General features: G+C 64.4%; 50 protein-coding genes (1 of these 50 running past the window's edge). 19 read left to right on the top strand and 31 right to left on the bottom strand.

All coding sequences use genetic code 11. The features are described from left to right. The 4 genes from IVB13_RS30855 to IVB13_RS30840 form a co-directional block, all read left to right on the top strand. On the top strand, positions 1-782 hold the 3' portion of the coding sequence (locus IVB13_RS30855; protein WP_247297220.1) for an NrtA/SsuA/CpmA family ABC transporter substrate-binding protein. The gene continues 136 nt to the left of window position 1, outside the view; 782 of the gene's 918 nt are visible here — the last part of the coding sequence; its start codon lies off the left edge, out of view; the stop codon is at positions 780-782. Between the two features lie 14 nt (positions 783-796). Beyond that, positions 797-1,618, top strand: a complete 822-nt coding sequence (locus tag IVB13_RS30850; protein WP_247297342.1) for an ABC transporter permease — start codon at positions 797-799, stop codon at positions 1,616-1,618. 20 nt (positions 1,619-1,638) lie between these two features. Beyond that, positions 1,639-2,478, top strand: coding sequence for an ABC transporter ATP-binding protein (locus IVB13_RS30845; RefSeq protein WP_247368184.1), 840 nt, complete (start codon positions 1,639-1,641; stop codon positions 2,476-2,478). An 86-nt stretch (positions 2,479-2,564) separates the two neighbouring features. Beyond that, positions 2,565-3,290 (top strand): Crp/Fnr family transcriptional regulator, encoded by a 726-nt coding sequence (locus IVB13_RS30840; protein ID WP_247297215.1) that lies wholly within the window; start codon positions 2,565-2,567, stop codon positions 3,288-3,290. 10 nt (positions 3,291-3,300) lie between these two features. On the opposite strand, the gene atzF is transcribed toward IVB13_RS30840, so the two are convergent. The 9 genes from atzF to flgB form a co-directional block, all read right to left on the bottom strand. After that, positions 3,301-4,686, bottom strand: coding sequence for an allophanate hydrolase (atzF, locus tag IVB13_RS30835; protein ID WP_247491143.1), 1,386 nt, complete (start codon positions 4,684-4,686; stop codon positions 3,301-3,303). Positions 4,687-4,853: 167 nt separating this feature from the next. Next, entirely contained in the window at positions 4,854-5,846 is a 993-nt protein-coding gene (locus IVB13_RS30830) for a Tim44-like domain-containing protein (RefSeq protein WP_247491142.1), read from the bottom strand. Positions 5,847-6,137: 291 nt separating this feature from the next. Continuing rightward, positions 6,138-8,720 (bottom strand): PAS domain-containing protein, encoded by a 2,583-nt coding sequence (locus IVB13_RS30825; protein ID WP_247368189.1) that lies wholly within the window; start codon positions 8,718-8,720, stop codon positions 6,138-6,140. Between the two features lie 154 nt (positions 8,721-8,874). Then, complete coding sequence (gene flhB, locus IVB13_RS30820; RefSeq protein ID WP_247377919.1) at positions 8,875-9,954, bottom strand: flagellar biosynthesis protein FlhB; 1,080 nt, start codon at positions 9,952-9,954, stop codon at positions 8,875-8,877. An 11-nt stretch (positions 9,955-9,965) separates the two neighbouring features. After that, positions 9,966-10,736: a flagellar biosynthetic protein FliR gene (gene fliR, locus IVB13_RS30815; RefSeq protein ID WP_007602155.1), complete on the bottom strand. Its 771-nt coding sequence runs from the start codon at positions 10,734-10,736 to the stop codon at positions 9,966-9,968. A 17-nt stretch (positions 10,737-10,753) separates the two neighbouring features. Beyond that, a complete protein-coding gene (gene fliQ / locus IVB13_RS30810; RefSeq protein WP_007612284.1) occupies positions 10,754-11,017 on the bottom strand; it encodes a flagellar biosynthesis protein FliQ in 264 nt (87 codons plus the stop codon). Positions 11,018-11,169: 152 nt separating this feature from the next. After that, on the bottom strand, positions 11,170-11,478 hold the full coding sequence (fliE, locus tag IVB13_RS30805) for a flagellar hook-basal body complex protein FliE (RefSeq protein ID WP_007612285.1): 309 nt from the start codon (positions 11,476-11,478) through the stop codon (positions 11,170-11,172). Positions 11,479-11,494: 16 nt separating this feature from the next. Further along, entirely contained in the window at positions 11,495-11,920 is a 426-nt protein-coding gene (gene flgC / locus IVB13_RS30800; protein ID WP_247361817.1) for a flagellar basal body rod protein FlgC, read from the bottom strand. Positions 11,921-11,938: 18 nt separating this feature from the next. Then, on the bottom strand, positions 11,939-12,343 hold the full coding sequence (gene flgB / locus IVB13_RS30795; RefSeq protein WP_247361815.1) for a flagellar basal body rod protein FlgB: 405 nt from the start codon (positions 12,341-12,343) through the stop codon (positions 11,939-11,941). A 349-nt stretch (positions 12,344-12,692) separates the two neighbouring features. Here flgB and IVB13_RS30790 point away from each other — a divergent pair, with 349 nt between their 5' ends. The 4 genes from IVB13_RS30790 to IVB13_RS40075 all read left to right on the top strand — a co-directional run bounded on the left by IVB13_RS30790 (position 12,693) and on the right by IVB13_RS40075 (position 15,825). Continuing rightward, entirely contained in the window at positions 12,693-13,664 is a 972-nt protein-coding gene (locus IVB13_RS30790) for a flagellar biosynthetic protein FliO (protein WP_247361813.1), read from the top strand. Then, positions 13,661-14,422, top strand: coding sequence for a flagellar type III secretion system pore protein FliP (gene fliP, locus IVB13_RS30785; RefSeq protein WP_035994574.1), 762 nt, complete (start codon positions 13,661-13,663; stop codon positions 14,420-14,422). Before IVB13_RS30790 ends, fliP begins: the two co-directional genes overlap by 4 nt. Before the next feature lie 198 nt (positions 14,423-14,620). Continuing rightward, positions 14,621-15,319 carry an MFS transporter gene (locus IVB13_RS40080; protein ID WP_253075501.1) on the top strand — a complete coding sequence of 233 codons (699 nt, stop codon included), beginning with the start codon at positions 14,621-14,623 and terminating at the stop codon, positions 15,317-15,319. Next, a complete protein-coding gene (locus IVB13_RS40075) occupies positions 15,229-15,825 on the top strand; it encodes an MFS transporter (RefSeq protein WP_346731717.1) in 597 nt (198 codons plus the stop codon). Before IVB13_RS40080 ends, IVB13_RS40075 begins: the two co-directional genes overlap by 91 nt. 276 nt (positions 15,826-16,101) lie before the next feature. Here IVB13_RS40075 and IVB13_RS30775 read toward each other — a convergent pair whose 3' ends face one another. From IVB13_RS30775 to fliL, 5 genes are all read right to left on the bottom strand, one after another. After that, positions 16,102-19,887, bottom strand: a complete 3,786-nt coding sequence (locus IVB13_RS30775; RefSeq protein ID WP_247361808.1) for a tetratricopeptide repeat protein — start codon at positions 19,885-19,887, stop codon at positions 16,102-16,104. Positions 19,888-19,949: 62 nt separating this feature from the next. Continuing rightward, the gene (locus IVB13_RS30770; protein WP_247491140.1) at positions 19,950-20,708 is read right to left on the bottom strand and encodes a flagellar protein FlbB; all 759 of its coding nucleotides are present in this window, start codon (positions 20,706-20,708) and stop codon (positions 19,950-19,952) included. Positions 20,709-20,717: 9 nt separating this feature from the next. Next, positions 20,718-21,164, bottom strand: a complete 447-nt coding sequence (locus IVB13_RS30765) for a DUF6468 domain-containing protein (protein WP_247392639.1) — start codon at positions 21,162-21,164, stop codon at positions 20,718-20,720. Then, the gene (fliM, locus tag IVB13_RS30760; protein WP_018456420.1) at positions 21,161-22,363 is read right to left on the bottom strand and encodes a flagellar motor switch protein FliM; all 1,203 of its coding nucleotides are present in this window, start codon (positions 22,361-22,363) and stop codon (positions 21,161-21,163) included. Before fliM ends, IVB13_RS30765 begins: the two co-directional genes overlap by 4 nt. Before the next feature lie 19 nt (positions 22,364-22,382). Beyond that, positions 22,383-22,883, bottom strand: a complete 501-nt coding sequence (fliL, locus tag IVB13_RS30755) for a flagellar basal body-associated protein FliL (RefSeq protein WP_007602133.1) — start codon at positions 22,881-22,883, stop codon at positions 22,383-22,385. 378 nt (positions 22,884-23,261) lie between these two features. On the opposite strand from fliL, the gene flgF reads away from it, so the two are divergent. From flgF to flgH, 4 genes are read left to right on the top strand one after another with little or no spacing between them, the layout of a single operon-like run. Further along, positions 23,262-24,023 carry a flagellar basal-body rod protein FlgF gene (flgF, locus tag IVB13_RS30750; protein ID WP_085349414.1) on the top strand — a complete coding sequence of 254 codons (762 nt, stop codon included), beginning with the start codon at positions 23,262-23,264 and terminating at the stop codon, positions 24,021-24,023. A 16-nt stretch (positions 24,024-24,039) separates the two neighbouring features. Then, positions 24,040-24,828 carry a flagellar basal-body rod protein FlgG gene (gene flgG / locus IVB13_RS30745; RefSeq protein ID WP_007602131.1) on the top strand — a complete coding sequence of 263 codons (789 nt, stop codon included), beginning with the start codon at positions 24,040-24,042 and terminating at the stop codon, positions 24,826-24,828. Positions 24,829-24,838: 10 nt separating this feature from the next. Beyond that, positions 24,839-25,978, top strand: a complete 1,140-nt coding sequence (flgA, locus tag IVB13_RS30740) for a flagellar basal body P-ring formation chaperone FlgA (RefSeq protein WP_247491138.1) — start codon at positions 24,839-24,841, stop codon at positions 25,976-25,978. A gap of 3 nt (positions 25,979-25,981) precedes the next feature. Next, positions 25,982-26,749: a flagellar basal body L-ring protein FlgH gene (flgH, locus tag IVB13_RS30735; protein WP_247491136.1), complete on the top strand. Its 768-nt coding sequence runs from the start codon at positions 25,982-25,984 to the stop codon at positions 26,747-26,749. Positions 26,750-27,041: 292 nt separating this feature from the next. On the opposite strand, the gene IVB13_RS30730 is transcribed toward flgH, so the two are convergent. The 3 genes from IVB13_RS30730 to IVB13_RS30720 all read right to left on the bottom strand — a co-directional run bounded on the left by IVB13_RS30730 (position 27,042) and on the right by IVB13_RS30720 (position 29,533). Next, positions 27,042-27,821: a fumarylacetoacetate hydrolase family protein gene (locus tag IVB13_RS30730; protein ID WP_018456425.1), complete on the bottom strand. Its 780-nt coding sequence runs from the start codon at positions 27,819-27,821 to the stop codon at positions 27,042-27,044. Positions 27,822-28,340: 519 nt separating this feature from the next. Continuing rightward, positions 28,341-28,706 (bottom strand): RNA polymerase-binding protein DksA, encoded by a 366-nt coding sequence (dksA, locus tag IVB13_RS30725; RefSeq protein ID WP_018456426.1) that lies wholly within the window; start codon positions 28,704-28,706, stop codon positions 28,341-28,343. A 215-nt stretch (positions 28,707-28,921) separates the two neighbouring features. Then, positions 28,922-29,533 carry an NAD(P)-dependent oxidoreductase gene (locus IVB13_RS30720; protein ID WP_247491134.1) on the bottom strand — a complete coding sequence of 204 codons (612 nt, stop codon included), beginning with the start codon at positions 29,531-29,533 and terminating at the stop codon, positions 28,922-28,924. Between the two features lie 147 nt (positions 29,534-29,680). Between IVB13_RS30720 and IVB13_RS30715 the strand changes: the two genes are divergently transcribed. Continuing rightward, positions 29,681-30,052 carry a helix-turn-helix domain-containing protein gene (locus IVB13_RS30715; RefSeq protein WP_026233175.1) on the top strand — a complete coding sequence of 124 codons (372 nt, stop codon included), beginning with the start codon at positions 29,681-29,683 and terminating at the stop codon, positions 30,050-30,052. A 5-nt stretch (positions 30,053-30,057) separates the two neighbouring features. Here the strand turns inward: IVB13_RS30715 and IVB13_RS30710 are convergent, their stop codons facing one another. After that, positions 30,058-30,471, bottom strand: coding sequence for a flagellar assembly protein FliX (locus IVB13_RS30710; protein WP_247491132.1), 414 nt, complete (start codon positions 30,469-30,471; stop codon positions 30,058-30,060). Positions 30,472-30,741: 270 nt separating this feature from the next. Between IVB13_RS30710 and IVB13_RS30705 the strand changes: the two genes are divergently transcribed. From IVB13_RS30705 to IVB13_RS30690, 4 genes are all read left to right on the top strand, one after another. Continuing rightward, positions 30,742-31,866, top strand: a complete 1,125-nt coding sequence (locus IVB13_RS30705; protein WP_026233176.1) for a flagellar basal body P-ring protein FlgI — start codon at positions 30,742-30,744, stop codon at positions 31,864-31,866. Then, positions 31,866-32,231: a flagellar assembly peptidoglycan hydrolase FlgJ gene (flgJ, locus tag IVB13_RS30700; protein ID WP_247361805.1), complete on the top strand. Its 366-nt coding sequence runs from the start codon at positions 31,866-31,868 to the stop codon at positions 32,229-32,231. Before IVB13_RS30705 ends, flgJ begins: the two co-directional genes overlap by 1 nt. Positions 32,232-32,242: 11 nt before the next feature. Further along, positions 32,243-32,740, top strand: coding sequence for a hypothetical protein (locus tag IVB13_RS30695; protein ID WP_247440444.1), 498 nt, complete (start codon positions 32,243-32,245; stop codon positions 32,738-32,740). Between the two features lie 159 nt (positions 32,741-32,899). Next, complete coding sequence (locus tag IVB13_RS30690; RefSeq protein WP_247491130.1) at positions 32,900-33,259, top strand: hypothetical protein; 360 nt, start codon at positions 32,900-32,902, stop codon at positions 33,257-33,259. 138 nt (positions 33,260-33,397) lie between these two features. Here the strand turns inward: IVB13_RS30690 and flaF are convergent, their stop codons facing one another. From flaF to IVB13_RS30670, 4 genes are all read right to left on the bottom strand, one after another. Beyond that, positions 33,398-33,766: a flagellar biosynthesis regulator FlaF gene (gene flaF, locus IVB13_RS30685; RefSeq protein ID WP_247392619.1), complete on the bottom strand. Its 369-nt coding sequence runs from the start codon at positions 33,764-33,766 to the stop codon at positions 33,398-33,400. Positions 33,767-34,051: 285 nt separating this feature from the next. Continuing rightward, positions 34,052-36,334 carry a DUF1522 domain-containing protein gene (locus tag IVB13_RS30680; RefSeq protein WP_247483140.1) on the bottom strand — a complete coding sequence of 761 codons (2,283 nt, stop codon included), beginning with the start codon at positions 36,332-36,334 and terminating at the stop codon, positions 34,052-34,054. A 225-nt stretch (positions 36,335-36,559) separates the two neighbouring features. Further along, positions 36,560-38,803 (bottom strand): DUF1522 domain-containing protein, encoded by a 2,244-nt coding sequence (locus IVB13_RS30675; protein WP_247483141.1) that lies wholly within the window; start codon positions 38,801-38,803, stop codon positions 36,560-36,562. A 320-nt stretch (positions 38,804-39,123) separates the two neighbouring features. Further along, positions 39,124-41,367 carry a DUF1522 domain-containing protein gene (locus tag IVB13_RS30670; protein ID WP_247491127.1) on the bottom strand — a complete coding sequence of 748 codons (2,244 nt, stop codon included), beginning with the start codon at positions 41,365-41,367 and terminating at the stop codon, positions 39,124-39,126. Positions 41,368-41,688: 321 nt separating this feature from the next. Between IVB13_RS30670 and flbT the strand changes: the two genes are divergently transcribed. Beyond that, positions 41,689-42,129 carry a flagellar biosynthesis repressor FlbT gene (flbT, locus tag IVB13_RS30665; protein WP_018459572.1) on the top strand — a complete coding sequence of 147 codons (441 nt, stop codon included), beginning with the start codon at positions 41,689-41,691 and terminating at the stop codon, positions 42,127-42,129. A 103-nt stretch (positions 42,130-42,232) separates the two neighbouring features. Here the strand turns inward: flbT and IVB13_RS30660 are convergent, their stop codons facing one another. From IVB13_RS30660 to IVB13_RS30620, 9 genes are all read right to left on the bottom strand, one after another. After that, positions 42,233-43,732, bottom strand: coding sequence for an aspartate aminotransferase family protein (locus tag IVB13_RS30660; protein WP_247491126.1), 1,500 nt, complete (start codon positions 43,730-43,732; stop codon positions 42,233-42,235). Further along, positions 43,729-44,982, bottom strand: a complete 1,254-nt coding sequence (locus tag IVB13_RS30655; RefSeq protein WP_247491124.1) for a hypothetical protein — start codon at positions 44,980-44,982, stop codon at positions 43,729-43,731. The genes IVB13_RS30660 and IVB13_RS30655 overlap by 4 nt, the downstream gene beginning before the upstream one ends. A 1-nt stretch (position 44,983) precedes the next feature. Then, on the bottom strand, positions 44,984-46,633 hold the full coding sequence (locus tag IVB13_RS30650; RefSeq protein WP_247361793.1) for a hypothetical protein: 1,650 nt from the start codon (positions 46,631-46,633) through the stop codon (positions 44,984-44,986). Continuing rightward, positions 46,623-47,405 (bottom strand): hypothetical protein, encoded by a 783-nt coding sequence (locus IVB13_RS30645; RefSeq protein ID WP_018459568.1) that lies wholly within the window; start codon positions 47,403-47,405, stop codon positions 46,623-46,625. The genes IVB13_RS30650 and IVB13_RS30645 overlap by 11 nt, the downstream gene beginning before the upstream one ends. Positions 47,406-47,476: 71 nt before the next feature. After that, positions 47,477-49,879, bottom strand: a complete 2,403-nt coding sequence (locus IVB13_RS30640) for a flagellar hook associated protein (RefSeq protein WP_085348253.1) — start codon at positions 49,877-49,879, stop codon at positions 47,477-47,479. A 21-nt stretch (positions 49,880-49,900) separates the two neighbouring features. Then, positions 49,901-51,784, bottom strand: a complete 1,884-nt coding sequence (gene flgK / locus IVB13_RS30635; RefSeq protein ID WP_247491122.1) for a flagellar hook-associated protein FlgK — start codon at positions 51,782-51,784, stop codon at positions 49,901-49,903. 35 nt (positions 51,785-51,819) lie between these two features. After that, a complete protein-coding gene (locus tag IVB13_RS30630) occupies positions 51,820-54,075 on the bottom strand; it encodes a flagellar hook-basal body complex protein (protein WP_018459565.1) in 2,256 nt (751 codons plus the stop codon). Positions 54,076-54,253: 178 nt separating this feature from the next. Further along, positions 54,254-54,766, bottom strand: a complete 513-nt coding sequence (gene msrB, locus IVB13_RS30625; RefSeq protein ID WP_026233843.1) for a peptide-methionine (R)-S-oxide reductase MsrB — start codon at positions 54,764-54,766, stop codon at positions 54,254-54,256. 85 nt (positions 54,767-54,851) lie between these two features. After that, the gene (locus IVB13_RS30620; protein ID WP_018459563.1) at positions 54,852-56,309 is read right to left on the bottom strand and encodes an FAD-binding oxidoreductase; all 1,458 of its coding nucleotides are present in this window, start codon (positions 56,307-56,309) and stop codon (positions 54,852-54,854) included. A 193-nt stretch (positions 56,310-56,502) separates the two neighbouring features. On the opposite strand from IVB13_RS30620, the gene IVB13_RS30615 reads away from it, so the two are divergent. Then, a complete protein-coding gene (locus tag IVB13_RS30615) occupies positions 56,503-57,036 on the top strand; it encodes a histidine phosphatase family protein (protein WP_018459562.1) in 534 nt (177 codons plus the stop codon). Positions 57,037-57,120: the final 84 nt, after the last annotated feature.

Below are 57,120 nucleotides of genomic sequence, written 5' to 3'. Positions count from 1 at the left end.
AGCAGTGCCTGGACACCGTGATCGGGGGCGGTGCCGACATCGCGACCACGGCGGAGGCGCCGGTCACCGCATCGACGATGGCAAACCAGCCCATCGCCTTCGTCGCCGGGATGGAATACTCCGATCTCAAGACGCTCGTCGCGGCCAAGGCCGGCGTCAAGACCAAGGCAGATCTTCGCGGCAAGCGAATCGCCTTCACTGCCGGCACCGGTAGCGAGGTTTACACGGCGACCTTGCTGAAGTCGGCGGGATTGACGCCCAAGGATGTCACCCTCGTCAATCTGCGGCCGCAGGAGATGCTGCCGGCACTTGCAGCCGGAAGCATCGACGCGATCGACACCTGGGAGCCCCACGTCGCCAACGCGAAGAAAGCCCTGGGCGAAGCCGTCACTGAGGTAGATACAAAGGGCACCTACTCCGAGACGTTCAATATCGTCGTCATGAAGCCCTACCTGGACGCCAACCCGGTGCTGGTCGAGAAATTCATCGCCGCACTGATCGATGCCGAGATCTGGATGAAGGCACAGCCGGATGAAGCAATCACGACAGTCGCGGACGCAGTTGGAATGAAGCGGGACGAACTCGCCCCCATCTGGGCCGACTATGTTTACCGGGTGCGTCTCGACGACCGGCTGATCGAGATTCTGAAGACCCATTCCGCATGGCGCCTCGAGAGCGGCAACCATCCTCCGGGAGCGGCGATGCCCGACTTCAGCAAGGTCGTCGTCACCGAGCCACTGAAAAAGGTCGATCCCGCACGCGTCACCCTGTCGTGGAAATAGGCACCCGCGCGGCCATGCAGGAAGCCATTTCAGCAGGACGCGATATTGCCATCCGCACTGGCGGTCGCGCTCGGCCGAATTCAGTTCGGCTTCGCCGCCTCAATATTCTGGTCGGGGCGCTTTCGCTTCCCTTGTTCATTGGGCTCTGGGAACTGGTCTCCCGTTCCGGGACCGTCAACATGGTGCTGTTTCCACCGCCGACGGTGGTTGCTGCGGCCGTGCTTGAGTGGATACGAAGCGGACAGTTCTTTAGCGATCTGTTGGCCAGCCTCTTTCGCGTCACCACGGGATTCATCATAGGCGGCACGCTCGGCATCCTGCTCGGTGTTCTCACCGGCCAATTCCCCGTTATCTCGAGCTTGCTGTCCCCGCTATTCCATATCTTGCGGCCAATTCCGCCGATTGCGTTCGTGCCGATCGTCATCCTCTGGTTCGGCCTGTCGGAGGCGGGAAAATTGTTCCTCGTCGTATGGGGCGTATTCTTCACGGTATGGCTTTCGACTCACATCGGCGTGCAGAAGGTCGACCGTGGCCTGATCCGGGCGGCATTGATGCTCGGCACGCCCCGACGGCAGATGCTGCAGGAGATCGTGCTGCTGGGCGCGCTTCCCTACATTGTCGTCGGGTTGCGCACCGCCGTCAGCATCTCCTTCTACACGCTCGTCGCGGCTGAACTGGCCGGCGCTTTCGCCGGCATTGTGTACAGGATCGAGATTGCGCAGCAGAATTTGCAAACGGGCCAGGTCATGGGCGGGCTCGCAGCGCTCGGGTTGATGTCGTTCATCGCCGACCGGCTGTTTGCGGCTCTTGCCGAACGTATCGTCTGGTGGCGCTGATGTCGGGATCTCGATCGGGCATGAAACTGGCACTGGCAAGTTCGCCTGCCTCCGTCGAATCGGCGCGAAAACAACCGGCCATTCAAGTCTCGAACCTGAGCATCGTTTTCGACACCAAGCGCGGGCAAATCATCGCGGTCGATCGCGTTTCGTTTGACGTGGCGCCTGGCGAGTTCGTCTGCATCGCCGGTCCCTCCGGCTGCGGCAAGTCGACGGTGCTCAATACGATCGCCGGGCTGGAAGTGCCGTTCGAAGGCGAGATCCTGGTCGAGGGCGCGCCCGTCTACAGTCCGCGTCCCGATGTCGGCATGGTGTTCCAGCAGCCGCATCTCTTCCCCTGGAAGTCCGTCCGCAGCAACATCGCCCACGGTCCCAGGATGCTCGGCAAGTCCACGACGGAAGCGTATGCCATCGCCGACGATCTGATCGCGATGGTCGGCCTCAAGCGTTTCGCCGACGCTTATCCGAACACGCTGTCCGGCGGCATGCAACAGCGCGTGGCGATCGCGCGAGCGCTGGCCAATCAGCCCCGTGTGCTGCTGATGGACGAGCCCTTCGGGGCGCTCGACGCGCAGACCCGCGCGGTGATGCAGGACAATCTGCTGGCGCTGCGCGACCGGATCAAGGCGACGATCGTGTTCGTGACGCATGACATCGATGAAGCCATCGTGCTGGCCGACCGCGTTCTCATCATGAGCGCGGGACCCGGCCGCATCCTGCGCGAAGTCGCGGTCAAGCTGCCGCGCCCACGGTCGAGTTCTGTCATGGTCGAGCCAGCATATCTTTCGCTCAAGAAGGATTGTCTCGACGTCATCCGCGCAGAAGGGTTGCGGGCGTTCAATCAGTCGGACGCGGACTGACGCGGAGCCCGCGCGTCTGAGGCGAACGCAGCGGGCTGGCATGGTTCTTGAATAGCCGATGCCGGGTCTCACATGCGGAGCCGGCCATGCACAGGGCGAACAGCGCGATAGCGGCAGGTGTGATGCTCGCGGAGTCGGACGATCTCGTCAGACCGCTGCCCGGCCTGCTGGATGGTCTCAACCGGGCTGATTGCAATCGCTTGCGTGCGATCGGACGCGAAAAGATCCTGGAAGCCGGCCAACTGGTTTGGTCTCAGGGCGACGCACAGGCCGGAATCTACCTGATCAGCGAGGGGCGCATACGCAGCTACTATGCGGCACCGTCGGGGCGCGAAGTCACGCTCGCCTATTGGTTTCCCGGCAACTTCGTCGGCGGGCCCGACATATTCGGGACGGGCCCGCACATGTGGACATCGGTTGCGGCCGAGCGCAGCCGGTTGACGTTCATGCCCGGACTGGCATTGCGGCGGCTTGCGCTCGAATCGCCGGCAATCGCCGTCGCCTTGCTGGATGCCCTCGCATTCAAGGCGCGATGCTATTCGGCAATGGCCCAGATGCTTGGGACGCGCTCGGTCACCGAGCGGCTGCACAGCCTGCTGATCTTCCTGTCGCACGTCTACGGCGTGAAACGCGACGGCGAGATCGTCGTCGGCATGCCGTTTACGCACGGCGACCTTGCCAATCTGATCGGATCCACCCGCCAATGGGTGACCGTGCAACTCGCGCGGCTCCAGGACGAAGGCGTGATCAGATACGAAAGATCCGTGATTTCGATCCTGGATGTTTCTACACTCGGGCAGGCGATGGGATAATGTCCGCCCGTTAGCCGGCAGACTTCAATTCGAATGCCGATCCGTCTGCGCCGGCCTCGAACCGCCGTGCGAGTCCGATCAGCGCGCGATCGTGCCAGGCCGGCGCCAGCAGGGTCACGCCCATGGGCATGCCGTTCGGCAATTTCGTATTCGGAACGGCGACGCCGCAGAGATCGAGCAGATTGGCAAAGTACGAGTAGTAGCCCAGACGATTGTTGAGGGTGATCGGATCACGATGCATCTCCTCCAGTGTGAACGGCCGCGGTGCAGTCGGAACCACCAGGGCATCGATGCCGGCAAAGATTGCTTCGGCGTCGCGGCGAAGCCGGTGCAGCCGGTGAATGGCGCCAAACGTGTCGATCGCCGAATACCCGGCGGCTGAGCCCAGCACGGTCCTCGTGACATCAAGCAAGGCGCCGGATTCGACGTCGATGAGCGAAGCGATGGCCGAGTGCCGCTCCGCGACCCAGGGACCGCTGAACATCAACTCCCCGGCCTGGCGGAATGGGGCGAAGTCCACCTCGATCGCCGTTCCTCCGATATGAGCAAGACGTTCGCAGGCACTCTCGTAGAGTTCGCCGCATTCCGACATGCCGAAGCATTCGAGATCTGCTGGCGCAAGGCGGCCGAACCGGAATGATGCCGCCGCCCCGTTGGCGGGGAAAAAGGTTCTGGGCAGGCGGCTGTACGGATCTTCGAAATCAAACCCTTCGATGATGTCGAGGATTGCTTCGCCGTCGCTGACGGTATTGCAGAATACCGACACGCAATCGATCGTCGGACAATTCGGCACCAGGCCACGTGATGACACCAGCCCAACGGTGGGCTTGATTCCGACGATGTTGTTGAACCCGGCAGGTATGCGCCCCGAGCCCCCGGTATCGGTGCCGAGCGCAAAGGCGACGTGCCCCGCCGCCACGGCGACCGCGGAGCCGGAACTGGAACCGCCCGCAACATAGCGCGCATCGGCAACCGACGCGCAGGGGCCATGGGGCGAGCGCACGCCGGACAGGCCTGTGGCGAACTGATCGAGATTGGTCTTTCCGAGGCAAATTGCGCCGGCTGCGGTGAGGCGTTCGACGCTATGCGCGGAATGCCAGGGCGTATAGCTGAACGCCGGACATGCGGCAGTGGTCGGCATTCCCGCGACGTCGATGTTGTCCTTCACACCAAATGGAATGCCGAGCAGCGGAAGATTTTCGCCCGTCCGCGCGCGCGCCACCAGCTTATGGCATTCTTCGAGTGCCTCCTGCCGCGGGCGAAGATAGATCCAGCAATTGCGGTCGCGCTCGGCCTCGATCCGGTCATACGCCGTTCCGATCGCCTCCAGCAGCAGGGACGAACTCCTGGCAATGCCTTCGTAGTTTGTCCTGAGGCGCGCGACACACTGGCTCACGGAATATCTCCTCATCCAACCGGCAGGCGCGAAATTGCGGCAGCTCTGCGCGGCCAACAAGCAATTAAGTGCTTCGCCCAAATGGCCGCCTGACCGGAAACGCACCGCTCAAACAAAAAGGGCGCCGTGCCGAAGCACGACGCCCTCGTTTGTCGCTATACGGGCGATCAGTTGGTCTGCTGGATCGCCGACAGTTCCCAGGTGCCGCCCGGACGTCGGGCAAAGGTCCAGACTTCGGTGGCCTCGCCCGGCTGCTCGCTGCCGGCGACAATCGCGCCGGTATTGCGGTCGAGCGTCTTGTCGGTGAGCGCGAAGCGCAGCGCCACCGTCGCGTAATCGGTCTCGCCTTCGCGCCAGGATTCCGCGAGGTCGCCCTGCAACAGCTTCACACCGCTGACCTTGTTGACGACATTGCGCGCGCGGTTCTGGCCGAGGTCCTGCTCGAAATAGGAGACCATTTCCGGCGTCGCGACCGTGTGCAGCTTGGCCACGTCCTCGTTGGACCAGGCCGACTGGACGTCGCTGAGCAGGCGCTCGAACGCTTCATAGTCGTCCGGCTTGATCTCGAGCGGTGCGTTGTTGGCGCCGAAGCCGAAGCCACCGCCAAGACCACTACGATTGTTCGCCTGCGGTCCCGGACCGGCACCGGCGTCAGCATTGGCATAGGCCGCCTGCGGGGTGTGGCGGCGCTGCCACCAGGACATCGCCAGCCGAACCACGAGCACCACGAGGACGATCTGGATGATCAGGCCGATGATCGACGACAGGCCACCGAGGCCGCCGAACAGGCCACCGCCGAACAGCATGCCGAGCAGGCCCGCGCCGAGGAACCCGGCCGCAAGGCCGCCCATGAAGCCGCCGGCCCGGCCGAACAGACCGCCACGCGCGGGTGCGGCGGCAGCCGAATTCATGCCTGCGCCCGGCTGGGTGTAGGTCCGATTGAACTGCGAGGTCGAGCCCGGCGCGGTCGTGGTCGATGGCGGGGCCGAATAGGTGCGCGAACCGCGCGAACCCGACGACATACCGCCACCGACGCGCGCGTCGGCGGACGAGATCGCCAGCGCAGTCGGCAGCGCAAGCGCCAGCACGACGGCAATCGTCTTGAAGAGACTGCGGGAGCGTTGCGAGAAATTCATGTTGGTTTCCCAGATCCCCGGCATGGGGATGTGCCCCTAAGATGGGCAGCCTTCCGTAAAAAGGAAGCCACTATCGGAACTTATGGCTGCGGCCCTCAGTCGCGGGGATGTGGCAAAAGCCCATATTTGGCGGCGGCTTGGCCGGGTGTGCAAAGGAGCCGCGGTCGCCGGCTACCGGTCGGTTTGGCGACAGCAGTTCAGCTTTTTTCCGTCATTGCGAGCGAAGCGAAGCAATCCAGGCTGTTTGCGCGGAGGCAACTGGATTGCTTCGTCGCTTCGCTCCTCGCAATGACGGAGAATGTGGAGCCCGCGCCCTCACCCCGCCTTCGCCATCGTCTCCTTCACGGCCGCCACGAGCTGGCTAAGTGTGAACGGCTTGGGCAGGAAGTCGAACTGCTGGCCTTCGGGCAGGCTCTTCTCGAACGCGTCCTCGGCGTAGCCGGAAACGAAGATGAACTTGATGTCGGGGTTCTTCTCGCGCATCGCCTTGAGCAATGTCGGGCCGTCCATCTCCGGCATGACGACGTCGGACACGACGAGATCGATTCCGCCGCTCTGCTCTTCCAGCACCTCCAGCGCCTCGACGCCGTTCTCGGCCTCGACCACGGTGTAGCCGCGCGAGCGCAGCCCGCGTGCGTTGAGCGCGCGCAGACCCTCCTCGTCCTCGACCAGGAGGATGGTGCCCTGTCCGGTGAGATCGGTGCGGGGCTTGGCGTCCGCCACGGACCCGGCCTCCTTCGCGGCACCATTGCTGGCGCCAACGACCGGCGCCGGCTGCTCGACCTGCACCTCCGGCTCGGCATGATGGCGCGGCAGGAAGATGTGGAACGAGGTGCCCTGCCCGGGCTCGGAGTCCACGTAAATGAAACCGCCGGTCTGCTTGACGATGCCATAGACGGTGGAGAGCCCGAGGCCGGTGCCCTTGCCGACCTCCTTGGTCGAGAAGAACGGCTCGAAGATCTTGTCGCGGATGTCGGCGGGAATGCCGGTACCGGTGTCGGCGACCTCGATCCGCACATAGTCGGCGGCTGGCATGCCCTTGTAGGCCAGCCTGGCCGCTTCCTCGGTGGTGACGTTTGCGGTGCGGATGATCAGCTTGCCGCCGTCGGGCATGGCGTCGCGCGCGTTGACCGCGAGGTTGACGATGACCTGCTCGAACTGGGAAACGTCGACCTTGACCGGCCAGAGATCTCGGCCGTGGATGGTCTCGTGCTTGACCTTCTCGCCGATCAGCCGGCGCAGCAGCATGGCGAGATCGGAGAGCGCATCGCCGAGGTCGAGCACCTGCGGCCGCAGCGTCTGCCGGCGCGAGAACGCCAGCAACTGCCGCACCAGCGTGGCGGCCCGCGTCGCGTTCTGCTTGATCTGCATGATGTCCTGGAACGACGGGTCGGTCGGCTTGTGCGCGTTCAGCAGGAAGTCGTTCGCCATCATGATGGCGGAGAGCACGTTGTTGAAGTCGTGGGCGATGCCGCCCGCGAGCTGGCCGACGGTCTCCATCTTCTGCGACTGGTTGATCTGGTTCTCCAGCGCGCGCCGCTCGGTGGTCTCGAGCATGTGCACAATGGCGACTTCGGCGTCGTTCTCGGCCGCATCCACCGGCGTGACGAAGAACTGGCCCCAGCGCTCTCTGGTTCCTTCGAGCGCCACTTCGACCGGCGCGACGTCGGCCTGGCCCTCCGCAGCCTGGTTGATGGCCGCGATCAAAAGGTGCCGGTCGCGCGAATTGACCGCGCGGAAGATCGACTTGCTGGCGCTGTCGAGCCCCAGTGCCTGCCCGAGCTTGGCGTAGCGCGCATTGGCGCGCACGACATTGCCGCCACGGTCTACCGTCGCGATCGCCATCGGGGTATGGTCGAAGAAGCGCATGAAGCGCACTTCGGCGGCGCGATCCGGATCGCTGCGCTCGTCGCGGGCACGGCTGATCACCAGCGTGCGCGACGGGCCCGGCGCACCGTCGGCGCCGAAGGCGAGCTTGTGATAGAGCCGAACCGGCATGGTCTTGCCGGTACGCATGCGCAGGTCGATGTCGAAGACTTCCGTCTTGACCTCGCCCGGCACCGCCACGATCGCGGTGAGCAGCGAAGCACCGTCGCCGGAGACGATGTCGGTGAGCTTCAGCCCGCCCGAGCCGATCTCGGCGAGGTCGTAGTCGAGCCAGTTCGCCAGCGTCGCATTGACATAAGCGAGCTCGCCGGCCGGATTGACCGAGAAGAAACCGCAAGGCGCGTGATCGAGATATTCGATCGCGTGCTGGAGTTCCTGGAACACGTCCTCCTGGCGCTCGCGGTCGCGGGTGATGTCTGCGATCGACCACACCGCGTATCTCGTCTCGCGCTTGCCGGTGCCGAGGGGCCGCACCCGCATGCGGAGCCAGCGGCCCTGGCTGCCATCATTGCCGGAGATGCGGACCTCTTCCTGCTGCCGCTTGCCTTCGCGCGCGGCTTTCAACAGGCGGAACACCGCCTCGGAGACGTCGGGGTTGCCGATGAAGACGCGCTCCACGGGGCGCACGTCCTGCGGACCGGCGGCGCCGGTCAGCGTCAGGTAGGCCGCATTGGAATAGACCACATGGCCGCGCGGGTCGGTCACGGCGAGGCCGTCGAAGGCGTGGTCGGCGATGCGCCCCATCACGGGATCGTCGAGATTGCGATCGGCGAAGCGGATGATGCCGGCGGCGAAGGCGAACAGGTTGAACAGGCCGACCATCGCCAGCACGGCGAGGATACCGAGGATATAGGGCTGGGCCTGCGCGCGCCCGAGCGTCATCAACCCGACGGCAACGGCGACGAGGCCGGCGGCCACCAGCAGCACCAGCGCAATGCTGCCCGAGCGCGGCGACGGCTCGTGCGCCGCAACGGGCTCGCGTGTGAGGTCGTGGTCGGTCTCGGCAGTCATCTCAAGCTGGCACAGCCTGTCGGCAGAGAATCAACGCGCTACAGGGCGCGCAGGGTCCTCCCTGCCTGAATCGGACCCGCAGGCGCAAGGGCAGCATGGGCGAAAGGTACGCTGATTCCCAGATTACGGCCATTTCCAGTACTTTTCAGGGGTTTTATTGCCGGCTGGCACCGAATCCGCTCTTCAGACGCATGACGTAGCCGATGACTTCGGCGACCGCATGGTAGTGCTCGGTCGGGATTTCCTCGTCGATCTCGACGGTGGCGTAGAGCGCGCGGGCGAGCGGAACGTTCTCGACGATCGGGATGTCGTGCTCGCGCGCGATCTCCCGGATCTTGAAAGCGAGGTTGTCGACGCCCTTGGCGACGCAGATCGGCGCCGACATGCCACGCTCGTAGGACAGCGCGATCGAATAGTGGGTCGGGTTGGTGATGATCACCGAGGCCTTGGGAACCGCCGCCATCATGCGCTTCTTGGAGCGCTGCTGGCGCAGCTGCCTGAGCTTGCCCTTGATGTGCGGATCGCCTTCGGACTGCTTGTACTCTTCCTTGATCTCCTGGAGCGACATCTTCTGCCGCTGGAACCAGCTGCGATACTGGAAGAAATAGTCGCCGATGGCGATGATCGCGAGCGCCGCGACTACCGCGCCGAGCAGATGAATGGTCAGGCTGGTGGAGGCGCCGAGCAGGGCGGCCGGATCGAGCCTGACCATCGCCTCCATGCGATGCCGCTCCGGCCACAGGATCACGGTCATGACCGCGCCGAGCACGATCAGCTTGCCGAGACCCTTGAGGAAGTTCGCCGCCGCTTGCTTGCCGAAGATGCGCTTGAGGCCTTCGGCAGGCGACAGCTTGCTGAACTTGGGCTTGAGGGATTCGGCCGACCAGACCAGGCGGTGCTGCAGCATGTTGCCGGCAATTGCCGCCAGCACCAGCATCAGCAGCGGAACGCCCACCGCCGCGAGCACCGCGACTTCGATCTGCTGCATCAGGGCGAGCAGCGCCCTGCCGTCGGTCTTGATCATCCAGGAATTGGCGAGCAGGTTGCGCATCGGCGCCAACAGCCCGCTGCCGACTGATCCCGAGAAGCTCGAAACCACGAGCGTGGCGCCCGCGATCATGAACCAGGTGTTGATCTCCTGGCTCTTGGCGACGTCACCGCGTTCCAGCGCCTCTTCGAGACGTTTTTGCGTCGGGTCTTCTGTTTGACTCTCTGGATCGTTGTCTTCCGCCATCGATCACCTGGTCACTTGAGTGGCATCATCTGGTGCATGACACCGATGAAGTAGTCGAGATAGGTGCCCATCATCGCCGTGAGCACCACGGCGAGCACCAGGAAGCCGGCGAAAATCGAGAGCGGCACGCCGACGAAATAGACCTGCATCTGCGGCATCAGCCGCGCCAGCACGCCGAGCCCGATGTTGAAGACGAGGCCGAACACCAGGAACGGGCCGGAAAGTTGCAAACCCAGGCGGAACGCGGCGGCAAAGGCGCGCGTCGCAAGCGCAGCGACATCGCCGCTCGATACGGTCTCGCCGGGCGCGAAGATAGTATAGCTGTCGTTCAGTGCCGCGATGACCAGATGATGGCTATCGGTGGCGAACAGCAGCGTCACCCCCAGTATCGTCAGAAAGTTGCCGACCAGCACGCCCTGCTGTCCCTGCGTCGGATCGACCGAGGTGACGAAGCCGAGCCCCATCTGCTGTGCGATCACGGCACCGGCGACCTGCAGCGCCGACAACGTCACCCGCGCGGTCGCCCCCAGTACGATGCCGATCACGATCTCATGCAGCATCAGGACCAGCAGCGGCGCGATCGAGCCCATATCGACCTGATAGGCGTTGCGATGCAGCGGCAGGATGATCAGCGTGAGCAGCAGCGCGATCGACAGTTTGATCCGTGTCGGGATATTGGTCTCGCCCAGCCCCGGCAACAGCATCACCATCGCGCCGACCCGGGCAAAGGCGAGCATGAAGGAGGCGGCAAGCGCCGGCAGCAGCGAGACGTCGATGCGCATGATGGGCGCATAGTGCCTCAGCCGCCGATGATTCGCGACGATATCCGCAGCATGTGGGAATGCAGTGCGTCGGCCATGAACGGCAATGCCAACAGCATCGTGGCAAAGATGGCCAGGATCTTCGGCACATAGATCAGCGTCTGCTCCTGGATCTGCGTCAGCGCCTGGAACAGCGACACGACGACGCCGACAACGAGGCCAACCACCATCAGGGGCGACGACACGATCACGATGGTCCAGATCGCATCACGCGCGACGTCGAGGGTTTCCGGTCCGGTCATTGCACAGTCCTCTATTCAAGTCTCATCCCCACCGCTTGATGAGGACGACACGAACCTCTCCTCGTCATTGCGAGCGAAGCGAAGCAATCCAGACTGCCACCGCGGAAAGATTCTGGATTGCTTCGCTACGCTCGCAATGACGATGGATAAAATCAGATCGGCATCTTCATGATGTCTTCATAGGCCGCGATCACGCGGTCGCGGACCGAGACCAGCGTCGACACGGCGACGTCGGTGTCTGCGACCGCCGTCACCACGTCCATCACGTTGGCCTTGCCGGCGGCCATCGCCACCGTCTGCGCATCGGATTTGCGGCCGGATTCCAGGACGCTGCCGACAGTGTCTTTCAGAAGAGAGGCGAAGGACTGCCCGCTCGGCTCGCTGCCCTTGCCGGCGCCGCTGTTCTCCAGCACGCGAGCGAGGTTTGCATAGGCGTTGGCGGCAATTGTCGGTGTTGCCATGGCTCAAATGTCCTGTTCAGCTCTTGAGGATGTCGAGGGTGCGCTGGATCATCCGGCGCGTCGCGCTGATGATGTTGAGATTGGCCTCGTACGACCGCTGCGCGTCGCGGATGTCGGTCATCTCGACCACCGAGTTCACGTTGGGATATTTGACGTTGCCGGTCGCATCCGCCGCCGGATTGTTCGGCTCGTATTTGGTGCGGAAATTGGACTGGTCGGGCTTGATCCTGCCAAGGGTGACGACCTGCGCGTCGAGTGTACGGTCGAGCGCGGAGGAGAAGGTCGGCACCTTGCGCCGGTAGGGATCGCCGCCGGCGGTCTGCGAGGTCGAATCCGCGTTCGCGATGTTCTCGGAAATCACCCGCATGCGCCCGGCCTGCGCCCGCAGACCGGAGGTCGCGATAGCCATCGAACGGGCAAAGTCGCTGCTGTCATTCGCCATGATGCGCTTCCTCTAGCTCTAGCCTTTGCCGATCGCGGTCTTGAGCAGGTGCAGGCTCTTCGAGTAGAGCGAGGTCGCCGCCGCATAATCCATCTGGTTGCTGGCGGCCTTCATCATCTCCTCTTCGAGATTGACGGCGTTGCCCGCGGGGCGGGTCTCAAAACCCGCATTCTTGTTTTGGTCGAATCCGGAGGCCGCGCCTGACGGCGCCATGTGGGAACCGCTGGTGCGGGTAAGCGTCAAGGGCCCCATCGAACCCGTGACGGCCCCGGCCTTGTCCAGTTTCGGCTCCACCAGGTCGCGCGGCCGGAATTTGGGCGTGTCGGAATTGGAGACGTTCTCGGACAGGACGCGCTGGCGTTCCTGGTGCCATTGCATCTTGGTGCGAAGCGCCGATAGCACCGGAAGATCGTTGATGGACATCGTTGCGGCTCCTTCCGCCTCGCAGGACCCAGGTCCGAAGCTAGGCAGAATTTGCCGCCTGTATGGTTAACAGCCGGTTAAGGGGCCGCGGGCAGTTGTCCCCCGCCGGGACACGAATACGCGCGCCCCGTGATTCTACGCCTCCAAAAGCGGCATTAACCCAACCGCTTGGCGGCGCGTGCACAGGCCAAGAAGTCGTTTTGGATCGAGCGATTCATGGGTTATTAAGAGTTGGGGACGGCAAAACTTGCCGTGGCACGTTAAGAAATCGCAGTTTGGGGCAACGTAAGCCGGTGGTTGGCGCATCTGACCACGGGCCCGAGAAAAGCGCCATTTGTCGGGGACAAGTATGCAAGGCAGCCCTATCACCTTCATCGTCGCGTTCATCGTCGTTCTGGCGTTGATCGGCGTCGCTGCATGGCTGGTTCGCCGATTCGCCACCAGCCGGCTCGGCGCCAACACCCAGCGCGGCCGGATGCCCCGGCTCGCCGTGATCGATGCCGCCGCGGTCGACGGCCGCCGCCGCCTGGTGCTGGTCCGGCGTGACAATGTCGAGCATCTTCTGATGATCGGCGGCCCCACCGACATCGTCGTCGAACCCAACATCGTGCGCGCAGCCCCCGGCCGCGACCAGCTCCCGCAGCGTCCCAATGCCGCCGAGCCGCCGCGTCTCGCGCCGATGCATGATACCAGCAGCTGGGCCGACGAAGCACCGCGGCCCGAGCTGCTCGATCATCCCGAGCCGCACATGCCCGAGCCGCCACCGCGGCCCGCGCGCCCCTCCTTTGCCGACGAAGTGCGCCGGCCGGCTCCCGCGCTGGCCGAACGCCGCAACGAGCCGCCACTGGCCGGCTTCAACCCCGAGCCGATCGCGCCGCGCCCCGAGCGCGAGCTGCGTCCCGAACCTGTTCCGCCGCGCGTTGCGCGCAACGAACCCCCTCTGATGCCGCGTCCGCCGCGCCAGAGCGAGCCGGTTAAGGCGCCTCCGGTGCGCGCCGAGCGCCCAGCCGCGCCACCTCCGCCTGTGCCGCAGGCTCCGCCCGTTCCGCCGCCGGCGCCCGCTCCGGCGGCCCCATCGAGCGCCGAGCAGAATCTCGCCGAGATGGCGCAGCGGCTCGAAGCTGCGCTGCGCCGCCCCGCCGGCGAGACGCTTGCCCCTCCGGTCGCCCCGGAGCCCCCTGCCGCTCCTCCGCGTGTGGCCCGCAGCGAGCCGCCGGCACCACCGGCCCCTTCCGCAAAGCCGGCTCCGGAAAAGACCAGCTTTGAAAATCTCGAAGACGAGATGGCCTCGTTGCTCGGCCGTCCGAAGCCGTCTTCGTGAGGCTGCCGGCCCTCCCGCGTAGAGTTTTTCTTCTTTCTGTCCTGATCGGCGCGGCTTCGCTCGCGATGCCGGCGCATGCGCAGGACATCAGCATCAATCTCGGCGGCGGAGGCGCTGGCGGTGGCGGCGTCACCGAGCGCGCGATCCAGTTGATCGCGCTGCTGACGGTGCTGTCGATCGCACCGTCGATCCTGATCATGATGACGTCGTTCACGCGCATCGTGGTCGTGCTGTCGCTGCTGCGCACCGCGATGGGCACCGCGACCGCCCCGCCGAACTCGGTGATCATCGCGCTGGCGATGTTCCTCACCTTCTTCGTGATGGGACCCGTCCTGCAAAAATCCTACGACGAAGGCATCCGTCCGCTGGTCGCCAATCAGCTCGGCGTCGAGGACGCGCTTCAACGCGCCTCCGTCCCCCTGCGCGGCTTCATGCAGAAGAACGTACGCGAGAAGGACCTCAAGCTGTTCCTGGATCTCTCCGGCGAGCCGCCGCCCGCCACTCCCGACGAGCTCGGCTTACGCATCCTCGTCCCCGCCTTCATGATCTCGGAGCTGAAGCGTGCCTTCGAAATCGGTTTTCTGCTGTTCCTTCCGTTCCTGATCATCGACCTCGTCGTCGCCTCCGTGCTGATGTCGATGGGCATGATGATGCTGCCGCCCGCAACCATCTCGCTGCCGTTCAAGCTGATCTTCTTCGTGCTGGTTGACGGCTGGTCGCTGGTGGCGGGGAGCCTGGTGCAGAGCTACGGGGGATAGCGGGCGCGGGGGAGCGGTCACCGCCCCCATCCTCTCTGACCCAAGGCTTGTAGGCGTGCTCTTGAGCTTGCCAGCGCAAGGGGGAATCCTGCCACCGTGAGCGCGTTCGGCGGCTCGTGACATATCGGAATATGCTCAGGTTGCGCATTCAATGGGTCATTGATATGATGGTCATCATCCCTAGATCCGAAGCGGCTTATGACCAGCAACGTCGAAAACCATCTGCTCGCTCGGGTCGTGCCGCTCGGTCTTCAGGTCGCCGTTCTTGCTGCGTTGTCTGCGAGTGGCACGTTGGCCACCAACATTCTGTTGCCTTCGCTACCGAGTATCGCCGTCGCGGTAGGCGTCTCCAGCGCTCAGGTAACGTCAGCTATCACCATATTCCTCGCCATGTTCGCGGTGGGACAACTTGTTGTCGGTCCGTTGTCGGATCGTTTCGGCCGGCGCGTGCCCGTGATGATCGGGTTTGCTGTATTTTTCGCAGGTAGCATATGGTGCGCGTTAGCCAATGATTTGGCGGCACTATTGATTGGCCGCGTTGTGCAGGCCGGTGGCGCATGTGCCACGTCTGTCCTTTCGCGAGCTATCGCAAGAGATCTTTTTCAGGGCGAAAAGCTAGCGCGCGTGCTCACCTTTGTTATGGTTGCAATGGCCGCGGCGCCCGGATTCTCGCCCCTGGTCGGTGGCACGCTGGATCATTTTTTTGGCTGGCGTTCAGCATTTGTGTTCGTCGGAATCTTCGCCGTCGTCGCCGCTTCAGCATTGCTTGCGGCTTTCGGAGAAACGCACCACGCGCCACGCGCCGAATTCAATTCCTCGAGATCGCCAAGAATTACTGGTCGCTATCGACTGACCGCCGTTTCCTGGTTCCTGCCGCAACTGTTAGCCTCATCTTAGGTGCGCTGTTTGCAATGTTTTCGGCGTTGCCGCGTGTCTTGATAGAAGGCCTCGACTTCACACCCATGCAACTCGGCCTGTTCTTCGCAGGCACTGTCATGATCGTCTTTAGCGCTGGCATTATCGCTACAAAAATTGTTCCGCACCTTGGTCTCGACCGATCGATTTGCATCGGCCTCGCGCTGGCCTGTGTCGGTGGCGGCATGGTGTTGCTATTCGCGCTTTTCGACGGGCGCTTTTTGCCATTTCTTGTCGGCGCATGCGTATTCCTGCTAGGCATGGGCATGGTCAATCCGCTCTGCAGCGCGCAAGCTCTTTCGCCATTCGGCGATCGCGCCGGTGCTGCCTCGGCCCTGTTGGGTTTCTGGCAGATGTTGGCCGCGGCGCTGGGCGTATCGCTTGCGGCGGTGATCGCAAGGAACCCCATGATCGGGCTTGGTCTTGTGCTAGTGCTTGCCTCGAGCTTGGGCTCGGCAATTTATCAGGTGCGGGTAAAGCTCAATTAAGCCCGTTAACGTCGCTTGCTGGCCTTAGCTGCTTCCCTGTTTCCACGCCCTACGATCGGTTCAGGGGGCATATGTTTCTTACAAGGGACCTGGAGCCCTCAGCCGACTAGCAAAGGCAAACGGGCCATGTCCGGTCTCAAAGACTGAATGGACAAGGCCTAGGTCCTCGCGGACTGATCGGGTTGATGAGTACGCGGGCGATAGTCTTCGGCCCTGCCCGTCACTCGAGAGCTGGCTCACGGGTACCTGTCGCGAGGCCAAGAAGGAGCGGCGATCCTACCGCGTCATCTTGATCTGGCGCACGACGGGGATCGTGGGCAGCGAGCCGGTGTGATCGGACTCGTCCTTGGCCTGTGGAGAGGCCGGCGCGCGGGCGGTGGCGTCGGGAAAGCGCTGCTTCATCTCGCGCAGGAAGCCGTCGAGCGTGTCGACGCTGGCAGCCAGCTTGGCGATATCGGCAAATTCGGCGCTGGAGGCGCCGGTCGGTTTGCTCGCGATATCGAAGGCGAGCCGATCGGCGCTCTCGCTCATCAGCGGCGCATATTTCTCGCGGAAGCGCGACATGCCGATCGAGTCGTCGGCGAGCGCATAACCGACGGCGGCGCGGATGATGTCGCTTCTCTCTACCGCGTTGAGCGGCTTGAAGTCACGGAAGCGCTCGCCGTAATAGAGCTCGATCTGCTCGGCGGATTCACGCCAGCGCCGCGCCGCCCAGAAGATATCCGAGCGCAGGCGCAGCACCTCGCGGCCTGTAACGTTGGAGACGATATCGAGCGCAAGATCGTGGCGGCCGACGTCGCTCTGTGCACGCGCCTCCAGCAGCAGGCGTTGCTGCCTGAGCTCGCCTGAGAGGTCGCTGATCCGGCTCGCGCGCAACGCCGTGATCGCCATGTCGGGTCTGCGATTGGCGAGATAGATCATGGAGAGGCGCGCGGCGACCTGCGCACGCGCCGCGCCTTCGAGGCGATGGTCGACCTGGTATTGCAGGAGCTCGGCGGCCTGGTCGAGCAGATCGATCGAGGCGAGACGGTCGGCGAGGCGTCGGATCAGTTCGTCGCCGCGGCGGCCGATCGGCGTCAGCTCACGGAACTCGTAGAACATCCCGAGCGATTCGATCGGCGGCAGCTCGTCGCCCTTGGGTCCCAGGAAGAGCTGCGTAAACAGGTCGGAGGCGAGGTCTTGCGCCTGGCGCGAGGCTTCCGCGTTCGGCTGCAGCTTTGTCGCGGTGCGCGCCGCGGTGAGCGCGTCCCGGTAGCGTCCGTTCTCTGCAAACATCTGCGACAGCATCTGCAGCGTCTTGACCTCAATCGAGTCGCCGCGCCAGGTCATCGCGAGCGTTTCGAGCTCGCGCAACGCGTCTTCCTTGCCGATCTCGTCGCGCTTCTGCCGCAGCGCGACCTCGAGCTGCTTGGCCTCGGCCGCAGCCGGCCGATCGGACGAGCCGACGGCGAACTTGTAGTCGTCGAGCGCGTCCTTGTCGTGGCCGAGCGCCTCGGCAAGCCGGCCGCGCAGCACGGCAAAGCCGGGCGCGGCCTCGGGCGAGACGCCGACCACCTCGAGCTCGCTGCGGCGCTTGGAGGCGCCGGCATAGTCCTTCACCTCGAGCGAAGCGCGCATCGCCTCCATCGTCACGATGCGCTGGATGTCGAGCGGTAGCGAGGCGATGGCGAATTCGACGTTCTTGAACTTCTCGCGCGCGTCCGCCCATTTGCCTTGGCGCGCATAGGCGAGCGCTTTCCAGAGCTGGGAATCGTGGCTGTTGCCGATCACGGGGTTGGCGAGGTCCTTCAGGCCCTGCGCCGGCCGACCGATCAGGATGCTCGCGATCGCATGCATCATCAGCGCACCGCTCTCCTCCTTGTTGAGAGGATCGGCGAGCATCAATTCGGTGATGGCCTTCGCCTCGTGATACATCGCGCGCGACATGTAGAATTGCGCGAGGTCGAGCCGCGGCAGGGAACGCATCGCCGGTTCGAGGTTGGCGATCGCCGTGATCAGCTCGTTCTGGCGCACTATGAAATTTTCCGACTGGCCCTTGCGCCAGCCTTCGGGGCTGAAAACCGGCCGCACTGCGGTCGGCGCACGCTCGGCCGAGATGTCGACCGGCGACAGCGTCAGCCCGCCCTTCTTGCCGAGGATGACCTTGTCGGCCCCGACCTCGACGCCGACCTCGTCGGAATTCGGCCGGATCGCGATGCCATGTGCGGATTCCAGCAGCGCGAGATCAACGAGGTCCTGCCGCTTGATGAAGCCGCGCACCGGCCGCTGCGCGGTGATGACATAGAGCGTGTCGCCGGCATCGGGATCAGTGAGCTTGTGCAGGAGCCCCGGATTGGCGAAGGGGATCGCGATGTTGGCAAGCGCCGGGTCGGTGATGTTGCGCGAGATCATCAGCGGCAGCGGCGTCGCCTGGATCTTGTCGGCGAGGGTCAAGAGCCAGTTGGTCTGTTTGCCGACCTCCTCGCTCGACAGCGAATAGACCAGCGGCCGGGTGAGACGGATGCGCACCGCCTGTCCCTTCTCGAGCGGGACGCGGCCGACCTCGCCGATCATCGCACCGCCCTTGGTACGGATCGCCTCGACGTCGATGGGCTTTGCGGTATCGAACACCAGCCAGACGGTGTCGCCGCGGCGGAACGCCGCCGCAGGCGTTGCGACCTGAAGCGGGAAGGTCACGCGCAGGCCGTCGCTGTCGCGGCGGACATCGACGCTGGCACCAGTCGGCTGCGGCGCGGCGGGCGCCTCCGCCGGCGCGGCCTTGACGGCCTCCTTGACTGGCTCTTTGGCAGCTTCCTTCACGACCTCTTGAGGCGCTTCGACCATGACCGGCTTGGCAGGCACGACCGCGGCTTCCGCCGCAGGAGGCGCAGGCTTCGACATTTCCTTGGGCGCTTCCTTGGGCGCTTGCGCAGCGGGCGCGGCTTCGGATGCAGGAGCCGGCACCGATTTCGGCGCTTCAGCGGGCGGCATGGCGGCGGGCGCTTCCGGCTTCACCTCGGGCTTGGCATCGATCCTGGCTTCGCGCGCGATCGTCTCGGACGTCGGCGGCGCGATCTCGCGATGCGCGTCCTTCGGCTTCTCGGCCGCCGGCTTTTCAGGCGCAGGCGCCGGTCCATGAGCGGCGGGCTTGGCCTGCGCGATCGCCGCCTCGGTCGACGTGGCCATCTTGCCCTTGTCCGGCTGGAAGGAGATGTCGACGACGTAGTTCTTCTCGTCGCGGAACGAATGCACGTCGGAATCGCCGATCAGCGCGATCTCGACACTGGTCTGGTCGATGTCGGCCTTCTGCTTGATCGAGGCGACGTTCGGCGGCGCTGCGACGACCGCGTCCGCCAGATCGAAATTCAGGTTGGCGTTGAAGGCGAGCGTGAGCTTCTGCTCATTGAGCACGGAGGATACGCCGACGCCATCCGGCATCTCGAACACGAAGCGGACGAAGGTCGGCTGCACCGACGCGCGCACGCGGATCTGCGGCCGCTTCTTGCTCTCCGCCGCGGCGCGCTGGGCGCGCAACGCGCGTTCGGCGACGCGCGCGCGCTCGGCGAGTTCCTTGACCACGTCCATCGGCAGGCTCGGCGGCGGCCCCTTCCAACCCTCCGGCAAGAGGTCGATGAAGGTGCGTTCGCCGGCATTCATGGTGTTGACGGTGACGCGCCGCGCCAGCGACAGGCGGATGGCGCCGCCATCGGGATCGCGGCGGGCGGAGTTGACGTAGTCGGGCGCGCCTTCCGGGACGCGATCGACCGGAACGTCGACCGCCCGGTCGAAACGGATGACGAGAATGGAGCCGGCCGTCGTCACCTCGGAGGGGACGTCCTCCCCGAGCTTGATCACGAGACGGGCAAAGCCGCCGCTGGCCGAGAAAGTCGCCTCACCCCTGACAGCGTCGGCCGCCCGGACAGGCGCCGTGAAGCCGATCAGCAGGCTGGCTGCCAGTAGCGGCGCCGCGCGGACATGACGCGACAGCCTCCGCGCCAGGGCGCGGGCTCGCGACACAAATCCAGCGGCAGCCTCTCGCGCCATTGGCGGCATTACTTCCGGTTCGACGGTCCACGCCGGCATTGCTGCCGACCCCTGCCCAGACTGTAGATTTTGGCAATTAAGGACTTCTTAAGTATGAGCCCTCAATTCGGCTTTTGCGTCGGCTTGCCGTCGATCTTGGGCAGCTCGCCGGCAGAGGCGGACTGATCGCCGCCGCCATTGGCCCTGCGGGCCATCTCGACCGTCAGCCGCTCGGCGGCCTCCGGGGACATCAATCCCATGATGTCCGACATTTTTCGCGGCGCGATCTGCGAGGCGATCTCGATCAGCACGCCCATCTCGAGCCGGTCAAAGACCCGCGCGGCGTCCTTGGGCTTCATGCCCTCATACATGGTCACGAGGCCTTTCATGCGCTGGGCTTCGGCGGCCTTCTGCTCGGCCTGGGTTGCGGAGATACGGGTTTCCACCGCCTTCATCTCCTCGACCTTGTTTTCGATGCGCTTCTCGGCGGATTTCAACAGGCTCTCGCGGATGTCGATCTCGCGCTGGCGGGCCTCGATCTCCTGGCGGCGCGACTGCAGGCGTTCCAGGATCGCGCGCTCCGAGGCGGAGATCTGCGGCTGGGCTTCCTCCTTGACCGCGGCGCCTTCGGACTTGGTGTCGGGTGCGGCCGGCTTCGGCGCCTCCTTCGGCGCGCCATGGGTCGAGCCCGTGATATCGGGATCCTCGCGGCTGGCCGGGAAGTTCAGATTCTCCTGCGCCCAGGATTTTTTGACCTGATTCGGCTTGTAGTCGAAGACATAGCCGCCATTGATCACAAGACCCGTGACCTTCAGCGTGGCGAGGCCAGCGACGGCAACCAGCACGATCGGAATGAGGCGGATGTTGCGAAAGGACTTCATACCCTGACTTTAAGCGGCAAGGCCGTTGGATCGTCGGCGTTCGGAGAAGGCTTCGGCCGCAGCCGCCACCGCCTTCGCCGACGAGGGCTTGGCTGCGGGCGCGGCGACCGTTTCCGGGTTCGTCACGGGGCGCGCGGCGACCGCGATCTTGGACAGGCGCCGCACCACATTGTCGGCTTCGCCGAGCTGCTTGTAGAGCTGCTCGGACATCTGGGTCGCCGACGCGAGTTGGCTGCCGAGGTTCTCGTTGACGTCGCGCACGGCGAGCTTCAGCCCGCCGATCGCGCGCTCGGCGATCTCGGTTGCGGTGATCAGCTCGCCGATGACCGCCTTCAGCGAATGCTCGTCTGCCTTCAGCCGCGTCAGTCGCTTGTTGAGCGTGACGCAGTAGACGATGGTCAGCATCAGCAGGATAGCGACCAGCGTCTCGATCGCCATTCCCAGGGAGTGGTTCATGGGGCCTCCATCATCTTGTTCTGCTCGTCGACCTTTTCGAACATCGCAAGTGTCGTACTTGGCTTGCGCAAGGGTTTCGTCACCCGTATCGCGACGCGATCGCCGACCCGGCCCATGCGTCCTTCGGTGATGGTGACGTCGCCGCAGCGCACGGTGACGCTGGCATCCGCGCGCATGTCCAGCGGCAGCGTGTCGCCGACCTTTAACCGCATCAGCTGCTTGAGCGGAATGTCGGCTTCGTAGAGCACGGCGTCGACGGAGATCTCGGCCTGGACGATCTCGGTGGCGAAATGGCCTTCCCAGATCTGGTCGCGGCCGAACTTTTCGCCCATGAACATCTGGAGCAGGACGCCCCGGATCGGCTCGATGGTCGCGTAAGGCAGCAAGAGCTCGATGTTGCCGCCGCGATCTTCCATGTCGATGCGCAGGCGCACCAGGATCGCGGCGTTGGCAGGACGGCTGATCGCGGCGAAACGTGGGTTGGTCTCGAGCCGGTCGATGGTGAAGGTCACCGGCGACAGCGGCCGGAACGCCTGTTCGGCATCGGCCATGACGACTTCGACCAGCCGCTTGACCAACTCTGTCTCGATCGTGGTGTAGGGCCGGCCCTCGATGCGCAGCTGGCTTGAGCCGCGGCGGCCGCCGAGCAGCACGTCGATCATCGAGTAGATCAGGCTGGAGTCGACCACGGCCATGCCGAAATTGTCCCACTCTTCGGCCTTGAAGACGGTGAGGACGGCGGGCAGCGGGATCGAGTTCATGTAGTCGCCGAAGCGCACCGAGGTGATGCGGTCGAGCGAGACTTCGACGTTGTCGGAGGTGAAATTGCGTAAGGAGGTCGTCAGCAATCGCACCAGGCGGTCGAAGACGATTTCGAGCATCGGCAGACGCTCGTAGGAGACCATTGCCGAATCGATGATGGCGCGAATGCCGGAATGATCGTCGAGCGTGACGTCGCCGACCGCGAAGCCGAGGAGGTTGTCGATCTCCTCCTGCGACAGCACGCGTTCGCCGGAATTCTTGCCGGCGCCGAGATCGCGGCTGCCATCCTCGACCATGGCCGCCCATTGCAGGGCCATGGTCTCGGATAGTTCGTTTTCGGCAGCAGCCTTCGCGGCCTCAGCGGGATCCTCGGAATCGAGCGAGGCCTCCCATTGGGCGGCAATTGCATCCTGGTCTGGTTGGTCGGTGCCTGCCATGATCCCTAGCCCGTCATGCTCACTGGATCACGACTTCCTTGAACAGCACCGCGCTGACCTGGACCGGAGCGACCGCGGCGTTGACGCGCTTGGTCAGCTCTTCCTTGAGGCGGAAGATGCCGGCGGAACCGTTGAGGTCGGAGGAGCGCAGCTCGCGCGCATAGGTCTGGAAGATGTCGGTGATGCGCGGCATCGTCGGCTTGATCGCCTCGACCTGCTTCTCTTCCTTCAGCTCCAGCACGATCTTGAGCTTCAGATATTGCACGCGCTCGCCCGGCGCGCCGGCGAGGTTGACCATGATGTCGGGAACCTCGACGAAAGCCGGCGGCTTCGGCGGAGGCGCCGCCTCGGCGTGATGCTCGTCGTCGCCGTGACGGAAAAAGAAGAACCATGTCGCGGCGCCGCCGCCGAGAACGGCGAGCAGGCCCACCACCATGATCATCAGCTTGAACTTGTTCTTGGGCGGAGCGGCTTCCGCGCCCTCAGCGGCTCCGCCGCCTTCCGCTTCATTCTCTGCCATGATCGCCGCGCTCGCTCATCTCTCAAAGGGGTCGAAAGAGCGAAGCTCCTGGCAGACAGTGACGCGATACAAATGCCCCAGCGCAGTGCTCCTCTTACGCGCAAACGCTACGGTAATAATGGTTAACGGAACCTTTCGATTGGGCCTTCACTAGGAAAAATCTGCCGGGCAAACATGGCTAACAGACCCTTTCTGCCGCCTCCCCGCATCCTGGAAAAACAGACAAGGTATTGAAAGTACATAATTTTCCCGCCTGGCACGAGTTTCGCTGAGAAAGGACCGAGACCCAGGTTTGGGAGAACCCGAGGTCTCGTTCACGGGATCGGCCAATGCGCTTGGGAGAGCGAGCTGGCAGATCTCACTCAGGGGAGATTTCCGATGCAGAACGCGCTTCTGATCGGCTTGTCACGACAGATGACGTTGGAACGGCAGATGGATGTCATCGCCAACAACGTCGCCAACGCCAACACCAACGGCTTCAAGGCCGATCATTCGCTGTTCGAGGAGTACCTCAACTCGAACGCGCGTGAGGACAATTTCGTCGGCTCCGACCGCCGGGTCTCCTATGTGCAGGACCGCGGCACCTTCCGCGACGTTGGCCAGGGGCCGATGGAGCCGACCAAGAATCCGCTCGACATGGCGATCAGCGGCAACGCCTATTTCGCGGTTCAGGCCAATGGCGCCGAGCGCTACACCCGCGACGGAAAATTCTCGCTCAACAGCACCGGCCAGCTCGTCACCTCCGACGGCAACCTCGTGCTGGGCACCAGCGGCCCGATCACCTTCCAGCCGACCGACCACGACATCAACGTCGCGCCGGACGGCACCGTCACGGTGCTCGAGGGCACGGCCAAAAACGATTCGATCCGCGGCAAGATCCGCATGGCCTCGTTCGACGATCCGGCCAAGCTGACCAAGCTGGGCGCCAACCTTTATGACATCGGCTCCGCGGTCCCGCAGGCCGACACCAAGTCGACCGTGCAGCAGGGCTATGTCGAGAAGTCGAATGTGAACTCGGTCGGTGAGATGAGCCGCATGGTCGAAGTCATGCGCAGCTACACCGCCATCGCCAACCTGCTCCAGCAGCAGAGTGACATGCACAAGTCGGCGATCGAGAAGCTCGCCGACGTTCCGGCGTGATTGAGGGAGAACTGACATGCAGGCGCTTCACACCGCAGCAACCGGAATGGCGGCACAGGAACTCAACGTTCAGGTGATCTCCAACAACATCGCCAACCTGCGCACCACCGGCTTCAAGAAGCAGACCGCGGCGTTCCAGGATCTGATTTACGAACACGTCCGCCGGGTCGGCGCCCAGTCGTCCGACCAGGGCACCATCCTGCCGGTCGGCGTCGACATCGGCGGCGGCGTCAAGACCGTCGGCACGCCGCGCAGCATGACCCAGGGCACGCTGTCGCAGACCGGCAACGACCTCGACATGGCCATCACGGGCGAAGGTTTCTTCAAGATCCTGATGCCCGACGGCAGCTACCAGTACACCCGCGACGGCACCTTCCAGATGGACAATCAGGGGCGCATCGTCACGGCGCAGGGCAACCCGGTGCAACCGACGATTACGATCCCGAACAACGCCTCGGGCCTCACCATCAACGTGCAGGGCCAGGTCTCGGTGACGCTGCCGGGTTCGTCGACCTCGGCCGTCCAGGGCCAGATCGGCCTGACCCGTTTCATCAACAAAGCGGGCCTCCAGCCGGTCGGCAACAATCAGTTCACCGAGACGCCCTCCTCCGGCCCGCCGCAGGACGGTACCGCGAGCTCCGAGGGTTTCGGCAACATCACCCAGAGCAGCCTCGAGCAGGCCAATGTCGACGTCGTCTCGGAGATGAGCGACCTGATCGCCGCCCAGCGCGCCTACGAGATGAACGCCAAGGTGATCAGCGCCGCCGACCAGATGATGCAGTCGACCACGGCGTTGTTCCGCTGAGGTGATGACGATGATCCGCTCCACCCTCGCCACGATCTCCGCTCTCCTCGTGCTGGCGCTGCCCGCACGGGCCGCCGACGACTTCATCGCGACGCCGACGCTGCGCGCGAGCATCACCGTGACCTCGGACGTGGTGCGGGTCGGCGATCTCATCGACAATGCCGGCTCGGCCGCGCTGATCCCGGTCTACCGCTCGCCCGATCTCGGCACCACCGGTGCGCTGCCGGTCGCCCACGTGCTGGCGGTGTTGCGCGCAAAGCAGGTGATCGGCGTGATGACCGGCGACATCAAGGAGGTCCAGGTCACCCGTCTCGCCCGCACGCTCGTGAACAAGGACCTCGAGACCGCGGTCGCCTCGGCGCTCGAGCGCCGCTTTGGACTTGGCGATGCCGCCAACATCACCGTCACGTTCGACCGCGGCATTGCCGAGATGCGGTTGGATGCCTCCAACACCGGCGTGCTGCAGCCGGTGGCAACCCGCTACGACGCCCGCAGCGGCCGTTTCGACATCGCCTTCGAGATCAACAACGACAACAATCCGGCACCGACCAAGCTGCGTTTCACTGGCACCGCGATCGAAACGGTGGAAGTGGCCGTGCTGACGCGCGACATCGACCGCGTCGATCTCCTGAAGGCGTCCGATGTCGCCATGGAGCGGCGGCCGAAGGCCGAGGTCACCGGTGAGGCCGCCTCGCGCGATCGCACGCTCGGCATGCAGCTCCGCCGGCCGATGCGGGCGGGGACGCCGATCCGCGTCGCCGACATCGTCAAGCCCGACTTCGTGCAGCGCGACCAGAACGTCACCGTCATCTACCAGGTTCCCGGAATCTATCTCACCACGCGCGGCAAGGCGATCGAGAGCGGCGCCGAGGGCGATACCATCAGCGTGCTCAACCTGCAGACCAAGCGCACGCTGAGCGGCGTCGTCACCGGCCGCGGCCAGGTGACGGTCCAGGGCGCCAGCCAGGCCGCGCCGATGCTGGCCGCGGTCGAACAGACCTCCTCGCTCAAGCGCGACGAGGCGCCCGCCCCCGTCGATACCGCAGCCCTCGTCCGGAACCTGGTCCAAGCCCCGGCATCCCCGGCCCAGATCGCACAAGCCCAGATCCCGCAAGTTCGCGTCTCGCAAGCTCCAGCCAAGTCAGAGTAAGTCATGTCCACGTTCAGTTCGGCTTTTCGTCCCCGTCGCATCGCGATCTCTGCCCTGCTGCTGGCGACGTGCGCGCTGGCAAGCGGCTGCTCCTCGATCGACCGTCTGTCGCAGATCGGCGAGCAGCCGAAATTGTCGGCGATCGACAATCCGACGACGCAGCCCGGTTACAAGCCGGTGCAGATGCCGATGCCGAAGCCCGAGGTCGCCTCCTACAATCCGAACTCGCTGTGGCGCAGCGGCAGCCGGGCCTTCTTCAAGGACCAGCGTGCCCATCAGGTCGGCGACATCCTGACGGTGGCCGTGAACATCACCGACAAGGCCAATATCGAAAACGACACCCAGCGCAGCCGCACCAACAAGGAAGATTCCGGGATCACCGACTTCATCGGCGCCAAGACATTGGGGACCCAAGCGCAGAAGGTGTTGCCCGGCCGCATCCTCACCGCCGACTCGACTGCGTCCAGCGAGGGCAAAGGAAGCGTGGACCGCAAGGAAGCGTTGCAGACCAACGTCGCGGCGGTCGTCACCCAGGTCCTGCCGAACGGCAACCTCGTGGTCGAGGGCAAGCAGGAGATCCGCGTCAACTACGAAATCCGCGAGCTCATCGTCGCCGGCATCGTCCGTCCCGAAGACATCCAGAGCGACAACACCATCGATTCCACCAAGATCGCGCAGGCCCGCATCGCCTACGGCGGCCGCGGCCAGATCATGGACGTGCAGCAACCGCGCTACGGCCAGCAAGTCATGGACGTGCTGCTGCCCTTCTAGCTTCTCCCGAGCTCCCACATCGTGTTCGCGAACCTAGGCGCGGACGACGATGTACGACGCGGCCCTCGCTAGCTCCCCTGGCGAGGGCCGCATGTATTTTGGCGATGGCTGCATACAGCGCTCAGCGACGCGCGATTGTAGCGACGCCGCTATCCCCTCTCCGCCCCCTCGACTGTCATCACCCGCGAAGGCGGGCGATCCAGTATTTCGAGACGTCAGCGATGAACCGAGAAGCCGCGGCGTACTGGATTCCCCGCCTTCGCGGGGAATGACGACGCGGTGCCCGCAGAGCCTACGTAAACTCCGCCTCCACCACGCCCAGCCCGTCCAGCTCCATCCGCACCTTGTCGCCGGCCTTCAGCCACAGCGTCTTGACCAGACTCCCCGTCAGGACGAGCTGTCCCGCGTGAAGACCCTTGCCCTCGGCGGCGAGATGGTTGGCGAGCCAGGCCAGTGCGTTGTGGGGATGGCCGAGCACGTCGGCGCCGGTGCCGTGGCTGACCTCTTCGCCGTTGACGATAGCGCGGCCTTTGACGGCCTTCAGGTCCGGCACCGACGAGCGCGGCACGATCTCGCCCAACACGCAGCCGGCGGCGAAGAAATCGTCGGCGATCAACGTCGGCGCGCCCATCGTTTCCCACTTCACATAGCGGTCGTCGACGATCTCGATCGCGGGATGATAGGCCTCGACGGCTTCGCCGACCCATTCGGCCGTGAACGGCGCCTCGCCGGCGGCGAGATTGCGCTTCAGCCGCACCGCGATCTCGCATTCGACGCCGACGCGGACATAGTCGGCAGCCGCGAGCTGCACGCCGCTGTCGTGCACGCCTTTCTGGAACACGCCGCCGCCGCATGGGTGTGGAATCCCGATGTAATCCTGCATCACCTGGCTGGTGCAGCCGATCTTGTAACCGACCAGCGGGCCGGCATGCGGCAGCAGCAGATCGTGCAGCGCCCGCTGGACCTGATAGCCCTCGGCTTCATCGGCCGGAGGAACTTCGAGCGCCGCTAGCGGCGCATGGTTGCGGCGCGCCAGCGCGATCGCCTTTGCGGCTGCGAGAATTCTGTCCATCGGCGCCGGCTCCTACACACCACAATCGAGGGCGGCACTTCAGCATCCCCGCCGGGGCGTGACAAGCGCAGGGCGCCGCGCGGCAGCACGTCATGCCAGCCCAGGCTGGATGAGATGCGGACGCTGATCGTCCACATCATGGCAAGCCTCACGGGCGGCGCCGGCGTTTAAGGAAATATTGAGCTGGTCCGGGCTTTATGGGGATGCACGCCTTGTAGCGTCGCAACAGGCCTGATTGCAGCAATGTATGAAGCTGCTGGATCAGCGCCTCAGCATTCGAGTCGATGTCCTTGATGCGACTCGCAAAACCTCTCGCACCTGAAGTGAAGGCTGTTTCTCACCGAACTCACGTGAGTTCGGAGGAGTTGAGTCTAGCCCATTGATCGCGATTCACTTTTCGCGATTGCGCCCGCGCGCCGAAACGCGCGGTTGCAAGCGACAGGCAAAATGCTGATCACGGCGCGAAAAGGCGCACCTTGCGTTCAAAAAACAAAGAGCCGCATCGCTGCGGCTCGGACTCTATTCGTCGCGATAGACCTTCTCGCGTTTCTCGTGGCGCTCCTGCGCCTCCACCGAAAGCGTCGCGATGGGACGGGCCTCGAGCCGCTTTAACGAGATCGGCTCGCCGGTGTCCTCGCAATAGCCGTAGGTGTTGTCCTCGATACGCTGGAGCGCGGCGTCGATCTTGGCGATCAACTTGCGCTGGCGGTCGCGGGCACGGAGTTCGATGGCGCGGTCGGTTTCGGACGATGCCCGATCGGCGAGATCGGGGTGGTTCACATTCTCCTCCTGCAGGGCTTGCAGGGTGAGCTTGGACTCTTTGAGGATCTCATCCTTCCAGGCGAGGAGCTTCAGGCGGAAGTACTCCTTCTGCCTCTCGTTCATGAAAGGCTCTTTTTCGGTCGGTCGGTAGTTTTTCAACTTTTCCAAGGGCGGCCTATCTGTCTAAGCAACGACTCGTACACGGAACGGGGTCCGCTGAGCGGGGCGTTATATAGCGGCCTCCTGTGACAGACAATGTTTCCCTGATCGCCCGACCGGCGCCCCCAAGCCCTTGCACAGGAAGGTTTATCCTGGAGGGCCCGGGAGCGGCCGACGGCCTAGTAGCCGACCGTGAAACGCTGCCTCTCATGGGCCGGCCGCTCGATCTCGTCGGCGAGCGCGATGGCGTAATCCGCGAAGCTGATCCAGCTCTTCCCGTTCGCATCTGCGAGAAGCTGATCCGTCCCAAGCCGGAATTTGCCGGTGCGCTCTCCCTCGATGAACAGGGCCGACGGCGAGATGAAGGTCCAGTTCAGCTCCTTTTCCTGCCGCAGCAGGTCGAGAAAGGCTGAACCCGCCTCCGCCTCAGCCTTGTACTGAGCCGGAAAACCGGGAGTTGTCACCAGCTTGACGCCCGGAGCGACCTCCAGACTGCCGGCCCCGCCGACGACGAGGTAACGGCCGACCTTGGAGTCCTTGGCCGCGCCGATCAGCTTGAGCGCGTCGCTGGCCAGGAAGTGCACGGAACTCACGGCGACGTCGTGCCCGGCCCACAGCTTGGCAAGCGCTGGCTGGTCAAGCACATCCCCCTTGGTCGGCTTGACGTTCGGCAGGACCGAGATCTTCTCCGGGTTGCGGGCGATCGCCGTAACCGCGTGGCCGCGGCGGGACAGTTCCTTGGTGATCTCCGACCCGGCCCGGCCCGAGGCGCCGGCAACTGCGATTTTCATGGAAGGCTCCTTTGCTTCTGTAGTAACCAACGGTGACTAGATATCGCAAAGAGCGCTGGTGTTAAGAGAGCACTTTGTGCTTACCTGATTACGCAGGAGTAACCGGCGGCGGCCGGCAATGAGCGAATGGATCGTGAGGACCCGACGATGAAGCCAGACGTCTATGCAGCGAACTGCCCCACGCGACAGATCCTCGACCGCGTCGGTGACAAATGGGCGGTGCTGATCCTGCTGCTGCTGCGCGAGGATCCGATGCGCTTCAATCAATTGCGCCGCACGATCGAAGGCATTTCGCAGAAGATGCTGAGCCAGGTTCTCAAGTCGCTCGAGCGCGACGGATTGATCAAGCGTCACGCCATCGCAACCGTGCCGGTGACCGTGGAATATTCGATCACGCAGCTCGGCGTGACGCTCGCCGCCGCCGTCGATCCGCTGCGCGATTGGGCCGAACAGAATCTAAAGGACGTGCTCGCCGCCCAGCGCCGCTATGACGCGCAGTTGAAGGATGAAGCGGCGTAAAGACGCTACGCCTGCCCGGACTTGGCGAGCTCGACCTCGACGCGCAGCTCGATCTCGGACAGCACCGAATCCAGGCCGGAATCGCCGGAGGACGATTTAAGGTTCGTCGCAGCGTCACGCAGCCGCATCACGGTCGAGGCATCAAGCTTGCCGGAGAGGAGCCCCATCTTGAGATCGTCGAGCACGTCGAGCGCGGTCTTTCCGCGCACGACCGAGCGCTTGCGACGTTCGACCGGATCCTCCTCGATGCCTTGCAGCGCCAGCAGCCCGTCGATGTTGGCGGCCGCCTTCGGTGCGGCGGCGCCTCGCGTCTCCGGCGCCGACGAGGTGTCGGGTAGCACGAAGGTGCTGGAGCTCGTCCGCCTGGCCTGGCTGGCCGGCGTTCCAAGCGTGGTGCCGTTCGGTCCGTAGATGCGCATCGGAAGCAATCCGGGTGATCGATGCGCCACATTCGCCGTTTTATGGTTAACGGCCCGTAAACAGCCCGGCAAAATCTGCCGACAGGCGGCAGTTTCGCTCCTCAGGGACAACGCAGGCTGAGGTCGCTCGAAACAGATTTATTCAACCTATTCAGCGACCTACCCCCGCTGCCCCGACTTGGCACAGTGCTCGCAAGGACAGCGTCGGACCAGCTCGTCATGGGAGTGTCGTGATGGTCCTTTGATTTGAGGAGCCTCGGGGAGCAGAGGATGCCAAGCGTTCGTTGGGTGAGACTTGTGGGGGTGGCCTGCGCCGCGCTGTCAGCGCTGGCGCTCTCGGTCAATTCTGCAAGCGCGACATCGCGCATCAAGGATCTCGCCAACATCGAAGGCGTGCGGCAGAACCAGCTCATCGGCTACGGGCTCGTCGTCGGCCTCAACGGCACCGGCGATACCCTCAACAACATCCCCTTCACCAAGCAGTCGCTGCAAGCGATGCTCGAGCGCATGGGCGTCAACATCCGCGGCGCCACCATCCGCACCGGCAACGTCGCCGCCGTGATGGTGACAGGCAATCTGCCGGCCTTCGCCACCCAGGGCACGCGCATGGACGTCACTGTCTCCGCGCTCGGCGACGCCAAGAATCTCCAGGGCGGCACCCTGCTCGTCACCCCACTCCTCGGCGCCGACGGCAACGTCTATTCGGTCGCACAGGGCTCGCTCGCGATCTCCGGCTTCCAGGCCGAGGGCGAGGCGGCGAAAATCGTGCGTGGCGTGCCGACCGTCGGACGCATTGTCAACGGTGCCATCATCGAGCGCGAGATCGAATTTGCGCTCAATCGTCTGCCGAACGTCCGGCTTGCGCTGCGCAATGCCGACTTCACCACGGCCAAGCGGATCGCCGCTGCGATCAACGACTATCTCGGCGTCAAGACCGCCGAGCCGATCGACCCATCGACCGTGCAGCTTGCGATCCCGCCGGAGTTCAAGGGTAACGTCGTCGCCTTTCTCACCGAGATCGAGCAGCTCCAGGTCGATCCGGATCTCGCCGCCAAGATCATCATCGACGAACGCAGCGGCATCATCGTGATGGGTCGCGACGTCCGCGTCGCCACGGTTGCGGTCGCACAGGGCAACCTCACCGTCACCATCTCCGAGAGCCCGCAGGTCAGCCAGCCCAACCCGCTGTCACGGGGGCGGACCGTGGTCGCACCACGCAGCAGCGTCAGCGTCACCGAGGACGGCAAGAAGTTCGCCGTCGTCAAGGACGGCGTCTCGCTTCAGCAGCTCGTCGACGGCCTTAACGGTCTCGGCATCGGCCCGCGCGATCTCATCAGCATCCTGCAGGCGATCAAGGCCGCCGGTGCGATCGAAGCCGACATCGAGGTGATGTGATGCAGACCGGCATGGTCAACACCGCACGGCTCGCCAGCTCCGCCTTCTCGGTAGAGAGCCGCAAGGGCCGGCCGGACTTCGATCTCGCCGCGGCATTACAAAAGGTCTCGCCGAAGCAGCAGGCCAAAGCGCAGAAGATCGCCACCGACTTCGAGGCGATGTTCCTCAACAGCATGTTCTCGCAGATGACCTCGGGCCTGAAGGGCGAAGGCCCGTTCGGCGACACCCCTGGCACCGGCGTGTGGCGCTCGATGCTGACCGAGCAATATTCCAAGAACTTCGCCAACGCCGGCGGCGTCGGCATCGCCACCGACGTCTATCGCACCCTGATCATGCAGCAGGCAAAAACGATCCGCACGGCATAAGGTCAAACGAGATGAACCACTTCAACACCTCGCGTCAGCCGGTGCAAGCGCAGCGCCCGAACACCGCTCCCGGCAGCGCCGAGGCGCGCAAGATCGCCGAGCAGTTGATGGATGCGATGAGTGCCCTGCTCGGTCTGATCGAGCGCGAGACCGAGCTCGTGCGCGCCGGCCAAGTCCGCGAGGCGATGACCCTCGAGAGCAAGAAGCAGGAGCTGTCGCGAAACTATGTCGGCGCCGTCACCCAGTTGAAGGCGAACCAGGCCCAGCTCGCCAAATCCGCGCCCGAGCTGCTCTCGACGCTTCATCGGCACCACGATGCATTCCGCGCGATGCTCCAGGTCAACCTCACCGTGCTCGCAACCGCTCACGCCGTCTCGGAGAGCGTCGTGCGCGGCGTCAACGCCGAGATCCAGAAGCGCAACGTGCCGAATACCTATACGGCCGCGGGACGACGCGCCACGCCGGGCCCGCGCCACATCACGCCGCTCGCGGTCAGCCGCTCGCTCTGAGCGCGCGCAACAACAAGCGACAATTTTACGAAAAAGCGCGCGGCAACATCGTCGCGCGGTTAGGCACGTTTCCTTACCGGATGTTCAATCCCGGTGTTCCATGGTTGCGTATTGAGAGGGGTTGGGATTTGACTCACGTGAGGCAACCAGGAGGCTGCCATGAGTACAGATTTCAGCATCAGGCCGGTGGGGATACCGGTTGCCGTGCAGATCGTAACGACGTCGAATACGGCGGCGAACGAGGCCGTGCAAACCGACCTGCCCGTGAGGCAGACAGTGGCCGCTGGCGAGGCGAGCGCGCCTGCACGCAATGATTTGCGAAGCAACGAGAACGTCTCACGCCAAGTCGTGTTCGACCAGGCGGCGGCGTCCTTCGTCTTCCAGGTCGTCAACGACAGGACGGACGCGGTGGTCAACCAGTTCCCCGACGAAGCAATGCTGCGCCGGCGGGCCTATTTCCATGCGCAGGATTTGAAATCCGAGCCCTCGCGTCCGGCCAGCACGGACCGCAGCGCCTGACAATCAGGCCTCGAGCGTCGCAACGGCAACATCGAGATCGCTCGAACCGGTCGCGGGACCGGTGACGACGTTCCTGATCTGCGTCTTGCCGGTATCCGTCAGCATGAATTTGGAGTTGAAGGAACGAGCCGCGCTCGATCACGGACGGCCGGACAGACCAGCGGCGATATTGCGGTTGATCTCGATCAGCGGACGGAAGTGATCGAACTGCGGGCTCATCTGCAGCGCGGCGGTCTGGCTCAGCACGAACACGCTGATGTTGGCGATCCTCTGCCGGACGTCGATCGGCTGCGGATTGTTCTCGCGCATGGCCTCGCTCAGGAAAATCGTCCAGAGCTTGCGATTGAACATCAGGGCCTGCGTGGTCTGCTCGCTGAACGGCTCGGCGCTGTTGATCGCATCCTGAAGCTTGTTCGCGGCCTTTAGCAGGGTCTGCGCTTCGATGTCGCGAGGAGATGCGGTGGTCGTTGCAACACGCGCGTAGGCCGAGGCAGCGGAATTCGACATCAATCACACCCTGGAGGTTACCTAGCCCGTTGAACGCGCTTAAGGATTTCTTTCCCGACCCTAGGCAGCACCGCTTAAGATTTGCTTACGTGAGTGCTTGGAAGGGCTCCGGATAAATACGGGCCCGGAGTCCTTCGTCGTGAAGCTAGATGCGCGGATGCATGCTGTAAACACGCTTCCATGATGCGCATCAATCTCGGCTAATCCTGCCTTACCGATCTCAATCAAAACGGCGGAGCATGAGCCCCGCCGCGATATTCCGATTCAGTATCTTGCGCTGCGAGATTAGCGGAGCAGCTGCAGCACACTCTGTTGCGACTGGTTGGCCAGCGACAGCGCGGACACCGCGATCGACTGGCGGGTCGACAGCGCCTGGCTGTTCGCCGCTTCCTCGTTGGTGTCGGCGAGCGTCAGGTTGGATGAGCCGGTCTGCAGCACGTTGATCAGGTTCTTCGAGAAGTCCTGGCGCACCTGCACGATCGAGAGGTTGGAGCCGAGCGCGGAACCTTCCGAGCGCAGCGTGCTCGAGGCCGCGTTCAGGCTCGTCAGCACCTTGTTGGTTGCGCCGTTGTCGATGAAGTCCGTGCCGGGGACGAGATTGCTGAGGCCGAGCCCCGCTGCGTTGAACACCACGCCATTGATGCCGAGCGTCGAGCTGCCGGTCTCGTTGAAGACCAGCTTCAGCGTGTCGCCGTTCAGCAGGTTGACGCCGTTGAAGGAGGAGTCCTGCGAGGTCGTGTCGATCTGCGCCAGGATGTTGTTGAACTGGCTGACCAGACCGGAGCGCGCCGTCTGTGCGACGGGATCCTGGATCGGGGGCTGTGCGGTGGTGAAGGCGAGCACGCCGGTGAGCGTACCGCCGACCGCGCCGCCCGCGGCCGTCGAACCGAGTGTCGAAGAGGCGTATTCGTTGACGGTGGTGACGGTCAGCACGCCGTTGGCGTCGATCGTCGCCGTCAGATGGTTGGCCTGAAGCTGCACGTTGAGCTGGTCGAGCGTCTTGACCGTGCCGTTGGTGCCGTCACCGAAGGTGACGTTCACCGGCGTGCCGCCGTTGAACGAGCTGAAGGTGAGCGTCTTGCCGCTGACGCCGCCAACGCCGGAGGTGCGCGCCGCGCTGAAGGCGGTCGCCGTTCCGGTGTTGCCGCTGAGACCGAATGCGGCGAGCGCATTGCCGGTGCCGGTGATCGAGAGGTCGGCGTTGATGCCGGTCGAGAGCGCCAGCTGGCCGCTGGTATTCACCGACGACGGGATCTGGCCTGCGGTGGTCGAGAGCGTCGCGGCACCCAGGAAGATGCTGGCGGTCTTCACGCCGGTGGCAAGGTCGATCGAATTGAGCAGGTCAGTCAGCGTCGCGCTCTGCAGATAGACGGTCGAGTTGCCGTTGCCGTCGGTGACGATGTTGCCGCTAACGCCGCCGGAGGTCACGCTCGTGGCCGATTGCGGCGTCTCGGCGTTCTTGAAGGTAATGGTGTGGCCGTCGATGTTCAGCGTCGAGCCATCCTTGACGAGACTGCCGAGCGAACCCGCAGTCGTCTGGCGGTTGGCGCTCACGCTGGCATTGCCTGCGCCGGTCGCCGAGGTCAGTCCGAGCGCCTTCAGGAAGTCGGCCTTGCCAGTCACGCTCAAATCGGAACCGGTCGAGCTCTTCAGCGTAACCGCGCCCGCGGCAATGGACGACGGCGTCTGGGCCGTACCGACTGTCGCGCCGCTCGTCGCGATCGTGGCGGCGCCTGCGCTGATCGTCGCTGTCTTGACCCCGCTGGCAAGGTCCACCGCGCTGAGGAGGTCATTGACCGTAGCCGTGGGAGCGCCAGTCGTTCCCATGTAGATGATCGAATTGCCAGTGCCGTCCGTGGCGATATGGCCGCTCGGGTCGAGGCCCCAGCCGGTCGGCTGCGCCGAAGGTGCAGCACCGGTGCGGAACGTGACCGTCTTACCGTTCACGGTGATCGAGTCGCCGTCTGCCGGCGACGATCCGAACGTGGTCGCGGCGGTCGCCCCGATCAGCGTGTTGGTGCCGGCGAGGTTCGTGGCGTTGTCGGCTGCCTTGGCAACCGCGCCGGTCAGTGTGCCGGCGGTCGATCCGAGCGACGCACCGAGCGAGGCGCCTGACGTTACCGGCGTCACGCCGCCAGGTGCGCCGGTATAAAGCACGTTGCTGTTGGCGGTCGCGCTGGCATAGGAGGTCGTGCCGCGGAGATCGGCGGGCGTCGCACCGGGAATCGTGGTGGAGACGTTCGATTTGGTTGAGTAGCCGACCGTGGTCTGCAGCGCCTGGTTGGCGATTGACTTCGCAGAGTCGATCAGCTTCTGCAGCGAGGTGATGCCGGTGTTGGCGGCCTGGAGCACCTGGACACCGTTGTTGATGCCATCGAGCAGGTTGCTGATGTCGCTCGCCCGGTTATCCAGTCCCTGCGCCGTGAAGAAGTTGGTGGGATTGTCGAGCGCGGTGTTGACCTTCTTGCCGGTCGACAGCCGCTCCTGCGTCGTGGCCAGCAAGTCGGCCGTCGACTGCAGCGACAACAGGTTCTGGCGAACGGACGCCGAGAGAACGATGTTGGACATTGGCAGGTCTTCCTCTTGAACCGGATACGAATCGGCCACGCGGGTCTGGAAGCGGGCTTTTGTCCAGTCTTAGAGCCTGTCCTTTAAAGTATGGTTAACGCCGGTTTAAGGGATACGGTTAATGCGGGGTTAGCGCCCCCTCCCCCGGTTTCACACGGCTTCACGCCAAAAAGAAAGCGGCGGGGCCGAAGCCCCGCCGCTCTATCTTGTTATTTCAGCCACTTATTAGCGGAGCAGCTGGAGCACGCTCTGCTGCGAGGTGTTGGCCAGCGACAGCGCGGAGACCGCGATCGACTGGCGGGTCGACAGCGCCTGGCTGTTGGCCGCCTCGACGTTGGTGTCGGCCAGCGTCAGGTTCGACGAGCCGGTCTGCAGCACGTTGATCAGGTTCTTGTTGAAGTCCTGACGGATCTGCACGACCGAGAGGTTCGAACCGAGCGCCGAGGCTTCCGAACGCAGCGTGCTCGAGGCCGAGTTCAGATTGGTGAGCACCCTGTTGGTCGCGGCGTTGTCGATGAAGTCGAGACCGACGGTCAGCGACGCCAGGCCGAGGCCCTTGGAGTTGTAGGTCACGCCGGTGATGTTGAGGCTCGACTTGCCGGTTTCGTCGAACACCAGCTTGAGCTGGTCGCCGTTGAGCAGGTTGACACCGTTGAACGAGGAGTCGACCGAGGTGGTGTCGATCTGGTTCAGGATGTTGTTGTACTGCGAGACCAGGTTAGCGCGGGTCGACTGGGCCACGACGTCCTGCACCGGAGTGGAGGCCGTCGTGAAGGTCAGCGCGGTCGTCAACGTTCCGCCGATCGCACCGCCAGCTGCCGTCGAGCCAATCGTCGAAGACGCGTAGTCGTTGGACGCGGTGATGGTAAGCTGACCGTTGGCGTCGATGGTCGCAGCCAGGTTATTGGCTTGGAGCTGCGAGTTGAGCTGATCGAGTGTCTTGACCGTGCCGTTGGTGCCGTCGCCGAAGGTGACGTTGACCGCCGTGCCGCCGTTGAAGGCAGTGAAGGTCAGGGTTTTGCCAGCGAGGCCGCCGATTCCGGAGGTGCGGGCCGCGGTGAACGCCGAGGCCGTTCCGGTGTTGCCGGCCAGACCAAACACCGACAGGGCATTGCCGGTACCGGTGATCGAGAGGTCGGCATTGACGCCAGTCGAGATCTTGAGCTGGCCGGAGGTGTTGATCGACGAAGCCGTCTGGCCGGCGGCCGTCGCGAGCGTGCCGCTACCGCTGCCGTTGAGCGTGAAGGTCTGCACGCCCGTGGCGAAGTCGATGGCCTTCAGCACGTCGGCAATCGTACCGCTCTGCAGATAGACGGTCGAGTTGCCATTGCCGTCGGTGACAACGTTGCCGGACACGCCCTGGGTGGCGGCCAGCGAAGCAGCGGACGGTGTCGGCGCGTCCTTGAAGGTGATGACATGGCCATCGACGTTCAGCGTCGAACCCGACGAGACGAGCGAGGACACCGTCGTCGAGCTCGTGGTGCGGGAAGCCGTGGTCGTGACGCTGCCGGCACCGGTGGCGGAGGTCAGGCCAAGAGCCTTCAGGATGTCGGCCTTTCCGGTCAGGGTCAGGTCGGAACCAGTCGTGCTCTTCAACACGAGCGCGCCGCTGCCGTTGACCGACGAGGGAGTCTGGCCCGCATTGCCGGTGAGGGTACCGGCAACGTTGCTCTGCACGCCGCTCGCCAAATCGACCGCCGTCAGCACGTCGCCGATCGAGGCCTTCGTCGTGGAGCCGAGATAGATCGACACGTTGCCGCTGGCATCTGTGTAGACGTTGCCGGTCGTGACGCCGGCAGAGGCGGCAACCTGAGTGAGACCGGTAGGCACCGTTGTAGGCTGATCGCCCGCAACGAATGTGACGGTCTTGCCATTGACGGTGAGCGTGTCACCTGCCGCAACGCCAGCGTTGGCATCGCCCGCGGCCGCGCCATTCAAAAGCTTGGCAGCAGTCGTCGCAGCGTTGATGACCGTTCCGGTATCGGTCCCTGGAATGCCGCCCAGCGTGGCGCCGGACGTCGCGGCGGTCACACCACCCGCAGCACCGCTGTACAGCACGTTGCTGTTCGCGACTGCGCTGGCGAAGCTCGTGGTGCCGCGCAGATCAGATGACGTCGCACCGGCGATCGTGGTCGAGACGCTCGACTTGGAGGAATAGCCGACGGTGGTCTGCAGCGCCTGGTTGGCGATCGACTTGGCGCTGTCGATCAGCTTCTGCAGCGAGGTCAGGCCGGTGTTGGCAGCCTGCAGCACCTGCACGCCGTTCGCGATACCGTCGAGCAGATTGTTGATGTCGCTGGCGCGGTTGTCGAGCGACTGCGCGGTGAAGAAGTTGGTGGGATTGTCCAGGGCCGAGTTGACGCTCTTGCCGGTCGACAGACGGTTCTGTGTGGTGGCGAGGAGGTCGGCGGTGGACTGGAGAGACAGCAGGTTCTGGCGAACCGACGCAGAGAGAACAATACCGGACATAACTCTTACCCTTCTGGTTTACGCGTCTTCGTTCGATCGCTTCGGATCGAGTGACGCGCACAGCCTGCGCGGACATGGCTAACAAAGGGTGAAACGGGTGTGGTCTGCATAAGCGCAGGCTCACCATAAACCGAATGGAGGCGTTGGCGCGCCCTGAAATCCGACTGAATCTACTGGCGATTTTTCGTGCTTACGCTCCATTAACCATAACCGCGGGTTACTTTTCCGAACTTCATCAGGGCCCCTAGAACGCTCGCAAAAAAGAAAGCGGCGGAGCCGAAGCCCCGCCGCCCTGTTCTGCTTGCGATGTTGTCCGCTTATTAGCGGAGCAGCTGCAGCACGCTCTGCTGCGACTGGTTGGCCAGCGACAGCGCGGAGACCGCGATCGACTGGCGGGTCGACAGCGCCTGGCTGTTGGCCGCTTCGACGTTGGTGTCGGCCAAGGTCAGGTTGGACGAGCCGGTCTGCAGCACGTTGATCAGGTTCTTGTTGAAGTCCTGACGCACCTGCACGATGGTCAGGTTCGAACCGAGCGCCGAGGCCTCCGAGCGCAGCGTGCTGGACGCCGAGTTCAAATTGGTCAGCACCTTGTTGGTCGCGGAGTTGTCGATGAAGTCGACGCCGCTGGTCAACGCCGCGAGGCCGAGACCCTTGGAGTTGTAGGTCACGCCGGTGATGTTGAGGCTCGACTTGCCGGTCTCGTCGAACACCAGCTTGAGCTGGTCGCCGTTGAGCAGGTTGACGCCGTTGAACGAGGAGTCCTGCGAGGTCGAGTCGATCTGGTTCAGGATGTTGTTGTACTGGTTGACCAGGTTCGAACGGGCGGTCTGGGCAACCGCGTCTGCCGTAGGCGCGGAAGCGGTCGAGAACGTCAACGCAGTGGTCAGCGTTCCGCCGATTGCACCACCGGCAGCCGACGACCCAAGCGTCGAGGACGCATAGTCGTTGGTCGCCGTGATCGTGAGCAGGCCGTTGGCGTCGATCGTCGCAGACAGGTTGTTGGCCTGGAGCTGCGTGTTGAGCTGATCGAGCGTCTTGACCGTGCCGTTGGTGCCGTCGCCGAAGGTGACATTGACCGCCGTGCCGCCGTTGAACGAGCTGAAGGTCAGGGTCTTGCCGTTGATGCCGCCGGTGCCGGAAGTACGGGCCGCCGTGAACGCCGAGGACGTGCCGGTGTTGCCGGCGAGGCCCAGGGACTGCAGTGCATTGCCGGTGCCGGTGATCGACAGGTCGGCGTTGACGCCGGTCGAGATCTTGAGCTGGCCGGAGGCGTTGATCGACGAGTTGGTCTGGCCCGTTGCCGTTGCAAGCGCACCACCGCCACTGCCGTTCAGCGTGAAGGTCTGCACGCCCGTGGCAAAGTCGACAGCCTTCAGCACGTCGGCAATCGTCGCACTCTGCAGATAGACCGTCGAGTTGCCGCTGCCGTCGGTGACGACGTTGCCGGACACGCCCTGCGTCGAGGGAAGCGAAGCCGCAGCCGGCGTCGGCGCATCCTTGAACGTGATGACATGGCCATCGACGTTCAGGGTCGAACCCGACGAAACGAATGACGACAAGGTCGCCGAGCTCGTAGTGCGGGTCGCCGTGGCCGTGACGTTGCCTGCGCCGGTCGCCGAGGTCAGGCCAAGGGCCTTCAGAATGTCGGCCTTGCCGGTCACGCTCAGATCAGAACCTGTCGTGCTCTTCAAGAGAAGCGCACCGCTGCCGTTCACGGATGATGCGGTCTGGCCTGCGTTGAGCGTCAAAGTGCCGGCAACGTTGCTCTGCACCCCGCTCGCCAGATCGACGGCCGTCAACACGTCGCCGATCGAGGCCTTCGTGGTGGAGCCGAGATAGACCGACACATTGCCGCTGGCATCCGTGTAGACGTTGCCGGTCGTGACGCCGGCAGAGGCGGCAACCTGAGTGAGACCCGTCGGCACCGTGGCCGGCTGGTCGCCGGCAACAAACGTGACGGTCTTGCCGTTGACGGTGAGCGTGTCACCTGCCGCAACGCCAGCGTTGGCATCGCCAGCAGCCGCACCGTTCAGAAGCTTGGCACCAGTCGTCGCCGCATTGATGACGGTGCCAGTATCGGTGCCGACAACGCCGCCCAGCGTGATGCCCGAACCAGCAGCGTGCGTACCGCCAGCTGTACCGTCGTACAATACGCTGCTCAGCGCGCTCGCGCTCGTGAAGCTGGTGGTACCACGCAGGTCCGAAGCCGTCGCGCCCGAGATCGTGGTCGAGACGTTGGACTTGGAGGAATAACCGACGGTGGTCTGCAGCGCTTGGTTGGCGATCGACTTCGCGCTGTCGATCAGCTTCTGCAGCGAGGTGATGCCGGTGTTGGCGGCCTGCAGCACCTGCACGCCGTTGGCAATGCCATCGAGCAGGTTGTTGATGTCGCTGGCGCGGTTGTCGAGCGACTGTGCGGTGAAGAAGTTGGTCGGATTGTCCAGGGCCGAGTTGACGCTCTTGCCGGTCGACAGACGGTTCTGCGTGGTGGCGAGGAGATCAGCGGTGGACTGGAGGGAGAGCAGGTTCTGACGAACCGATGAGGAGAGGACGATACCGGACATGACTCTGTTACCTTTCTGGTAAACGACGCTACTGTTACGCGTCTGCTTGGATCGAGATTGACCCAGCGACCGGCGGACCGTGGGGCGGAGTCCTCTAACGAAACATGAAATGAAATCGGCACTTTTGCTGAGTCGGCGCGCGATTCGGCCGATAAGCAGGCCCGTGACGCCGCTCCGCCTGTTAATTTCCGCGTTGATATGATTGATCTTTTCCGCCGCAATGGCCGGGATTTACAACTCGTTAACTAGTCTTGATGGAGTATTGCGCCCTGACCCGCCGCAACACACGCTCGGTTACGAAAGCGTTGATGGAGAACAGGCATGGCCCTCAAGGTCGAGCTCAGACCGCACGAACGCATCATCGTCGGCAACTGCGTGATAACCAACACCGACCAGCGCGCCCGCCTTCTGATCGACGGCGACAACGTGCCGATCCTGCGCGAGCGCGACATCCTCACGCCGGAGACCGCCGAAACGCCCGCCAAGCTCGTCTATCTGGCGGTCCAGCTCATGTACATCTCGCCGGATCCGCAGACCCAGCACGGTACCTACTTCAACCTGGTGCGCGACATCGTCACCGCGGTGCCAAGCTCCTGGCCGATCATCGAAGGCATCAACAATAACATCCTCAACGGCGACCTCTACCGGGCACTCAAGGACGCCCGCAAGCTGATCGCCTATGAAGCGAAGCTGCGTGGCCAGTTCGAGGCCACCCATCCCAAGACGGAAGCAATCCAGGCCGAGGTCAGCACCGCCGCCTGATCCACGCGTTCGCGCAGCCACGCCGGCGCGAACGACCAGGACGCCGAACGACAACGGCCCCGGATCGTCTCCGGGGCCGTTGTCGTTTCAGACATGCATCGAGCTACTGTGCCGCGAGCGGCGGCGCCTCGACCTCGATCACAGCGTCGCGGCTGCGCCGACCGCCGAACTCCAGCACGGCCGCGACCAGTGCATCGATGTCAGTCTCGTCGGTGCGGTGATTGACGATCGCGGCGCGGATCGCGAACTTGCCGTCCAGCGTCGTGCTCGACGGCGCTGCGATGCCGGACTCCTGGATGTCGGCGACGATCTCGCGATTGACCTCTTCTGCGGCGCGGTAACGGAAGCAGACGATATTGAGATTGACCGGTGCGAGCAGTTCCAGCCGCGGCTCGGCGAGAACACGCGTCTCCAGATATTTCGCCAGCGCGCAGCTGCGCGCGATGACCGCGCCCAGCCTGTCGGTACCGAACGTCTTGAGCGTGAACCAGGACTTCAGCGCGCGGAAGCCGCGTGACAGATCGGGGCCGAGATCGCACGGCCAGACCGCGCCGGCCGCAAGCCCCCTCGCCTCGCGGCTCAGATAAGCCGCCGGCTGGGCAAAGGCCCGCCGGTGCTGCTCCCCGTCACGCACCAGCAGGAAGCCCGCGTCGTAGGGCACCTGGCCCCATTTGTGGAAGTCGAGCGCAATGGAATCGGCAAGCTCGATGCCGCCGAGCAGCGGTGCGAGCTCGGGCGAAAGAATTGCGAGCGCACCGAACGCCCCGTCGACGTGAAACCAAAGTCCCTCCTCGCGGCACAGCGCGGCGACGGCCTTGAGGTCGTCGATCGCGCCGACATCGACCGAGCCGGCGGAGGCGACGACGAGGAACGGTTTGAAGCCGACCTCGCGATCGGTAGCGATCTGCGCACGGAGCGCGGCAACGTCGATGCGATGATCCGCGTCGACCCCGATCTTGCGAAGGGCGTCGCTCCCAAATCCCGCGATATCCATCGCCCGCGATATGCAGCCATGCGCGGCCCGCGAAGTATAAGCCGTAAGCAGCGCGCCATCGTTGCCGATGCCGTACTGCCGCGCCAGCGCGCCGAGCGCAGCGGTGCGCGCGACCAGCACCGCCATCAGATTGGCCATCGACGTGCCCGTGACGAAGATGCCGCTCGCGCTCTCGGGAAACGCGAACAGGCGGCGCATCCAGTCGACGATCTGGCGCTCGACCTCGATCGGCATGTGGTCGCGCCCGCCGAGATTGGCGTTGAGGCCCGCGGCGAGCATCTCGGCGATCATGCCGACGGCCGTGCCGCCGCCATGCACCCAGCCCATGAAACCCGGATGAACATTGCCGGTCGCATAAGGCGCGACATGCTCGGCGAATTCGCGGTAGACATCGGCGAGATCGCTGGCATCGCGCGGCACGTCCGTCCTGAATGCCGCACGGACCTCGTCGGGGATCGCCTGCCACACCGGGCGCGCGCGAATATTGGCGAGGCCGTCGATCGTCTCGTCCAGCATGCGATGGGCGAGCGCGCGGAAATCGCTCCAGTCCTGCGGATCGAGCGAGGTGTGCGTGACGGAGCTTTGCGTGTTGCGGATGAGCTCGTTCATGCCGCACTCTCTTCTCTGGCCTGTGCATGCCGCGACAGCATCGCCGTGAATGCCGCAAAGATCTTGCGCATCTGCGGCGACTTGTACGGAAACACGGCCGGCGGATCCATGTTGTGCACGACGGCGGTATTGTCGGCTTCGAAGACCAGCAGCTCGCGGTTCTGGTTCTCGGCGCAATCGACGATGAAGTAATCGAGGCCGACGCGCCTGCTCATTTCGTCGAGCGCGATTTTGTGGCGCGCCGCGAAGGCATGGTCGAAGTTGAGCATGAAGACGGCTTCCTCGGCCCGCTTCTCCTCGCTGAACGCCATGAAGGCGTTGAGATACCAGATGTCCCAGCGATCGGCGATTGCCATGTGGCACGCATAGGCTTTGCCGTCGACCACCGCGAGACGATATTTGCGGTAGAGCCCGTCCGGACTCGCATAGTCGACGAAACGTGCGACGAAGAAGTCCTGCTCTTGTCGCTCGGCGAGATAGGCCGCGAGCGCTCCAGCATCGTCGAGTTTCGCGAGACCGACGCCGGCATGCGTACCGCGCGGCCGCACGATCATTGGAAAGCGCAGTTCGCCCGTGATCTCCTCGCAAACGATCCTGCCTCGCGAAAGCTCCGACAATTGCGCACGCGTCGTGGGGGCGGTCACGGGAATGTCGAGGCCGGGCACGCCCGTCAGCAGACGATACAGCTTGTCGCGATCGAGATTGCCAATGAGATCGGGACGATTGAGCAGCGGCTTCGGCCAGTGCGGCGCGGCCTTCTCGATCAGCGCGAGCGCCTCCCGGCACTCCTCGGAATCGGATGCGATCACGATGGCGACGTCGTGCTCGGGCAGAGTCTCCGGCAGGCCGACGCCCTTGACAACGTAGAGCGTCAACAGCTCGATGTCGGAATCTTCAAGCAGGAAGTCGATCGGCGTGTTGCCGCCCATGTCGATATCGGCGGCGAGCGCGAGCACGCGCAGGCGGGATTTTGGAGCCGCGCAAGGCGTACGAAACAATTGGTGGAAGGAGAGCACCTCGGTCTGGATCACCAGCCCAGCCTCCTTCTCGCCGAGAAGCTGGGCAATCAGCGAGAGATCGAGGCCTTCGCCGGCCTCCGCCGTTCCCTCCTCGATCCGCGCCAGCAGCCGCTCGCGCAACGGATGCAGGTCACCCCCCTCGAAGGCGCGGCGCGTCAACTGCGCAAAGCCGATGCGGTCGGCATAGGTCGGCGCGGTCACGCCGCTCGGCGCGGAAACTGGATGTTGCATCTCACACCTCGAACGCGGACTTTGTCGGCACGGCCGCAACCGCGCCACGGTCAAGCAGCAGCTCGATCTTCACCAGCACATGGGCGATGCGATCAAGAACGTGCTGCACATTGCGTTGCGCCTGCATTGTATCCGGCGACCATGCCTCGGTCACCAATCGTGCGCCGACGCAGAGGCGCAACACGGCCTGCGGCGCACCGTCCTGCCGCTCCAGTCGGACCGGCTGGCCGACGAGACAGCGCTGGGCGGCCACTTGCCGGTCCGCCGCGCTGCCGCTGATCTCCTCGGCCATGTCGCACGCCAGCGCCCGATGCACGGCGCTGGTCTCGGCGAGCGAGACCGGCTTGCCGCCGCGCAGCAGCGTGAACGGAAAGATCGTGGCTTGCACGAATTCCCCGTCGTCTGCTCTGGACTTGTCGATCGCGGTTGGAATGGCACGAAGCGACGGCGACAACGCGATCATGCTGTCGATGCCGGCTGCGAGCTCGGCCAGCATCCTGGCGCGGAAGGCCCCGGGTACGGCGTAGTAGCTGCCGATCTCGGCCAGCGCGGCCTCCCAGCGCAGCCATTGACCGAAATTCGGCCGGCGCTCAAAGCGCGAGCGCAGCATCGTCCACGCCACCGGCCAGTCGCAGCGACCGGCATAGTCGAAGATGCCAGGCGCGATCCGGCTCATCCGGCCGATCGACCGCGACAGGCCTTTCGGCAACAGCAGCGCACCGCTGAAGGCCGGTCCGCCGAAAAATTTCGAGCCGGTGATCAGCACCATGTAACCACGGTCGAGATAGGCGCGCAGCCGCCGGCGACCGAGCCGCGCCTGACAGGCATCGACGACAATTTGAACCTTGCGCGGCCAGCGCCGCGCGATCTCGTCGAGACACGCCTCGCTTGGGGCACGCCAACCGAGTTTTGACGAATCCATGATCTGCAACAAAACGCGCCGGCCTTGCGCGAGGCTGGTCTCGACCGCATGCAGCACCGCGGCATCGGCATCGGTGCGCATCGCAATGCCGGCCGCCATGTCGATCAGCGGCACCGCAATGCTGTCGCCGGCGAGCCCCGTCACCGCGCCGTCCTTGCGCACGGCCATGCCGCCTGCCGTCATCGTGCTGAAATGGTGGCCGCGTGCAGTATGCGGCGTCCCGCTTCCGGTCTGGTCGGCGCCGACCACGATCGTCACCGGCGCCGCGCCGAGCACCGCGCGCGCTACGAACAGGGCGTGAAGCTGGGAGTCCGTGCCGGACGGCGAGAACACGACGTCGATCCGCGACGAGAGCGCAAGGTGGCCGCGCAGCTCCTCGCGCATGTCCTCGCAGCGGGCGTCGAAGGCGATTTCGACCTCGTCGAACAGGCACTTGTGCATCAGCTCTTCGCGCGCCAGCGCGGCGCGGTCGTAGGCCATCTGCGAGATCGTCGACGCGGTCGCGGAGGCGAAATTCCAGAGCTCCGGCTCCGGCGAAGCCGCGCAGCCATAGGCGTTGACACGGTCGTTCGGATCGAGCGCCAGCCGCGGATCTCCGCCGGAGGCAAGCAGCGTATCCAGTGGTGTGAAGAGATCGCGCAGGCGATAGCGCGAGCCGCCGTCGGACGCGCGCTCGCTGGCTGACAAACGGGATGCGCCGGCGCTCATCCCGAAAGGCTCACGCCGCATCGGCCGCCGCCGCCGGCGCCGGTGCGAATTGCGAGGTGATGTCGCCGTGGAACACCGACGGTCCGACGTGATCGAGCGAGCTCTCGATGTCGGCCCAGATCTCGCCGCCGATGTCGGTCCAGCGCTTGCAGAAGGCGAAGTCCTCGGACAGATAGGTGCCGGTCGCCGGATCGATCATGCATTCGAACAGGGCAAACCGGTTCTGGCTCGCCGCCAGCGTATCGTGCGAATGCTCGCGGAAGAATTGCAGGGCGGCGTAGTCCGGATGGCGGCACATCGCCTCCAGCACGGAGCGCCGGATCATCAGGAAGCCGGTGCCGGCGTAGCGCACGCGGGTGAAGCCGTCCACCACCACGATGCGGTCGGGGTCCTCGATCTCGAGCACGTAGTCGAGCGATGCGGCCGGCACGTCGGCGCGGCCGGACTGGATCGCCCGCGCGGCCTTGTCCCAGTTGATCCGCTTGATTGGATAGCAGCCGGCGACGACGTCCGCGCCGCACTCGATCAGCCGGAACACCTGCTCCGGCTTGAAGCCGATGTCGGCATCGATGAAGAGGAAGTGCGTCGCTTCGGGATCGTCCAGGAACATCGCGGCCAGATTGGCCCGCGCGCGCGTGATCAGCGCATCGCCGTCGCGCAGCAGCACCTTGAGCTCGAGATTGGCCATGCCGTGCACGGCGCGCTGAAGCGCGAAGATCGAGCTCGCATAGATGCTCGTCACCTGCCCACCGAAACATGGCGTGGCCACCACCAGTTTCATCTTCTCCGACATCGTCAGCTCCGCCCCGCTGCAATCCTCACCAAGAGGTAAAGAGGCATGGTTAACGGCGCCTTAACGCCTGCTTACAGGAACTTGACGAGCGAGAGCTGCGCGAGGTTCGAGGTCACCTGGTAGGACGCCTGGAGCGCATTCTGGAGCGACAGGATCTCGCTCGCGACCTGGTCCGGCGAGGCTGATTCCGCCTGGTCGATGATGGTCTGGAGCTGCGCCTTGGCCTGGGTCTGACGCGTGCCTGCGTCCTTCATGGTGTTCTGGGCCATCGCGATGTCGGTCTGGATGTCCTCGATGCGCTGCTCGCCTGGCTGCTTCGTCAGGGCCTGTGTCACCCGCAGACTCAGCGCGGCGACCTGCCCGCCCGAATACTGCCCGGTCGGTGAGGTCGAGAACGTCCCGAACACGGCGACCGCCTGCAGCTCCTTGCGGATCGCGTCCTCGTTCGCCTGCGCGCCATACTGCACCGTGACGGAATCGTCGACCCGGGCCATCGCGGTGGAGCGCGGCGAGCCGGGGCCGTCATTGCCCAGGTACCATTGCACGGTGGTGGCCGAGCCGTTCACCAGCGTCGTCGCCGAGCCGAGGGGCGACGAGCCGACGCGCAGCGGAGCCTTTGCCGCCGTGACCGGGGAGGTCGTGAAGCCGAGCGCCGCGAACGCCGTGCTGTTCGAGCTCGTGATATTGAGGCTCCCGGGATCGTCCGTGTTGATCGTGATCACGCCGCCATGGATCGTCGACGGCTTCGTGGTGCCGGTGATCTGATCGATTTTGCCAAGCAGAGTTGTGATGTTGTCGGTGATGTTGATCTGGTTTGGGCCGCTGGCGCCCGAGGCGACAAAAGTCAGCGTCTGACCGTTCACCGTGATCGTATCGGGATTAACGGCAGGCGGACCCGCCGACCCCGCCTGGAACGCCGCCGAGAGGACTTCCGGGCCGCCCGTAGTCGCAATGCCGCTCAGCACAGTTGAACCGGTGATCTGAGGCGTCGACGCCACGCTGCCGCGCGTCACGCTGCTGAGACCGAGCGCCGTGGCCGCCGCGCCGCCGGTGACCGCCACGTCCGTGCCGGTGCCGGTCGCGATCTGGATATTGCCGCCGGCGCTCAGAGTTACGTTGGCGGCGGGGATGCCGGCGGCCGTCGCGATCGCATTCAAGATATCAGACACCTTCGCGGCGCTGCCCGAAGCCAGTCCGATAGTGGTATTGCCGCTGGCCGTTGTGGTGACGGTAGTGACGGTAGGGTCGAAGGTGATCGTGTGGGCGCCGCTCGCGCCGGTGATGGTCAGTGTGGTACCGGTCGGAGCGTTGGCGAGCGCGTTGAGAATGGTCCCGTTGAGATGGGGTGTCGCCGACGAATCGAGCGACGTGGTCGTAGACGCAATCGCCAATGCGCTGTCCTGCAACGCGACCGAGCCCGTCCCGGTCGTGGAGGTATAGGAGCGCAGATTGCCGGTGGCCGCCACATTCGCGGTGGCGGATCCCGCCGTATTGAAGAAATTGTCACCGGCCGTGATAGCGGACGCCGCCACCAGCGAGGTGCCGGCGAGCTTCTTGATCGCGGTATTCAGCGCAGTGTTGAGGTTCGTCGCCGTGATGTTCGGGTCCGGAGGAACGACCGGAACGACATTGGGATTACCGGGGTCGATCGCAAAGCTGCCGACAGGTGTCGGCGTCGCGGTGGACGCCGTCAGGTCGATCTGCTCGGTCGAGCCATCGGGCAGCGTGAACTGCACGCTGAGCTTGTCGCCATTTTTCGGATTGACGCCGTTGAGGTCGACCGAGAACGACACCGGCGAGCCGCTCGGGCCGGTGACCGTCGCGCCGGTCAGCGTCGAGGAGACCGCGGCGATCTTCAGGCCGAATGGCGATGCCGCGAAGTCCTCGGACACCTTCACTGAGCTCGGCGTCGGCTGTGGCGTCGTCAGCACCAGCCGGCCCATGCCGTTGGCGCCGAGGTCGGCGGCCTGACGCTCCGCCATGACGGTCTTGAAGCCCGCCTGCGTCGTGGTGCCGTTGATGATGTCGCCGGCGTTCGCGACCGACGGCGTGTTGAAGGCGGTTCCGGAGAACAGATAGCGGTTGCCAGACTGCGTGTTGAGAACGCCGACCATCGAGCCGAATTGCGCAGCCGCAGTGTTCTGCGCAACCGTCTGGCCGTTGACGTTGAGATCCTGCGCGGTGTTGGCCGAGCCCGTCTGCACCGTGTTGCGGATCGTGGTCAGCGACTGCAACGCGGTATTGGCGAGGTTGATGCTGACGTTGACGTTGGTCATCGTGTCGGTATAGGCGGCAATGTTGGAGAGCTGCGCGCGCCCGGCGATCGCAAAGCCCTCGTTGGTGCCCATCCCGGAATAGTTCTGCGACAGCTTGCCGGTCGAGAGCTGCGTCGACAGGTCGGTGAGCTGCTGGTTGATGTTGCGGATCTGCGAGCCGAGAACCGACGAGGAGTAGTTGATGCTGCTGATCGACATGTTTCAGAGCCCTGTTACTTGTTACACTTGAGCCTGGAGCAAGGTATTCATCATGCTCTGCACCACCGACATGACATGGGCGTTGGCGGCATAGGCATTCTGGAGCTGGATCAGGTTCGACATCTCCGAGTCCAGGTTGACGCTGGCGGTCGAGTTGAACTTGGCCTGCAGAGTCGAGACCACGACGCTCTGGCCCTGCTGGAGCTGGGTCGCCTGGGTCGCGGCATTGCCCTGAACGCTCAGGAACTGCTGGAGGTAGTTCGAGACGCTGCCGGTGAAGGGCTGGCTGGCCGAGCCCAGACCGGATTGCGGCGAATAGGAGAACACCGCCGAGGTGAGCTGCGAATAGAGATAGTCCGAGCGCGTGGTGTCGCCGGTGGGAGTCACCGGCGAGGTGTTGTAGACCGACAGCCTGGTCGGGTCGGTGGTGAGCTGCGTGTTCACGGCGATGCGTCCGGCAAGGCCGGTCATCTGCGAACCCGATGCCGTGATCGCGCCGGTGTAGAGCGCCTGCCCGCCATCGGTGAACAGCGGCAGTTGCGGATTGCCCGAGGTCAGCGACGAGATCGTCTTGGTGATCGAGGCCGAATTGACCTTGGCGAGGCCGCTGTTGTCGTCGGTCACCCGCAATATGGTGGCCGTCGCCGGCGACGGGGCGGCGGCGAACGACAGATGCGAGGCGGAAAGCGCGGTGTTGAGGGCCGAGGCGATCGCGCCCATGCCGCCGGAGAAGTTCACCCCGATCTGCATCGGATTGGCGTTGGTGGGGTTCTGGAGCGGCAGCGCCGCCGGATCGGTCACGTTGACCAGCGTGACCTGCCGCTTGGTATTGGTGGTCGTGTCGGTGTAGGTGAAGTTGACGCTGTTGCCCGGCGCCGCCCCGGCAAGGTCGAGATCGAAGCCGGCCGGCGGGCCGGTGACCGTGCTGCCGGCCGTGGTCTTGTCCGATAACGCGCTCGACATCGTCGCGGCGAACTGGTCGATCTGGTTCTGCGCCTGCACCAGCGTCTGGTCGCGCAGCTTCAGATCGGCCGCGATCTGGCCCGAAGACACCACGTTGTTGGCGATGACGTCGACCGAGGATCCGTTCGGGAGCTTGATGTTGAACGCACCGACGCCGGATTTGGCCGGATCGATGTTGTAGAGCGAAGTCGCCGACAGCGCGCCGGCGGACGCAAAGGTGAATTGCGAGGCCAGCCCGGCGCCGACCAGCTGGATGCCGGTGGTGGTGTAGATGTTGGCCTGATTGGACCCGTCGGTGGTGACGTGGACGTCGACATATTTCGACAGGTTATTGATGGCCTGGTCGCGCTGGTCCATCAGCGTCGCGGCCGAGGGGTCGTGTTCCGACAGGCCCTGGAGTTTGGAGTTGATGTCGGCGACTTGCTGCATCGCCGCGTTGGCAGCTAGCGCCGAGGTGCTGAGATCCTGCTCGACGTTGGAGCGCAGCGACTGGATGCCCTTGGTGGTGAGGTTGAGCTGCTGCGCCAGCGTCTGCGCCGCGCCGAGCGCAACCGTTTGCGCCGAGGGCGAGCCCGCGTTGGTCGACAGCGCCTGCAGCGCGGTGGTGAAACTGTTCAGCGCGGTTTCGAGCGTACCGCTGTTGCCGGGCGTGCCATAGACATTCTGAAGCTGCTTCAGGATGTTCGCCATCTGGTCGGCGTAGCCGCTGCCGCCGGTCTCGGTGCGCAGCTGTTTCTGCACATAGGTGTCGAGTTCGCGGCTGACGCCGGTCGTCGTGACCGTCGAGCCGAAGTCGCCGGTGGTGACCTCGATCTGGTTCGGCGTCTGGACGACGTAACCCGGCGTCTGCGAGTTGGCGACGTTCGACGAAACGATCGAGAGCGCAGCCTGATTGGCACGCAGACCGCTCATCGCACTGGCGAGGGCTGAACTCAAACCCATGTTGACTTGCCGCCTCTGGTTACGTCACGCCCCAATCAGCGCAACACGTTCAAAAGATCCTGAACCATCGTATTCGCCGTCGTGATCACCTTGGTGTTGGCCGAATAGGCCTGTTGGGTCACGATCAGCTTGGTGAATTCGTCGGCGATGTCGGTGTTCGAGCCTTCCAGCGACGAGCCGCTGATCGAACCGGAAGCACCGTCGATGGCAGGGCCCGACTGTTCAGTCGCGGCGTAGGCGCCGCCGTCCTGCGCCTTCAGGTAGTTGGTGCCGTTGAAGTGCGACAACGAGACCTGTGCGAGGTCGAGGTTCTGACCGTTGGAGAAGGTCCCGACCACGAGGCCGTTGTTGTTGACGGCGACCGATCGAAGCTGACCGGCGGCGTAGCCGTTCTGGGTGATGGTGTTGATGGTGACCGCGCCGCTGGTGCTGGCATATTGGGTCAGTCCGCCCGAGGAGATGTTGAAGGAGACCGAGCCCAGCGACTGGCCGCTGACGCTGACATTGTTGATGGTGATGCCCGAGCCGCTCGGCGAAGTGAGCGAGCCGTCGGCGGCAAAGGTGAAGGCCTGGCCGGTATTGACCCAACCGACGGTCGTGCCCGTCGCATTCGGGTCAGTCTGGTAAAACATGTTCCAGGTATCGGCATGGCCCGCGCCGAGCGAGGCGCTGTCGGTCTTGGCCCAGCGCAATTGCAGGTTCACCGGCGTGCCGGCCGCGTTGTAAGCGGTCACCGCGCCACCGCTGATCGATTCCTTGGTGAAGGTGGCGATGTCGTTGCCGATCACGCCGCCGGTGCCGGCAACGCCACCACCGTCACGATTCTTGATGATGGTCGAGGTGAAGCCGAGCGCGGCGAAGGCGGCGCTGTTGGAGCTCGCCACCGAAAGGTTGGAAGCTGTGCCGGTGTTCAGCGTGATCACGCCCCCACTGCTGACTGACGACCCCGTTGCACCGGAGAGAGTGTCGATCTTACCGAGCAGCATCGTGATGTTGTCGGTGACGTTGATTTGGTTCGGGCCTGACGCGCCGGAGGCCATGAAGGTCAGCGACTGACCATTGACGGTGATGACGTCGCCGGCGGAGAAGCCCGATGTGAGCACCTCGGCGCCGCCGGCCGCCGCCGCGCCGCTCAGCACCGTGGCGCCCGAGATCGCGGGCGATGACAGCACGTTGCCGCCGCGCGTCACGCTGCTGATGCCAAGCGCCGTGGCCACCTGGCCGCTACCAACCGGTACGTCGGTGGTGGTGCCGCTGGAGATCACGATGTTGCCGCTGGGGCTGAGCGATGCGGTGACGCCGGGGCCGCCGGCCAACTGGATAGCGGAGATGATGCTGGCCACCGTTGTGTTAGTACCCGAGCCGAGACCAATCGCCGTGCCGCCAAGACCGTCGGGAGTGCTGGTCAAGCTATTATCGAAAACAATATTGTGACCGTTGACGACCAGCGTCTGGCCGCTCAGCTGAGCGAGAATGCTGGAGGCGAGATGCGTACCCAGGGAGTTGTCGAGCGAGGTGGTGCTCGATGCCACCGCCGCGGAGTTATTCTGGAGCGCCGTTGTGCCGGTCGCAGTGGTCGACGAGTATGGCGAGCGGACATTGCCGGTCGCGGCAGCGCCGGACGTTGTGGCGTTTGCATAAGGCGGAGGCGGCGTGCCGACCGGCAGCGGGTTGGCCGCGAAGTCCGACGGGTTCAGTCCGCCGGCCGCCAGCAGCGTCTTGGTTGCCGCCGTCGTGCTCGCCACGGTGTTCGGCTGGGTCGGCAGGTTGGCCGCGTACTGGATCGATGTGGTCGCCTGCGCCGGGATGAAGTTGTTCTGGAATTTCAGGACCGTCGCAACGTTGCCTTGCGGGTTGCCGGTCTTCGGGTCGACCGTGACGCCCATCAGGTAATAGCCGGCGCCGTTGACCAGATTGCCGTTGGCATTGAGCTGGAAGTCGCCGCGCCGTGTGTAATAGGTGACCCCGCTGAACACCGGCGCATTGTCGACGACGCCCGTGGCCTTCTGGATCGAGAAGAAGCCATCACCGGTGATCGCCATGTTGGTGGCGACGCTGGAGCCCGAGATTGTGCCCTGCGTGGTGATGGTGGCCTTGGCGTTGGCGGTCACGCCGCCCGCGACCTGCTTGCTCGGGACCGAGGAGTCGGGAATGAGATCGACGAAGCTGGTGCCGATGCCCTTGTAAGCGGTGGTGGAAGAATTCGCGATGTTGCCGGAAATGTTCTGCAGCGCGTAGGACTGCGCCTGCAGGCCACCCACCGAGGTGTTCATTGCATCGAAGATACCCATAACTTTGTCTCCAGATCCGATCTCGGCGGCCGGTCGACCACGGCCGCAGTCGGAGGAGACTGTCGCAAGGGCTATGCCAATGCGGGTTTTCTCATCAAATCAATGGCTTAACGAAAAAGCCCCGGTCTGATGACCGGGGCACAATTGCCGGGACCGGCAACAATTGCCGGGACGAAACCTAGGTTGCGGACGCCGCCGCGGGATGGAAGACCAGCCCGAAACCGTCGATGCAGTAGCGCAATCCGGTCGGCTTGGGACCGTCGTCGAAGACGTGGCCGAGGTGGCCGCCGCAGCGCCGGCAATGCACCTCGGTGCGGAGCATGCCGTAGGTCCGGTCCTCGGTCTTGCCGACATTGCCCTCGATCGGCTGGTAGAAGCTCGGCCAGCCCGTGCCGCTCTCGAATTTGGTGTCGGAGGCGAACAGCGGCAGGTCGCAGCCGGCGCAGGCGAAGACGCCCTTGCGGTGCTCCTTGAGCAGCGGGCTGGAGCCCGGCCGCTCGGTACCCTCCTTGCGAAGGATCTCATATTGCTGCGGCGTGAGCTGGGCACGCCATTCGGCGTCGGTCTTCTCGATCTCGAATTTTTGCGCGGCTTTCTCTCCAGCCTCCGCGGGCGATGCTCTGAGCCAGCGGAAGGCCGCAAGGCCGAACAGGCCGGCGACGGTCGTCAACAGGATGCGGCGGTCAAACATCTCATTCTCCATGCGGGAGCGTCTACGCCCTGAGATACGGGCTCTAACCGTCGACGTTACACTTCCGGGCGGAGTTTTTCTCACCTCATCGCGAGGCGCTGTCCTCCTGCGGGACTGGTTCCACGGCTTCCGCCACAGGCTTCGGCAGTGGGGCCGGCCGGGGCCGAACCCCGGGCGGCGGACGGCGCGGACCGGTCCCGGCGGCCCGGTTGGCTTCGGCCAACCGCGCCTCGCGTTCCCGGTCCTTGACCCTGGCACGCTCGCGATAGCGGGCAAGCGAGCCTGCGGCGGCGGAACTCGCCCTGCCCCAGATTCCGACCAGTTGCCCGGCAACCCGCCCCGTCGTTCCCCCCGCCCAGACCAGCTCGAACGGCGAGAACAGCTTCCAGCGCTCGTCGCCCCCCAGGATGCTGCGGGCGATCATCTGCCCGGCCATGGCCGAGGTGTTCATGCCTTGGCGGCCGAAGCCGCTTGCGACCCAGAGGCCTTTGCGCAACTGGCCGATCTGCGGCATGCCATGCACGGTCTGCCCGGTGACGCCGCCGAACATCTCGGTGATCTCGACATTGCCGAATTGAGGAAAGATCGACCGGATCCGCCGCCTGACGCTGCCTGCAAAGCGCTGCGGCCGTGCGGCCCAAGTGGTCTCCGGACTTTCCCACATCAGCCGGTCGCCATCGACGATCCGGAAATGGTCGACGCCGTCGGAATCCATCACCGATCCCTTGAAGCCAATGATCTCGTGCACGCGCTCGCCGAGCGGCGCGGTGATGCCGGCATAGCGCCAGACCGGCAGCAGCGTCTCCGACAGGCGCCGCAACGGCGCGCCGAGATGGATGTTGCCGGCGAGCACGATATGGGTGGCGCGCAGCCGCGCCGAGGGCGTGACGATGCGCTTGCGGATGCCGGAATGATCGATGCTGACGACCGGCGTGTCCTCGAAGATGCGGGCGCCTGCGCGCCGCGCCAGCGCCGAGAGGCCGTGCACATATTTGCGCCCGTCGACCTGGAACGCCTTCGGATAATACACGCCGTGGAAGTAGCGATCGGTCTTGAGTGCCGCGCGGACGCGATCGACCTGCCAGCCCTCGGCCTCGGTGTCGAAATCCTCGTTCAGCATCTGCAACCGGCTGATCAGCCGGTCGCCGGCATCGACGTTGGAGACCTCGAGCACGCCGTCGGTCGAGCCGATCCCGGGCATGTTCTCTTCGGTGGCGTTGGCCCGGACGAACTCGGCGCCCTCTTTCGACAGTGTCCACAATTCCCGCGCATCCTCGAAGCCGATGCGCTCGATCAGCTCGGCGAGCGGCAGCGCGAAGCCCGGCATCACGGTGCCGAGTTGATTGCCGGAAGCGTTCCAGCCGATGTGGCGGCCCTCGAGCACCGCGACGCTGGCCCCCAGCCGGGCCGCCTCGAGCGCAATGGAGAGCCCTGCAAGCCCCGCCCCGATCACGCAGATATCGGCGTCGAGATCAAACGACAGTCGCGCGCGTTCACGAAAGCCGGCTTCTTCCTGGGACACGCTTGTGAAAGTCTCGCTCATGCCGTTTCTTAGAGCATGATCCGGAAAAGTGTGCAGCGGTTTTCCGAAAAGATCATGCTCAAAACAAAATTTAAAGCGCGATGGGGATTGTCCTAATCTCATCACGCTTTAGAGGACTGTGCAGGCCCTTGTCACCTTGCCCCCAACCGGCACCTGTAGATTATTCTGGAACGCGTAACGATTCGAGAGTGCCATGCGCCGTTTGATGCTGCTGCGTCACGCCAAGACCGAGACTGACGCGCCGAGCGGCCGTGACCAGGACCGCCGGCTCGACGACCGCGGCCACAAGGATGCCGCCGAGATCGGCGACTGGATGGCCTCCCATCCCCCCTTTCCCGAGGCCGTACTGGTATCGCATGCCGTCCGGGCTCGGCAGACCTGGGACATTGCCTGGGAGACCATGAAGGACCGCGTCGCAGCGCCGCAGGTCGAGGTCCTGCCGGAACTCTACGTCGCCGATCCCGCCCAGATCCTGGAATCCATTCGCACTGCAACCATTCCGGCTGATCCGACGCAATTGCTGCTGGTCGGCCACAATCCGGGCATGCACGAGATCGCCCTGATGCTGACGGGCGGCGGGGATCCGGCCGCCGCCAAGGCGCTCGCCGACAACCTGCCCACGTCGGGGCTTGCGATCTTCGATTTTGACGTCAAGGATTGGGGTGACGTGGCTTACCGCCGCGGTAGGCTGGTGCTGTTCGTCAGTCCAAGGCTGCTTCGAAGCTAAAGCTACTTCGAAGTTAAGGTTGCTTCGAAGCTAAGGCTGCTTCGATCGGGTTGATCGCGCGACGTGCCGGCAAGACGTCCTGAC

Source organism: Bradyrhizobium sp. 17, from assembly GCF_023073515.1.
GTDB classification, from domain to species: domain Bacteria; phylum Pseudomonadota; class Alphaproteobacteria; order Rhizobiales; family Xanthobacteraceae; genus Bradyrhizobium; species Bradyrhizobium canariense_D.
This window is presented reverse-complemented; position numbering and strand designations above follow the sequence as displayed.

Bases quoted from the DNA above. Each gene is read 5' to 3' on its own strand.
- IVB13_RS30790 (WP_247361813.1), top strand. From the start codon at position 12,693: ATGCAAGGCAGCCCTATCACCTTCATCGTCGCGTTCATCGTCGTTCTG.
- flgH (WP_247491136.1), top strand. From the start codon at position 25,982: ATGTCCACGTTCAGTTCGGCTTTTCGTCCCCGTCGCATCGCGATCTCT.
- IVB13_RS30645 (WP_018459568.1), bottom strand. From the start codon at position 47,405: ATGTCGGAGAAGATGAAACTGGTGGTGGCCACGCCATGTTTCGGTGGG.
- IVB13_RS30675 (WP_247483141.1), bottom strand. From the start codon at position 38,803: ATGTCCGGTATTGTTCTCTCTGCGTCGGTTCGCCAGAACCTGCTGTCT.
- flbT (WP_018459572.1), top strand. From the start codon at position 41,689: ATGGCCCTCAAGGTCGAGCTCAGACCGCACGAACGCATCATCGTCGGC.
- IVB13_RS30690 (WP_247491130.1), top strand. From the start codon at position 32,900: ATGAGTACAGATTTCAGCATCAGGCCGGTGGGGATACCGGTTGCCGTG.
- IVB13_RS30620 (WP_018459563.1), bottom strand. From the start codon at position 56,309: ATGAGCGAGACTTTCACAAGCGTGTCCCAGGAAGAAGCCGGCTTTCGT.
- IVB13_RS30710 (WP_247491132.1), bottom strand. From the start codon at position 30,471: ATGCGCATCTACGGACCGAACGGCACCACGCTTGGAACGCCGGCCAGC.
- IVB13_RS30850 (WP_247297342.1), top strand. From the start codon at position 797: ATGCAGGAAGCCATTTCAGCAGGACGCGATATTGCCATCCGCACTGGC.
- IVB13_RS30655 (WP_247491124.1), bottom strand. From the start codon at position 44,982: ATGCAACATCCAGTTTCCGCGCCGAGCGGCGTGACCGCGCCGACCTAT.
- flgB (WP_247361815.1), bottom strand. From the start codon at position 12,343: ATGTCCATCAACGATCTTCCGGTGCTATCGGCGCTTCGCACCAAGATG.
- IVB13_RS30660 (WP_247491126.1), bottom strand. From the start codon at position 43,732: ATGAACGAGCTCATCCGCAACACGCAAAGCTCCGTCACGCACACCTCG.
- IVB13_RS30695 (WP_247440444.1), top strand. From the start codon at position 32,243: ATGAACCACTTCAACACCTCGCGTCAGCCGGTGCAAGCGCAGCGCCCG.
- flgC (WP_247361817.1), bottom strand. From the start codon at position 11,920: ATGGCGAATGACAGCAGCGACTTTGCCCGTTCGATGGCTATCGCGACC.
- flgG (WP_007602131.1), top strand. From the start codon at position 24,040: ATGCAGGCGCTTCACACCGCAGCAACCGGAATGGCGGCACAGGAACTC.
- IVB13_RS30845 (WP_247368184.1), top strand. From the start codon at position 1,639: ATGAAACTGGCACTGGCAAGTTCGCCTGCCTCCGTCGAATCGGCGCGA.
- IVB13_RS30830 (WP_247491142.1), bottom strand. From the start codon at position 5,846: ATGCCGGGGATCTGGGAAACCAACATGAATTTCTCGCAACGCTCCCGC.
- IVB13_RS30640 (WP_085348253.1), bottom strand. From the start codon at position 49,879: ATGTCGATCAGCAGCATCAACTACTCCTCGTCGGTTCTCGGCTCGCAG.
- fliQ (WP_007612284.1), bottom strand. From the start codon at position 11,017: ATGACCGGACCGGAAACCCTCGACGTCGCGCGTGATGCGATCTGGACC.
- flgJ (WP_247361805.1), top strand. From the start codon at position 31,866: ATGCAGACCGGCATGGTCAACACCGCACGGCTCGCCAGCTCCGCCTTC.
- IVB13_RS30840 (WP_247297215.1), top strand. From the start codon at position 2,565: ATGCACAGGGCGAACAGCGCGATAGCGGCAGGTGTGATGCTCGCGGAG.
- flaF (WP_247392619.1), bottom strand. From the start codon at position 33,766: ATGTCGAATTCCGCTGCCTCGGCCTACGCGCGTGTTGCAACGACCACC.
- IVB13_RS30630 (WP_018459565.1), bottom strand. From the start codon at position 54,075: ATGGGTATCTTCGATGCAATGAACACCTCGGTGGGTGGCCTGCAGGCG.
- flgA (WP_247491138.1), top strand. From the start codon at position 24,839: ATGATCCGCTCCACCCTCGCCACGATCTCCGCTCTCCTCGTGCTGGCG.
- IVB13_RS30825 (WP_247368189.1), bottom strand. From the start codon at position 8,720: ATGACTGCCGAGACCGACCACGACCTCACACGCGAGCCCGTTGCGGCG.
- flhB (WP_247377919.1), bottom strand. From the start codon at position 9,954: ATGGCGGAAGACAACGATCCAGAGAGTCAAACAGAAGACCCGACGCAA.
- msrB (WP_026233843.1), bottom strand. From the start codon at position 54,766: ATGTTTGACCGCCGCATCCTGTTGACGACCGTCGCCGGCCTGTTCGGC.
- fliM (WP_018456420.1), bottom strand. From the start codon at position 22,363: ATGGCAGGCACCGACCAACCAGACCAGGATGCAATTGCCGCCCAATGG.
- IVB13_RS30770 (WP_247491140.1), bottom strand. From the start codon at position 20,708: ATGAAGTCCTTTCGCAACATCCGCCTCATTCCGATCGTGCTGGTTGCC.
- fliL (WP_007602133.1), bottom strand. From the start codon at position 22,883: ATGGCAGAGAATGAAGCGGAAGGCGGCGGAGCCGCTGAGGGCGCGGAA.
- IVB13_RS30730 (WP_018456425.1), bottom strand. From the start codon at position 27,821: ATGGACAGAATTCTCGCAGCCGCAAAGGCGATCGCGCTGGCGCGCCGC.
- IVB13_RS30765 (WP_247392639.1), bottom strand. From the start codon at position 21,164: ATGAACCACTCCCTGGGAATGGCGATCGAGACGCTGGTCGCTATCCTG.
- IVB13_RS30720 (WP_247491134.1), bottom strand. From the start codon at position 29,533: ATGAAAATCGCAGTTGCCGGCGCCTCGGGCCGGGCCGGGTCGGAGATC.
- IVB13_RS30705 (WP_026233176.1), top strand. From the start codon at position 30,742: ATGCCAAGCGTTCGTTGGGTGAGACTTGTGGGGGTGGCCTGCGCCGCG.
- dksA (WP_018456426.1), bottom strand. From the start codon at position 28,706: ATGAACGAGAGGCAGAAGGAGTACTTCCGCCTGAAGCTCCTCGCCTGG.
- IVB13_RS30715 (WP_026233175.1), top strand. From the start codon at position 29,681: ATGAAGCCAGACGTCTATGCAGCGAACTGCCCCACGCGACAGATCCTC.
- IVB13_RS40080 (WP_253075501.1), top strand. From the start codon at position 14,621: ATGACCAGCAACGTCGAAAACCATCTGCTCGCTCGGGTCGTGCCGCTC.
- flgK (WP_247491122.1), bottom strand. From the start codon at position 51,784: ATGGGTTTGAGTTCAGCCCTCGCCAGTGCGATGAGCGGTCTGCGTGCC.
- fliE (WP_007612285.1), bottom strand. From the start codon at position 11,478: ATGGCAACACCGACAATTGCCGCCAACGCCTATGCAAACCTCGCTCGC.
- IVB13_RS30615 (WP_018459562.1), top strand. From the start codon at position 56,503: ATGCGCCGTTTGATGCTGCTGCGTCACGCCAAGACCGAGACTGACGCG.
- IVB13_RS30775 (WP_247361808.1), bottom strand. From the start codon at position 19,887: ATGCCGGCGTGGACCGTCGAACCGGAAGTAATGCCGCCAATGGCGCGA.
- IVB13_RS30670 (WP_247491127.1), bottom strand. From the start codon at position 41,367: ATGTCCGGTATCGTCCTCTCCTCATCGGTTCGTCAGAACCTGCTCTCC.
- IVB13_RS30680 (WP_247483140.1), bottom strand. From the start codon at position 36,334: ATGTCCAACATCGTTCTCTCGGCGTCCGTTCGCCAGAACCTGTTGTCG.
- fliR (WP_007602155.1), bottom strand. From the start codon at position 10,736: ATGCGCATCGACGTCTCGCTGCTGCCGGCGCTTGCCGCCTCCTTCATG.
- IVB13_RS30650 (WP_247361793.1), bottom strand. From the start codon at position 46,633: ATGCGGCGTGAGCCTTTCGGGATGAGCGCCGGCGCATCCCGTTTGTCA.
- flgF (WP_085349414.1), top strand. From the start codon at position 23,262: ATGCAGAACGCGCTTCTGATCGGCTTGTCACGACAGATGACGTTGGAA.